49 protein-coding genes, 4 tRNA genes and 1 riboswitch (2 of these 54 only partly in view) are annotated in these 56,716 nt (G+C 58.8%); of the genes, 38 read left to right on the top strand and 15 right to left on the bottom strand.

All coding sequences use genetic code 11. The annotated features are described in order from the left end of the window. From PSJE_RS10995 to argR, 3 genes are all read left to right on the top strand, one after another. Positions 1 to 507, top strand: partial view of an ABC transporter permease gene (locus PSJE_RS10995; protein ID WP_056724135.1) — the 3' portion only. 192 nt of this gene lie to the left of the window's left edge; 507 of the gene's 699 nt are visible here — the last part of the coding sequence; its start codon lies beyond the left edge, outside the window; the stop codon is at positions 505 to 507. 36 nt (positions 508 to 543) lie between these two features. Next, positions 544 to 1,308 (top strand): ABC transporter ATP-binding protein, encoded by a 765-nt coding sequence (locus PSJE_RS10990; protein WP_057713607.1) that lies wholly within the window; start codon positions 544 to 546, stop codon positions 1,306 to 1,308. Positions 1,309 to 1,421: 113 nt separating this feature from the next. Further along, a complete protein-coding gene (gene argR / locus PSJE_RS10985) occupies positions 1,422 to 2,402 on the top strand; it encodes a transcriptional regulator ArgR (protein WP_057713608.1) in 981 nt (326 codons plus the stop codon). A 17-nt stretch (positions 2,403 to 2,419) separates the two neighbouring features. On the opposite strand, the gene PSJE_RS10980 is transcribed toward argR, so the two are convergent. Further along, positions 2,420 to 7,447, bottom strand: a complete 5,028-nt coding sequence (locus PSJE_RS10980; protein ID WP_090457339.1) for a dermonecrotic toxin domain-containing protein — start codon at positions 7,445 to 7,447, stop codon at positions 2,420 to 2,422. Between the two features lie 313 nt (positions 7,448 to 7,760). On the opposite strand from PSJE_RS10980, the gene PSJE_RS10975 reads away from it, so the two are divergent. From PSJE_RS10975 to astE, 7 genes are all read left to right on the top strand, one after another. Beyond that, complete coding sequence (locus PSJE_RS10975; protein ID WP_057713610.1) at positions 7,761 to 8,981, top strand: aspartate aminotransferase family protein; 1,221 nt, start codon at positions 7,761 to 7,763, stop codon at positions 8,979 to 8,981. 206 nt (positions 8,982 to 9,187) lie between these two features. Then, positions 9,188 to 10,207 (top strand): arginine/ornithine succinyltransferase subunit alpha, encoded by a 1,020-nt coding sequence (aruF, locus tag PSJE_RS10970; RefSeq protein WP_046042322.1) that lies wholly within the window; start codon positions 9,188 to 9,190, stop codon positions 10,205 to 10,207. A 79-nt stretch (positions 10,208 to 10,286) separates the two neighbouring features. After that, on the top strand, positions 10,287 to 11,312 hold the full coding sequence (astA, locus tag PSJE_RS10965) for an arginine N-succinyltransferase (protein WP_090457338.1): 1,026 nt from the start codon (positions 10,287 to 10,289) through the stop codon (positions 11,310 to 11,312). Then, positions 11,309 to 12,778: a succinylglutamate-semialdehyde dehydrogenase gene (gene astD, locus PSJE_RS10960; protein ID WP_167362902.1), complete on the top strand. Its 1,470-nt coding sequence runs from the start codon at positions 11,309 to 11,311 to the stop codon at positions 12,776 to 12,778. Before astA ends, astD begins: the two co-directional genes overlap by 4 nt. Positions 12,779 to 12,940: 162 nt before the next feature. Then, positions 12,941 to 14,287 (top strand): N-succinylarginine dihydrolase, encoded by a 1,347-nt coding sequence (astB, locus tag PSJE_RS10955; RefSeq protein WP_090457334.1) that lies wholly within the window; start codon positions 12,941 to 12,943, stop codon positions 14,285 to 14,287. 61 nt (positions 14,288 to 14,348) lie between these two features. Beyond that, entirely contained in the window at positions 14,349 to 14,639 is a 291-nt protein-coding gene (locus tag PSJE_RS10950) for a topoisomerase II (RefSeq protein ID WP_090457332.1), read from the top strand. Positions 14,640 to 14,651: 12 nt separating this feature from the next. Further along, positions 14,652 to 15,662 (top strand): succinylglutamate desuccinylase, encoded by a 1,011-nt coding sequence (gene astE, locus PSJE_RS10945; protein WP_057713614.1) that lies wholly within the window; start codon positions 14,652 to 14,654, stop codon positions 15,660 to 15,662. A gap of 130 nt (positions 15,663 to 15,792) precedes the next feature. Here the strand turns inward: astE and PSJE_RS10940 are convergent, their stop codons facing one another. Next, on the bottom strand, positions 15,793 to 16,302 hold the full coding sequence (locus PSJE_RS10940; RefSeq protein ID WP_057713615.1) for a 6,7-dimethyl-8-ribityllumazine synthase: 510 nt from the start codon (positions 16,300 to 16,302) through the stop codon (positions 15,793 to 15,795). 103 nt (positions 16,303 to 16,405) lie between these two features. Next, positions 16,406 to 16,576: riboswitch (FMN riboswitch) on the bottom strand. A 196-nt stretch (positions 16,577 to 16,772) separates the two neighbouring features. On the opposite strand from PSJE_RS10940, the gene ltaE reads away from it, so the two are divergent. The 7 genes from ltaE (at position 16,773) to PSJE_RS10905 (ending at position 22,741) form a co-directional block, all read left to right on the top strand. Then, positions 16,773 to 17,777, top strand: a complete 1,005-nt coding sequence (gene ltaE, locus PSJE_RS10935) for a low-specificity L-threonine aldolase (RefSeq protein WP_090457330.1) — start codon at positions 16,773 to 16,775, stop codon at positions 17,775 to 17,777. Positions 17,778 to 17,923: 146 nt separating this feature from the next. Continuing rightward, entirely contained in the window at positions 17,924 to 20,545 is a 2,622-nt protein-coding gene (gene alaS / locus PSJE_RS10930) for an alanine--tRNA ligase (RefSeq protein ID WP_090457328.1), read from the top strand. Positions 20,546 to 20,636: 91 nt separating this feature from the next. Next, positions 20,637 to 21,878 carry an aspartate kinase gene (locus PSJE_RS10925; RefSeq protein WP_007971040.1) on the top strand — a complete coding sequence of 414 codons (1,242 nt, stop codon included), beginning with the start codon at positions 20,637 to 20,639 and terminating at the stop codon, positions 21,876 to 21,878. A gap of 188 nt (positions 21,879 to 22,066) precedes the next feature. Further along, positions 22,067 to 22,255 carry a carbon storage regulator CsrA gene (gene csrA / locus PSJE_RS10920; protein WP_002554426.1) on the top strand — a complete coding sequence of 63 codons (189 nt, stop codon included), beginning with the start codon at positions 22,067 to 22,069 and terminating at the stop codon, positions 22,253 to 22,255. 62 nt (positions 22,256 to 22,317) lie between these two features. After that, positions 22,318 to 22,408 (top strand) — tRNA-Ser (locus tag PSJE_RS10915). Positions 22,409 to 22,515: 107 nt separating this feature from the next. Then, positions 22,516 to 22,592, top strand: a tRNA-Arg gene (locus tag PSJE_RS10910). Between the two features lie 72 nt (positions 22,593 to 22,664). Then, positions 22,665 to 22,741: transfer RNA gene (locus PSJE_RS10905), tRNA-Arg, on the top strand. A 19-nt stretch (positions 22,742 to 22,760) separates the two neighbouring features. Here PSJE_RS10905 and PSJE_RS10900 read toward each other — a convergent pair. After that, positions 22,761 to 23,279 carry a cell envelope protein SmpA gene (locus PSJE_RS10900; protein WP_090457327.1) on the bottom strand — a complete coding sequence of 173 codons (519 nt, stop codon included), beginning with the start codon at positions 23,277 to 23,279 and terminating at the stop codon, positions 22,761 to 22,763. A 321-nt stretch (positions 23,280 to 23,600) separates the two neighbouring features. Here PSJE_RS10900 and mgtE point away from each other — a divergent pair, with 321 nt between their 5' ends. Then, positions 23,601 to 25,043 (top strand): magnesium transporter, encoded by a 1,443-nt coding sequence (gene mgtE / locus PSJE_RS10895; RefSeq protein WP_007971042.1) that lies wholly within the window; start codon positions 23,601 to 23,603, stop codon positions 25,041 to 25,043. A 101-nt stretch (positions 25,044 to 25,144) separates the two neighbouring features. Here mgtE and PSJE_RS10890 read toward each other — a convergent pair whose 3' ends face one another. Then, positions 25,145 to 25,471: an Arc family DNA-binding protein gene (locus tag PSJE_RS10890; protein WP_008066583.1), complete on the bottom strand. Its 327-nt coding sequence runs from the start codon at positions 25,469 to 25,471 to the stop codon at positions 25,145 to 25,147. 110 nt (positions 25,472 to 25,581) lie between these two features. Here PSJE_RS10890 and PSJE_RS10885 point away from each other — a divergent pair, with 110 nt between their 5' ends. Beyond that, on the top strand, positions 25,582 to 25,788 hold the full coding sequence (locus PSJE_RS10885; RefSeq protein ID WP_079246716.1) for a hypothetical protein: 207 nt from the start codon (positions 25,582 to 25,584) through the stop codon (positions 25,786 to 25,788). A 97-nt stretch (positions 25,789 to 25,885) separates the two neighbouring features. On the opposite strand, the gene PSJE_RS10880 is transcribed toward PSJE_RS10885, so the two are convergent. Both PSJE_RS10880 and PSJE_RS10875 read right to left on the bottom strand, forming a co-directional pair. Beyond that, a complete protein-coding gene (locus PSJE_RS10880) occupies positions 25,886 to 26,065 on the bottom strand; it encodes a PA3371 family protein (protein ID WP_057713619.1) in 180 nt (59 codons plus the stop codon). A 23-nt stretch (positions 26,066 to 26,088) separates the two neighbouring features. After that, on the bottom strand, positions 26,089 to 26,322 hold the full coding sequence (locus PSJE_RS10875; protein ID WP_057713620.1) for a hypothetical protein: 234 nt from the start codon (positions 26,320 to 26,322) through the stop codon (positions 26,089 to 26,091). Between the two features lie 290 nt (positions 26,323 to 26,612). On the opposite strand from PSJE_RS10875, the gene PSJE_RS10865 reads away from it, so the two are divergent. Beyond that, positions 26,613 to 26,689 (top strand) — tRNA-Arg (locus PSJE_RS10865). A gap of 252 nt (positions 26,690 to 26,941) precedes the next feature. Here the strand turns inward: PSJE_RS10865 and PSJE_RS10860 are convergent. Next, positions 26,942 to 27,943 carry a hypothetical protein gene (locus PSJE_RS10860; protein ID WP_090457323.1) on the bottom strand — a complete coding sequence of 334 codons (1,002 nt, stop codon included), beginning with the start codon at positions 27,941 to 27,943 and terminating at the stop codon, positions 26,942 to 26,944. 254 nt (positions 27,944 to 28,197) lie between these two features. Between PSJE_RS10860 and PSJE_RS10855 the strand changes: the two genes are divergently transcribed. The 3 genes from PSJE_RS10855 to PSJE_RS10845 are packed head-to-tail and all read left to right on the top strand — an operon-like array spanning position 28,198 to position 31,800. After that, positions 28,198 to 28,875 (top strand): vWA domain-containing protein, encoded by a 678-nt coding sequence (locus tag PSJE_RS10855; protein WP_090457321.1) that lies wholly within the window; start codon positions 28,198 to 28,200, stop codon positions 28,873 to 28,875. Further along, positions 28,820 to 29,623, top strand: coding sequence for a PP2C family serine/threonine-protein phosphatase (locus tag PSJE_RS10850; protein WP_268876121.1), 804 nt, complete (start codon positions 28,820 to 28,822; stop codon positions 29,621 to 29,623). Before PSJE_RS10855 ends, PSJE_RS10850 begins: the two co-directional genes overlap by 56 nt. Further along, entirely contained in the window at positions 29,620 to 31,800 is a 2,181-nt protein-coding gene (locus PSJE_RS10845) for a protein kinase domain-containing protein (protein ID WP_159439191.1), read from the top strand. The genes PSJE_RS10850 and PSJE_RS10845 overlap by 4 nt, the downstream gene beginning before the upstream one ends. A gap of 181 nt (positions 31,801 to 31,981) precedes the next feature. On the opposite strand, the gene PSJE_RS10840 is transcribed toward PSJE_RS10845, so the two are convergent. Together PSJE_RS10840 and PSJE_RS10835 are read right to left on the bottom strand one after the other, a co-directional pair. After that, on the bottom strand, positions 31,982 to 32,302 hold the full coding sequence (locus tag PSJE_RS10840; protein WP_090457315.1) for a hypothetical protein: 321 nt from the start codon (positions 32,300 to 32,302) through the stop codon (positions 31,982 to 31,984). 215 nt (positions 32,303 to 32,517) lie between these two features. Then, complete coding sequence (locus PSJE_RS10835; protein ID WP_057713621.1) at positions 32,518 to 33,231, bottom strand: response regulator transcription factor; 714 nt, start codon at positions 33,229 to 33,231, stop codon at positions 32,518 to 32,520. Positions 33,232 to 34,106: 875 nt separating this feature from the next. Here PSJE_RS10835 and PSJE_RS10825 point away from each other — a divergent pair. The 4 genes from PSJE_RS10825 (at position 34,107) to PSJE_RS10810 (ending at position 39,299) form a co-directional block, all read left to right on the top strand. Continuing rightward, positions 34,107 to 35,711: a tetratricopeptide repeat-containing response regulator gene (locus PSJE_RS10825; protein WP_090457311.1), complete on the top strand. Its 1,605-nt coding sequence runs from the start codon at positions 34,107 to 34,109 to the stop codon at positions 35,709 to 35,711. Further along, positions 35,708 to 36,400 carry a sensor histidine kinase gene (locus PSJE_RS10820; RefSeq protein WP_090457309.1) on the top strand — a complete coding sequence of 231 codons (693 nt, stop codon included), beginning with the start codon at positions 35,708 to 35,710 and terminating at the stop codon, positions 36,398 to 36,400. Before PSJE_RS10825 ends, PSJE_RS10820 begins: the two co-directional genes overlap by 4 nt. 201 nt (positions 36,401 to 36,601) lie before the next feature. Continuing rightward, positions 36,602 to 37,846, top strand: coding sequence for a glutamine synthetase family protein (locus PSJE_RS10815; protein WP_167362901.1), 1,245 nt, complete (start codon positions 36,602 to 36,604; stop codon positions 37,844 to 37,846). A 70-nt stretch (positions 37,847 to 37,916) separates the two neighbouring features. Further along, complete coding sequence (locus PSJE_RS10810) at positions 37,917 to 39,299, top strand: MFS transporter (protein WP_057713626.1); 1,383 nt, start codon at positions 37,917 to 37,919, stop codon at positions 39,297 to 39,299. A 63-nt stretch (positions 39,300 to 39,362) separates the two neighbouring features. On the opposite strand, the gene PSJE_RS10805 is transcribed toward PSJE_RS10810, so the two are convergent. The 4 genes from PSJE_RS10805 to flgA form a co-directional block, all read right to left on the bottom strand. Next, positions 39,363 to 40,109 (bottom strand): flagellar brake protein, encoded by a 747-nt coding sequence (locus PSJE_RS10805; protein WP_057713627.1) that lies wholly within the window; start codon positions 40,107 to 40,109, stop codon positions 39,363 to 39,365. 92 nt (positions 40,110 to 40,201) lie between these two features. After that, positions 40,202 to 40,669, bottom strand: coding sequence for a flagella synthesis protein FlgN (locus tag PSJE_RS10800; RefSeq protein WP_057713628.1), 468 nt, complete (start codon positions 40,667 to 40,669; stop codon positions 40,202 to 40,204). 48 nt (positions 40,670 to 40,717) lie between these two features. Next, the gene (gene flgM / locus PSJE_RS10795) at positions 40,718 to 41,044 is read right to left on the bottom strand and encodes a flagellar biosynthesis anti-sigma factor FlgM (protein WP_057713629.1); all 327 of its coding nucleotides are present in this window, start codon (positions 41,042 to 41,044) and stop codon (positions 40,718 to 40,720) included. A 167-nt stretch (positions 41,045 to 41,211) separates the two neighbouring features. Further along, on the bottom strand, positions 41,212 to 41,970 hold the full coding sequence (gene flgA, locus PSJE_RS10790; RefSeq protein WP_090457306.1) for a flagellar basal body P-ring formation chaperone FlgA: 759 nt from the start codon (positions 41,968 to 41,970) through the stop codon (positions 41,212 to 41,214). An 82-nt stretch (positions 41,971 to 42,052) separates the two neighbouring features. Between flgA and PSJE_RS10785 the strand changes: the two genes are divergently transcribed. The 6 genes from PSJE_RS10785 to flgE all read left to right on the top strand — a co-directional run bounded on the left by PSJE_RS10785 (position 42,053) and on the right by flgE (position 47,177). Beyond that, positions 42,053 to 42,985 (top strand): chemotaxis protein CheV, encoded by a 933-nt coding sequence (locus PSJE_RS10785; RefSeq protein WP_090457304.1) that lies wholly within the window; start codon positions 42,053 to 42,055, stop codon positions 42,983 to 42,985. A gap of 45 nt (positions 42,986 to 43,030) precedes the next feature. Further along, on the top strand, positions 43,031 to 43,858 hold the full coding sequence (cheR, locus tag PSJE_RS10780; protein WP_007980127.1) for a protein-glutamate O-methyltransferase CheR: 828 nt from the start codon (positions 43,031 to 43,033) through the stop codon (positions 43,856 to 43,858). A gap of 363 nt (positions 43,859 to 44,221) precedes the next feature. After that, the gene (gene flgB, locus PSJE_RS10775) at positions 44,222 to 44,629 is read left to right on the top strand and encodes a flagellar basal body rod protein FlgB (RefSeq protein ID WP_008051530.1); all 408 of its coding nucleotides are present in this window, start codon (positions 44,222 to 44,224) and stop codon (positions 44,627 to 44,629) included. 3 nt (positions 44,630 to 44,632) lie between these two features. Beyond that, positions 44,633 to 45,076, top strand: a complete 444-nt coding sequence (gene flgC / locus PSJE_RS10770) for a flagellar basal body rod protein FlgC (protein ID WP_057713632.1) — start codon at positions 44,633 to 44,635, stop codon at positions 45,074 to 45,076. 15 nt (positions 45,077 to 45,091) lie between these two features. After that, positions 45,092 to 45,814 carry a flagellar hook assembly protein FlgD gene (gene flgD, locus PSJE_RS10765; RefSeq protein WP_057713633.1) on the top strand — a complete coding sequence of 241 codons (723 nt, stop codon included), beginning with the start codon at positions 45,092 to 45,094 and terminating at the stop codon, positions 45,812 to 45,814. 31 nt (positions 45,815 to 45,845) lie between these two features. After that, complete coding sequence (flgE, locus tag PSJE_RS10760; protein WP_057713634.1) at positions 45,846 to 47,177, top strand: flagellar hook protein FlgE; 1,332 nt, start codon at positions 45,846 to 45,848, stop codon at positions 47,175 to 47,177. A 158-nt stretch (positions 47,178 to 47,335) separates the two neighbouring features. Here flgE and PSJE_RS10755 read toward each other — a convergent pair whose 3' ends face one another. Beyond that, a complete protein-coding gene (locus PSJE_RS10755; RefSeq protein ID WP_057713635.1) occupies positions 47,336 to 50,230 on the bottom strand; it encodes a ribonucleoside-diphosphate reductase subunit alpha in 2,895 nt (964 codons plus the stop codon). A 738-nt stretch (positions 50,231 to 50,968) separates the two neighbouring features. Between PSJE_RS10755 and PSJE_RS10750 the strand changes: the two genes are divergently transcribed. Together PSJE_RS10750 and PSJE_RS10745 are read left to right on the top strand one after the other, a co-directional pair. Continuing rightward, positions 50,969 to 51,691 (top strand): response regulator, encoded by a 723-nt coding sequence (locus PSJE_RS10750; protein ID WP_008051517.1) that lies wholly within the window; start codon positions 50,969 to 50,971, stop codon positions 51,689 to 51,691. Further along, the gene (locus tag PSJE_RS10745) at positions 51,688 to 53,298 is read left to right on the top strand and encodes an ATP-binding protein (protein ID WP_057713636.1); all 1,611 of its coding nucleotides are present in this window, start codon (positions 51,688 to 51,690) and stop codon (positions 53,296 to 53,298) included. The genes PSJE_RS10750 and PSJE_RS10745 overlap by 4 nt, the downstream gene beginning before the upstream one ends. 108 nt (positions 53,299 to 53,406) lie before the next feature. Here the strand turns inward: PSJE_RS10745 and PSJE_RS10740 are convergent, their stop codons facing one another. Further along, positions 53,407 to 54,132 (bottom strand): 4'-phosphopantetheinyl transferase family protein, encoded by a 726-nt coding sequence (locus PSJE_RS10740; RefSeq protein WP_208601467.1) that lies wholly within the window; start codon positions 54,130 to 54,132, stop codon positions 53,407 to 53,409. Between the two features lie 233 nt (positions 54,133 to 54,365). Between PSJE_RS10740 and PSJE_RS10735 the strand changes: the two genes are divergently transcribed. The 3 genes from PSJE_RS10735 to PSJE_RS10725 all read left to right on the top strand — a co-directional run. Continuing rightward, positions 54,366 to 54,968, top strand: a complete 603-nt coding sequence (locus PSJE_RS10735; protein WP_057713637.1) for a hypothetical protein — start codon at positions 54,366 to 54,368, stop codon at positions 54,966 to 54,968. Positions 54,969 to 55,088: 120 nt separating this feature from the next. Then, entirely contained in the window at positions 55,089 to 55,766 is a 678-nt protein-coding gene (locus tag PSJE_RS10730; RefSeq protein ID WP_057713638.1) for a response regulator transcription factor, read from the top strand. Beyond that, positions 55,763 to 56,716, top strand: partial view of an ATP-binding protein gene (locus PSJE_RS10725; RefSeq protein WP_090457300.1) — the 5' portion only. The gene runs 393 nt beyond the window's last position; the window shows 954 of its 1,347 coding nt (coding positions 1-954); it begins with the start codon at positions 55,763 to 55,765; the stop codon falls past the right edge of the window. Before PSJE_RS10730 ends, PSJE_RS10725 begins: the two co-directional genes overlap by 4 nt.

The raw sequence follows: 56,716 nt of genomic DNA, 5'->3' as shown, positions 1-56,716 counted from the left end.
ACGCCGATGCTGGTGCAGCTGTTCTTGATTTACTACGGTCTGGCGCAGTTCGAAGCCGTGCGGGAAAGTTTCCTCTGGCCGTGGCTGTCCAGCGCAACGTTCTGTGCGTGCCTGGCGTTCGCGATCAACACCAGCGCCTACACCGCCGAAATCATCGCCGGCAGCCTGCGCGCCACGCCGAACGGCGAGATCGAAGCGGCCAAGGCCATGGGCATGTCGCGGGTCAAGATGTACAAGCGCATCCTGCTGCCGTCGGCCCTGCGTCGCGCGCTGCCGCAGTACAGCAACGAAGTGATCATGATGCTGCAGACCACCAGTCTGGCGTCCATCGTGACCCTGATCGACATCACCGGTGCCGCGCGCACGGTCAACGCCCAGTTCTACCTGCCGTTCGAGGCGTACATCACCGCTGGCGTATTCTACCTGTGCCTGACCTTCATCCTGGTGAAGCTGTTCAAGATGGCCGAGCGCCGCTGGCTGGGCTACCTGGCCCCGCGCAAGCACTGATATCACTGACTGACTGTTTTTGTGAGAACCGACAGCATGTACAAACTTGAAGTCCAAGACCTGCATAAACGCTATGGCAGTCACGAAGTGCTCAAGGGCGTGTCCCTGAAAGCGGCAGCCGGCGATGTGATCAGCATCATCGGTTCCAGTGGCTCCGGCAAAAGTACTTTCCTGCGTTGCATCAACCTGCTGGAGCAGCCGCACGCGGGCAGGATTCTGCTCAACAACGAAGAGCTGAAGCTGGTGGCGAACAAGGACGGTGCGCTGAAGGCCGCCGACCCGAAACAGCTGCAACGCATGCGTTCGCGCCTGTCGATGGTGTTCCAGCATTTCAACCTGTGGTCGCACATGACCGCGCTGGAAAACATCATGGAAGCGCCGGTGCATGTGCTTGGCGTGTCCAAGGCTGAAGCGCGCGAGAAGGCCGAACACTACCTGAACAAGGTGGGCGTGGCCCATCGCAAGGATGCTTACCCTGGGCACATGTCCGGCGGCGAGCAGCAGCGCGTGGCGATTGCCCGTGCGCTGGCGATGGAACCTGAGGTGATGCTGTTCGACGAACCGACCTCGGCCCTCGACCCGGAGCTGGTCGGCGACGTGTTGAAAGTCATGCAGGCTCTGGCCCAGGAAGGCCGGACCATGGTCGTGGTGACCCACGAAATGGGCTTCGCCCGTGAAGTGTCGAACCAGTTGGTGTTCCTGCACAAAGGCGTGGTTGAAGAAAGCGGTAACCCGCGCGAAGTGCTGGTGAACCCGCAATCCGAGCGTCTGCAGCAATTCCTGTCGGGTAGCCTGAAGTAATCGCTCCCGTTACGCACCAAATTAGGCCATGCTGCGCAGCGCGCGCCAGATGGTCTAATTTGGTTGCAGCCGCTTTTGGCTTCTAACACTGTTTTCGTTTCGGATTGCCCACCATGACTGCCCATCGAATTGGTTTCCTGATTTGGCCCAGCACTAAAGCACTGACGCTTGCGCTGGCTGAGGAGGCCTTGCGTGTTGCCCAGCGTGTGCATCCGGACGTGGTTTACGAGCTGTCGTTCCTGCAGGCCGAAGCGCCGAGCGAAAGCGCCTGGCAATTGCCGGGTGAGGCGTGGACCGGCAAGCTCGAAAACTTCCAGAAACTGTTCCTGCTCGCTGACGAACCACCGACCACACTGGCGCCGGCGCTCAGCAGTGCGCTCAAGCAACTGGTGCGTTCCGGTTGCGTGATCGGCGGTCTGTCGGCCGGTGTTTACCCGCTGGCGCAGTTGGGTTTGCTCGACGGTTATCGCGCGGCTGTGCATTGGCGCTGGCAGGACGATTTCGCCGAGCGCTTTCCGAAGGTCATCGCCACCAGTCACTTGTTCGACTGGGATCGCGATCGCCTGACCGCGTGCGGCGGGATGTCGGTGCTCGACTTGTTGCTGGCCGTGCTGGCCCGCGATCACGGTGCGGAACTGGCCGGTGCGGTGTCCGAAGAACTGGTGGTCGAACGCATCCGCGAGGGCGGCGAGCGCCAGCGCATTCCGTTACAGAACCGCCTGGGTTCCAGCCATCCGAAGCTCACACAAGCAGTGTTGCTCATGGAAGCCAACATCGAAGAACCGCTGACCACCGACGAAATCGCCCAGCACGTGTGCGTATCCCGTCGGCAGCTGGAGCGGATCTTCAAGCAATACCTCAACCGCGTGCCGAGCCAGTATTACCTGGAACTGCGCCTGAACAAGGCCCGGCAGATGTTGATGCAAACCAGCAAGTCGATCATCCAGATCGGCCTGTCCTGTGGCTTCTCCTCGGGGCCGCATTTCTCCAGCGCCTACCGCAATTTCTTCGGTGCCACGCCGCGGGAAGATCGCAACCAGCGGCGCAGCAGCAGCCCGTTCGAATTGTCATCGGTGCCGCCGGAGCGCGGCTGATCGGCACCTGATCCCGATCAGTCTTCCGGTTCGGACGCCTCGGACGTCGACACCTCCAATTCTGCCCGATCGATCACTTCCTGAATGCCGAAGTCGACACTGGTCAGCCTGAAATACTCGATCAGGATCTGCAGGCTGTCTTCGGAGAACGGATTGCCCCGCAGGTTGATGCTTTCGGCGACCTCCAGCGGCAGTTCGAGGAGGTCGGCGGGTATCCGGCTGATTGCGTTGTCGCTCAGGTCTACGGTTTCCAGGCTCTTGAGCTGCAACAGTCCAGCGGGTAATTCGGTGAGCCCGCAGTTGTCCAGTTGCAGGGTCGCCAGGTCCGCCATCTGGCTGATATCCGGAGCCAGCCCCAGCGGATTGTTTCTCAAGTCGATGAATTCCAGGCGGGCCATCTCGGCCAGGTTCAGGGCAGACTGCGGAATCAGGGTGATGTTGCAGTCGGGGAGATTCAGCGATCTCAAATCGCTCATCCGGAAGATCGCCTCCGGGATATCGCCTAGCCTGAAGTCGTTGATAACGAGGGTCTTGAGTTTGGGGAAGCACTCCAGGAATCCGGTGACGCCTGTGGTCAGGCCACTCTCGCTACTCAGGTAAACCAGAGAAACATGGCTGAAATCTGCGCTCAGTGTCGGCAAGTTACCGGTAATCCGTGTCTCCAGACTCAGGTCATAAGTAGTTGCTTGCAGTGAAACGTCGAAGTCCTCCGGGTCGCTTTCCCGGCGCCAACAGCGCAGTACGGACTCTCTGAATGCGTCGCGCGTCGAGTGTTCGATCAGCAGTTGCTGGGCAGTGAACGGTTGATTGCTGTGAGGGTGGACGGCTGGAATATTGCCGGTCCAGGCCGACAGGTCGTTCTCCAGGGTGGTGAGTTCGACTTCCAGGCGGGTCAGTTCGACTCGCCCCTCATCCAGGGTCCCGGGCAGTTTGTAGACGAATTTGCTGGCGTCTTCCTGGTCCATCCAGGGGTACAGTGCCTGCGCGCGGTGGATATCTGTTTCTTCGGCAAAGATACCGAAGTCCTGACGGGTCTGCTGGAAGTGCTGTTTGAGGCGTTCGCGGGCTGCGCTTGAAAGCGGATTGTTGCCCAGGTCGAAACCCTCCTGGGTGCGTTGTTGCAACGTGAAAAGTTCGCCGGGCAACTCTTTGATCTGGTTGTTGTTGAGCAGGGCGGTGCGCAGGCGTGGGCGAGTCAATAATTCGCGCGGGAGTTCAGTAACGCCCGTCTGCGATACGTCGATGTAATTCAAATCGGGCATGCTGCCGACATCGGGTGTCAGGCCCAAGGGGTTCTTGTACAGGTCCATTGTGGTCAACCGATGCAGGCCCGCGAGCCCGACCTGGCTTTCGGGGCTGAGGGTGATCGCGCAATTGCTCAGAATGAGTTCTTCGAGTTGCAACGATGGAAGGGTGTCCGGTAAGTGGCCAAGGTTGAAATCGCGCAGTTTCAGGATGCGTAAACCGGTAAAGCTGCGCAGAAACTCATGCATGCCCCGCGTGGCGCTGCTGCCTTCCAGTGTGAGCATTGTGACGCCGCTGAAGTCGGTGCTCAGGGCTGGCAATTCGCCGATGATCGGTTGGAAGAAGTTGAAGTCGACTCTTTCAAGCGCGGTCTCGGGAAGGGTCCATTGCTGTCGCCAGCAGTCCATCAGGTCGATGGTGAACTGTCGACGGAGCTGCTTTTGTGCAGCGAATTGCTCGGGAGTGACCCTGAGTTGTGTGTCTGGAATAAACAGCGGAATTTCGTCGCGCCAGGAAGAAAGCGTTTCCTGGAGCTGCGTGTGTTGAACCATAAGCCGATTCAGTTCTGCCCGCGGTCCGTTTGGGTGCTGTTGCAGGCGTTCGACGAAGGCGTCGAGCTCTTCGGCGGATAGATGGGGGAACAGTGTCTGAGCCCGAGCTTGCAAGGTAGGTGTGTTGCGTGGCATTTGACGATACCCGTCACCGCCACCGAGCAAGCGCATTACCTTTGGGTCGTAGGTGGGTTTGAGGTTGGGGTGTCGAGCCAGCAGCGAGCTTAATGCGTCACGGCTCAAGGCGTGATTGCGAATTAACTGTTTGAGTCGTTCACCTTCACCGATATGAAGGTTCAGGGCGGTGCGTTCACTGTCCGGCATGGCCTGTAATAGGCATGCGTAAAGCGAGTCCATGCCGCTGAGTTCTTCGCCGTCTTGATCGAACGCCTGATACTCGCCTTCTACTCTGAGCACCAGCACTTTACGCAGGGGCGCGTCGGCACTGCCAACGCTGTCGATCAGGAGGCCTTCATGGGCGTACTGGCGGACTTCCAGTCGTAGCTGTCCCGTCCAGCCCGGCAGTTTTTCCAGGGTGTGCAAGGCCAGCCGGTCGGTGTCGAGGTTGTTCTCGGTCGATGGCAAATCAAGCCCCTCGTAGGCGCGTGTCACCCGTACTTGTAATCTGGCCTCCTGGCTCAGCTCGACCAGGCGAGGGGAAATGGTTGGTTTTTTCAGCTGTTGCAGTTCCTGTTCGTTTGCTGTGTTCACAATCGCTTCTGCAACGCTGCTTGGCAGTCCGGGCTCAGCATCCATGACTGCTTGTATGGGGCCTTGAGCGCCACGTTCGAGTCTGCGATAACGCTGATCGAACAGGCCTTGCCGTTTCTGTTCGACAAGCCGCGCGAGTATCTTGCGCAACCGCTGCGCCCGGTTTTCCAGGCCAGGGGAGGGGTGACCGAATTCTTCGCCCATCAGCGTTCTGGCTTCGCTGTCCGACAGGGTCAGGAGAAAGGTTTTCAGCAGGTCGCCGTCGGTGAGGCGGGTGGCGTCGATTTCCACCACGGGTACATCGGGCGCCGGGCTTTGCCAAAGGGTTTGCGCATTTTCGTCGATCAGTCGCAGGCCTTTGTTTGCCGGCCAGTAACCGTTTTCATTGAGCAGTTCCAGCTGCGTCACGGGATCCGCCTTGAGGAAGTGCTCCGGCTGGTCGCTGCCGATCTGATCAATAAAGGTTTGTATGTCCTGATCGATCCTGAAGCGTTTGAGTGTGTCGGCCAGTAACGGCGGCACCTGCCCGGCATGCACGTGTATCTTGCGCAGGGTATCTTCGTGGCTGCCGCTGATGCTGAGGATGCGCTCGCGGGTGCTGGCCGAAAATCGCTGCATGTCCGGGCCGATACGGTGCAGCACGGTGGCCTGGTCCCAGCTCAACGGCTGGTCGAGTTCGGTTTGCCAGGCACCGGTGCCGTTGTGCCGCAGTTGTGGTTTGTAGGCGTCAGGGCGGGAGGGGTGGTCGATGCGGTACTCGCCGATGACGGAGTCCTCGCTGACGGCGTAGTTTTTGCCTTCCAGGGGTAACAGGGTTTTACCTTGATGCCTGTGCAGTCCGAGTGAATCCGGTTTTGAGTCTGCCGGGAGTGTGGCGGGGTGCTCGTAGGCGGTTAGGTCGGGTTTCCAATAGCGGGTTTCGCCATTGGGCCGCTTCACCGAATTGAAACGGTCGATGAACTGCACAATTTCCTTGGGCAGGATCGCGCGAAATTCTCCCGCCGCGATCACGCCACCCACCGCAAAGGTGCCCAGTTGTACGGCGGATTCAACAACGCCCATGAAATGCTCGAAGGCCTCGGTGGTGTGGCCCTCGGCCCAGTCAACAATGCTTTCGAAGGTTTCGTCGAGCAACTGGTAGGCCATGTAGGCCAGCATCAACTCGCCAAGGAAGGGTACGAACGGCAGGGCAATAAAGGCCGCGATGTTCAGCAGGGTCGAAGCTATTTCCGTAAAGGAGTCCCATAACGCCCAGCGGGCTCTCTGGTCGACTGTTGCGGTGGACACGGCGATCACTCGCGCATCGTTGAGGATCTTGTTGAGCTTGCTCTGATAGAGGTGGGTCAAGAGATCGTCTTTCACCGGTGTGGCCGCAATGTGCAAGTCGGGACGTTGGTTAGGGCGCTCTCGCCAGGTCGGGTGCGGATCGCCCGGTGGAACAGGCTGCCAGGTTAAAGGTGATAGCTCGTTGTTCAACTGCGCGAAAAAGTGCCCACGATCCTCATGATTGATGAATCGACTGAAAAACTGTTGGTATTCGGGGGCACGCAAGCGCTGACCAAGTTCCTCGGCGAATGCGGCGGTTGAACTGTATTCCTTGATCGGGTGTTCGGGGTCGTCAGGAATGTAGGCCACCACTCTGACCACTTCTGTTGCGCGCTCCAGATCCGGTGCAAACAAAACGATGCCGGTCAGGCGAGCGTTCATGATTGTCAGTTCATGGTAGCCCCAGGGCAGACCATGCAAACGTAAAGAAGGCAGGTTGTCGAGCAAGCCAAGAGTCAGTCGGTGGACGTCACTGCCCAGCAATTTTTGCATCTGCGCCATGTGCAGGGCAGCGGTGAGTGCGGTTTTCTGGCTGTCGTGAATTTTCGATTTCAGTATTGCCGCGGCCACGGGATTGCTGATGCCAAGGTTGTCGTCCAGATACTCTTTATAGCGCTGGCCAATGTCCAGTTCCCGGCAGAGGCTGGTAAAAGCCGTGATGGGCATCTTTTCCAGTATCTGCGGCAATGTATTGAATTGCCCGGTAGCAGAGGGGGGCGTGATGTAAGTCGAGGCGGGCTCGAAGGCGTCTGCTTTGGTTTCGGTGCTTTCAAAATTGTGCAGTGCGGCATCCAGCAGGGACACCGTCCAGGTGCGCGCAGCGCCGGATTTCAGCCGAAGCCATGGGATGTGAGCCGGGATGTAAAGGCGAAGGAACGTTTTACGAGCGTCCAGTTCCAGGCCGAATCGGGTCTTGAGCGCCGTTTCGAGAAGTGGTTCGGCGAAGTCGGCGGGGCTCTGCAGCTTTGCCATCATTTGATCAACCTGGTTCTGGCTGGTCACATGACGGGCAATGAGTTTGCCCAGTTCTGCATGCTGATGGGGTGGAGCGTCCTTGAGCCCGGCCGGAATGCCTGGCGCGCTGTTGCGCAGTGCCTCACGCCGTTGAGGCGTTGCTTGGCGGAGCCAGGAGGGGATCACGTTGCTCAAGTGCTGATAGTGAGCGTCCGGCCTGAAGGCGTCGCTAGCAATGTCGGTATGTTGGGTATTCATGCGGTTAAGGTGACCATCGAAGTGGGATGAGGCCCTTAGGAAACCGCGCGAACCCGGACGCTGTGCGGTACATATTTACCGCACTCGTGCCATTGCCATGAGTTACAACGCAGCAAGCCTGCCGCAAACGTCCGCCGCCAGTTAAACTGCGCCTTTGCGACCCTATATGTCGCATTGCCGTAAACCCGGGAAAATCCGGGGTTTGCGCTATAAGAAGTTGTCGCTTGGCGGCAAGGCCGGGCTGAAAACTGTCCTTACAATCCTCACCAAGCTCGCCAGTTTCAGGCGAGTGTTTTCTCTTCAGGAGACTCCGATGTCCGTTGAGCACGCTGCGGTACAACGCGCCGATTTCGATCAGGTAATGGTTCCCAACTATGCGCCTGCCGCATTCATTCCTGTGCGTGGCGCCGGTTCCCGCGTTTGGGACCAGTCCGGTCGCGAGCTGATCGACTTCGCCGGCGGGATTGCCGTCAACGTATTGGGTCACGCGCATCCGGCGCTGGTCGGTGCCTTGACCGAGCAGGCGAACAAGCTGTGGCACGTGTCCAATGTGTTCACCAATGAGCCGGCCCTGCGCCTGGCGCACAAGCTGGTTGACGCCACCTTTGCCGAGCGCGCCTTCTTCTGCAACTCCGGCGCCGAAGCCAACGAGGCCGCCTTCAAGCTGGCCCGTCGTGTCGCGTTCGACCGTTATGGCAGCGAGAAGTACGAGATCATCGCCGCGCTCAACAGCTTCCACGGCCGTACCCTGTTCACCGTGAACGTCGGTGGCCAGTCGAAGTATTCCGATGGCTTCGGTCCGAAGATCACCGGCATCACCCATGTGCCATACAACGATCTGGCTGCGTTGAAAGCTGCCGTTTCCGACAAGACCTGCGCCGTGGTCCTGGAGCCTATTCAAGGTGAGGGCGGCGTACTGCCGGCCGAACTGGCCTACCTGCAAGGCGCCCGCGAACTGTGCAACGAGCACAACGCGCTGCTGGTGTTCGACGAAGTGCAAACCGGCATGGGCCGTACCGGCCACCTGTTCGCTTACCAGCATTACGGCGTGATCCCGGACATCCTGACCAGCGCCAAGAGCCTGGGCGGTGGTTTCCCGATCGCCGCCATGCTGACCACCGAAGACCTGGCCAAGCACCTGGTCGTCGGCACCCACGGCACCACTTACGGCGGCAACCCGCTGGCGTGCGCTGTCGCAGGTGCGGTGATCGACGTGATCAACACCCCAGAGGTGCTGGCTGGCGTCAATGCCAAGCACGACAAGTTCAAGGCACGCCTTGAGCAGATCGGCGAGAAATACGGCCTGTTCACCCAGGTCCGTGGCCTGGGTCTGTTGATCGGCTGTGTGCTGAGCGATGCCTGGAAAGGCAAGGCCAAGGACATCTTCAACGCCGCTGAACAAGAAGGCCTGATGATTCTGCAAGCCGGCCCGGACGTGGTGCGTTTCGCCCCGAGCCTGGTGGTGGAAGACGCCGATATCGATGCCGGTCTGGACCGCTTCGAACGTGCGGCGGCAAAACTGACGCAAGCCTGATAGACCCTTCGACGCCTGATCTTTCAGGCGTCGAACCCAATTTTTATGCCGGGCCCGCTTTACTGTAGGAGCGAGCTTGCTCGCGATGGTGGATCAGCCACATTGGTGTCGACTGACACTCCATCGCGAGCAAGCTCGCTCCCACAGGAGTTCCAAGGCGGCCCCGGCTTATTTCCCTCAAAAGAGTTTTAGAAAGGAGTGACACCATGCTGGTGATGCGCCCCGCGCAAATGGCTGATCTGGGCGAGGTACAGCGTCTGGCTGCGGACAGTCCGATTGGTGTCACTTCCTTGCCGGATGACGTTGAGCGCCTGAGCGACAAGATCGCGGCAAGCGAAGCCTCGTTCGCCGCCGAAGTGAGTTTCAACGGTGAGGAAAGCTATTTCTTCGTCCTCGAAGACTCCGCTACCGGCAAGCTGGTCGGTTGCTCGGCCATCGTGGCGTCGGCCGGTTACTCCGAGCCGTTCTACAGCTTTCGCAACGAAACCTTCGTGCACGCTTCCCGCGAGCTGAAGATTCACAACAAGATCCACGTGCTCTCCCAGTGCCATGACCTGACCGGCAACAGCTTGCTGACCAGCTTCTATGTGCAGCGCGAGTTGGTGGGGTCGCCTTGGTCGGAGCTCAACTCCCGTGGCCGTTTGCTGTTCGTGGCCAGCCATCCGGAGCGTTTTGCCGATTCCGTGGTGACCGAAATCGTCGGTTACAGCGATGAAAACGGCGACTCGCCGTTCTGGGATGCCATCGGCCGCAACTTCTTCGACCTCAACTACGCCGAAGCAGAGCGTCTGTGCGGGCTGAAAAGCCGTACGTTCCTTGCCGAACTGATGCCGCATTACCCGATCTACGTGCCACTGCTGCCGGACTCCGCTCAAGAGGCCATGGGCCAGGTGCACCCGCGCGCGCAGATCACCTTCGACATTCTGATGCGCGAAGGTTTCGAGACCGATCACTACATCGACATCTTCGACGGTGGCCCGACCCTGCATGCCCGTGTCTCGGGGATCCGTTCGATCGCCCAGAGCCGTGTGGTGCCGGTGAAGATCGGTGAGCCGGTCAAAGGCGTCGGTCGCCAGTACCTGGTTGCCAATGCCCAGTTGCAGGATTACCGCGCGGTCATGCTCGAGCTCGATTACGCGCCGGGCAAACCGGTGACCCTGGACCTGGAGGCGGCCGAAGCCCTGGGTGTCGGCGAGGGTGCCAGCGTGCGCCTGGTCGCGGTTTAACAGCGACCTGGCCTGATTGCTCGTTTAGAAAGCAGCGAAGTTTCACGGGTGGCGCAAGCGGCCCGTTTGAGGAGATAGCATGATCGTTCGTCCCGTACGCAGCAGCGATTTACCCGCTCTGATCGCCCTGGCCCGCAGCACCGGCACCGGCCTGACCACCTTGCCGGCCAACGAAGAGCGGCTGGCCCATCGGGTTGGCTGGGCCGAGAAGACCTTTCGCGGCGAAGCCGGGCGGGGCGACGCGGACTACCTGTTCGTGCTCGAAGATGACGACGGGCGCGTGGTGGGTATTTCCGCCATTGCCGGCGCCGTTGGCCTGCGTGAGCCCTGGTACAACTTCCGGGTCGGTCTGACGGTCAGCGCTTCGCAAGAGCTGAACATCTATCGTGAAGTCCCGACGCTGTTCCTGGCCAACGACCTGACCGGCAACTCCGAGCTGTGCTCGCTGTTCCTGCACGCCGATTACCGCAGTGGCCTCAACGGTCGCATGCTGTCCAAGGCGCGGATGCTGTTCATCGCCGAATTCCCGCAACTGTTCGGCAACAAGATCATTGCCGAAATGCGCGGTGTTTCCGACGAGGCCGGGCGTTCGCCGTTCTGGGAAAGCCTGGGCCGGCACTTCTTCAAGATGGAATTCAGCCAGGCTGACTACCTGACCGGCGTGGGCAACAAGGCGTTCATCGCCGAACTGATGCCGAAATTCCCGCTGTACACCTGCTTCCTGTCGCCGGATGCGCGCAACGTGATCGGTCAGGTTCATCCGGACACCGAGCCGGCGCTGGCCATGCTCAAGAGCGAAGGTTTCAGCTACCAGGGCTACGTCGATATCTTCGACGCAGGCCCGGCAATCGAGTGCGAAACCGGCAAGATCCGCGCCGTGCGCGACAGCCAGGCGCTGGTGCTGGCCGTTGGCACACCGGGTGACGATGCCACGCCATTCATCATTCACAACCGCAAGCGCGAGGACTGCCGGATCACTGCCGCGCCTGCACGTCTGGCCGCCGGCACCCTGGTGGTCGACCCGCTGACCGCCAAACGTCTTCAACTCAACGCGGGCGATCAAGTGCGCGCCGTGGCGTTGTCCGCAGCTCGGGAGTCGAAATAATGAAGTCGCTTTACATCGCAGGTGAATGGCTGGCAGGTGGGGGCGAAGCCTTCGAGTCGCTGAACCCGGTGACCCAGCAGGTGCTGTGGTCCGGCGTCGGAGCCACCGCCGGTCAGGTCGAGTCGGCTGTGCAAGCGGCGCGTCAGGCGTTCCCGGACTGGGCGCGGCGCACCCTGGAAGAGCGTATCTCGGTGCTGGAGGCCTTTGCCGCCGCGCTGAAGAATCACGCTGACGAATTGGCTCATACCATCGGTGAAGAAACCGGCAAACCCCTGTGGGAAGCGGCGACCGAAGTCACCAGCATGGTCAACAAGATTGCCATCTCGGTGCAGAGCTACCGCGAACGTACCGGCGAGAAGAGCGGGCCGCTGGGCGATGCCACCGCTGTGCTGCGCCACAAACCCCACGGCGTGGTGGCGGTGTTCGGTCCTTACAACTTCCCGGGTCACCTGCCGAACGGCCATATCGTGCCGGCACTGTTGGCCGGTAACAGCGTGCTGTTCAAGCCAAGCGAACTGACACCGAAAGTCGCTGAGCTGACGGTCAAGTGCTGGATCGAGGCTGGCCTGCCGGCCGGTGTATTGAACCTGCTGCAAGGCGCTCGCGAAACCGGTATCGCCCTGGCGGCGAACCCTGGCATCGACGGGCTGTTCTTCACCGGTTCCAGCCGCACCGGCAATCACCTGCACCAGCAATTCGCCGGTCGTCCGGACAAGATCCTGGCGCTGGAAATGGGCGGTAACAACCCGCTGGTGGTCGATCAGGTCGCCGACCTCGATGCCGCGGTGTACACCATCATTCAGTCGGCGTTCATTTCCGCCGGCCAGCGTTGCACCTGTGCTCGTCGCTTGCTGGTGCCGCAAGGTGCCTGGGGCGACTCGTTGCTGGCGCGCCTGGTGGCGGTCAGCTCGACCCTCTCAGTCGGAGCCTTCGATCAGCAACCGGCGCCGTTCATGGGCTCGGTGGTTTCCCTTGGCGCTGCGAAAGCGTTGATGGATGCGCAAGAACATCTGCTGGCCAACGGCGCCGTGGCGCTGCTGGAAATGACTCAGCCTCAGGCTCAATCGGCCCTGCTGACCCCGGGTATCCTGGACGTGAGCGCCGTTGCCGATCGTCCTGACGAAGAGCTGTTCGGTCCGTTGCTGCAGGTGATCCGCTACGCTGATTTTGAAGCAGCGATCGCTGAAGCCAACGACACCGCCTACGGTCTGGCCGCTGGCCTGCTGTCGGACTCCGAGGCGCGTTACCAGCAATTCTGGCTGGAAAGCCGTGCCGGTATCGTCAACTGGAACAAGCAACTGACCGGTGCCGCGAGCAGCGCGCCATTCGGCGGCGTAGGGGCATCGGGCAACCACCGCGCCAGCGCTTACTACGCGGCGGATTACTGCGCGTACCCGGTGGCCTCGCTGGAAACGCCGAGCCTGACCATGCCTGCTGCCCTGACACCTGGCGTGAAGATGGCGTGATGCCCATCGCGGGCAAGCCCGCTCCCACAGGTTCGGTGGCGTTCACATATCTTGTGTACGACGCAATCACTGTAGGAGCGAGCTCGCTCGCGATGGCCGCGACGCGGTCTAAAAGAACAGTTACTGAAGCCTATAACAACAGATTCTCGTGGAGCCTCGCTGATGAAATCCTATGAAGTCAATTTTGACGGTCTAGTGGGGCCGACCCATAACTACGGCGGCCTGTCCTACGGCAACGTCGCGTCCCAGAGCAACAGCCAGCAGTCTTCCAACCCCAAGGAAGCGGCGCTGCAAGGCCTGGCAAAGATGAAGGCGCTGATGGAAATGGGTTTCCAGCAAGGCGTACTGGCACCGCAAGAGCGCCCGGATGTGGCTGCACTGCGTCGCCTGGGCTTTGGCGGCACCGACGCTCAAGTGATCGAACGCGCTGCCCAAGAGGCGATGCCGCTGCTGGTGGCCAGTTGCTCGGCGTCGAGCATGTGGGTGGCCAACGCCGCGACCGTCAGCCCGAGCGCCGACACCGCTGATGGCCGCGTGCATTTCACCGCCGCCAACCTCAACTGCAAATACCACCGCAGCATCGAACACCCGACCACCAGCCGCGTGCTGGGGGCGATGTTCGCTGACCAGAAACACTTCGCCCACCACGCCGCCTTGCCGGCCGTGGCGCAATTCGGTGACGAAGGCGCGGCCAACCACACGCGTTTCTGCCGTGAATACGGCGAAGCCGGTGTCGAATTCTTCGTGTTCGGCCGCAGTGCGTTCGACACCCGCTACCCGGCACCGCAGAAGTACCCGGCGCGCCAGACCCTCGAAGCGTCCCAGGCCGTTGCCCGTTTGCACGGCTTGAGCGATGACGGCGTGGTCTACGCCCAGCAGAACCCGTCGGTGATCGATCAGGGCGTGTTCCACAACGACGTGATCGCCGTGGGTAATGGTGAAGTGCTGTTCTATCACGAGGACGCGTTCCTCGAGACCGAGAAGATGCTCGCTGAATTGCAGAGCAAACTCGCCAAAGTCGGTGGGAAATTTCAGTCTGTGTGTGTGCCACGTTCCGCCGTCAGCGTGGAAGACGCGGTTCGTTCCTACCTGTTCAACAGCCAACTGCTGTCGCGTCCTGACGGCTCCATGCTGTTGATCGTGCCGGAAGAATGCCGTGGCAACGAGCGTGTCTGGCAGTACTTGCAGGGTTTGACCAGCTCCGGCGGCCTGATCCGCGAAGTGAAAGTCTTCGATCTCAAGCAGAGCATGCAGAACGGTGGTGGCCCTGCTTGCCTTCGACTGCGTGTCGCGCTCAACGAAACCGAACTGGCGGCCGTCAACCCAGGGGTTATCATGACGGCACCGTTGTACGGCACACTGACCGAATGGGTCGAGAAGCACTATCGCGACCGCATGACCGAAAACGATCTGGCGGACCCGCAATTGCTGCTTGAGTGCCGGACGGCACTGGATGAACTGACGCAAATCCTTAAACTGGGCGCGGTTTATCCATTCCAGATCAATTGATCGACGGCGCGCCGCTTTCTACGGCAGCGCGCTGATTCATCTCAAACGAGAGCGTAAAGACATGAGCGATACCCTGCAGCTGATCCTTGAAGACACCGACGGCACGCAACTGGAAACGTCCTGCACCCGCGTCGCGGTCCTGTGGCAAGGTAAAGAGCTGTGGATCCAGCAGGACGGCCGTGGCCAGTTGCTGATCGGCGTGGACGTCGAAGAAGGCGACGCCGAGTACGCCAACCTGCTGTTGCGCCCATTGGCGACTAATCTGGTAAGTCTGCAACTGGAAATGGAACCGGCTGACCTCGGTGACGACGAGGAACACGTCCACGGTCCGGACTGCAACCACGATCACTAAGGAAACCGCTCTATGCTCGCCCTCGGCAAACTGCTTGAACTGACCCTCGCCGGCCGCGAACCGGCGGAGAAGACTCAACTGACTGTCGAAGGCGTGCGCATGCGCTGGTTGAGCGAAGGTGCGCTGGAAGTCCGGCCACCTGAAGCCCGTGACAACGGCCTGGATCTGCTGCTTTCGGCGGGGATCCATGGCAACGAAACAGCGCCGATCGAATTGCTCGATCGCCTGTTGCACGACATTGCCCGTGGCGATCTGAAGCCGCGCGCACGTATTCTGTTCCTGTTCGGCAACCCGGAAGCGATTCGCAAGGGCGAGCGTTTCGTCGAGCAGGACGTCAATCGGCTGTTCAATGGCCGTCACGAACAAAGCAGCGGTTGCGAAGCCCTGCGCGCCTGTGAGCTGGAGCGTTTGGCTGCCAGCTTCTTCAGCCTGCCGGATCGCCAGCGCCTGCACTACGACCTGCACACGGCGATTCGTGGCTCGAAAATCGAGCAGTTCGCCTTGTACCCGTGGAAGGAAGACCGCCAGCATTCGCGTCAGGAACTGGCGCGCCTGCGTGCTGCCGGCATGGAAGCGGTGTTGCTGCAGAACAAGCCGTCCATCGTGTTCAGCTCCTATACCTACGACAAGCTGGGTGCCGAGGCCTTTACCCTGGAGTTGGGCAAGGCGCGGCCGTTCGGTCAGAACGACGGTGTCAACGTGTCGCTGCTGGAGAAGCGCCTCAAGCAGATCATCGAGGGCACCGAACCAGAACTGACTGAGGACGCGCTGGACGGTTTGCAGCTGTACAGCGTGGCGCGAGAAATCATCAAGCACAGCGACAGCTTCCGCCTGAACCTGCCGGCGGACATCGAGAACTTTTCGGAACTGGAAGTGGGTTACCTGCTGGCGGAAGATATCGCCAACACCCGCTGGATCATCGAGGAAGAGGGCGCCCGGATCATCTTCCCGAACCCCAGGGTGAAGAATGGTTTGCGTGCCGGCATCCTGGTCGTACCGACCACCGACGAAAACCTCGCCTGATTACGGCATTTAACCTCTGTAGGAGCGAGCTTGCTCGCGATGAATCTGAAAACGCCGCGGGGTGCCAGGCTTCCCGCGTTATCGTTGACGACTATCGCGAGCAAGCTCGCTCCTACAAGGTTTTCGGCTTTTAGACAGCTACCGCGCGCGGTTCAGTGCGGCGCAGCGAACGGATTTTCAACAACGTATCCGCACAGGTCTTCGCCGCTTCCTGGCCTTTATGCAGGAAATGCTCGAAGAAGAACTTCTGGTGTTCTTCGCCGGCATGGAAGTGGTGCGGGGTCAGGGACACCGAGAACACCGGCACTTCGGTTTCCAGTTGAACCTGCATCAGGCCGCTGACCACCGACTGGGCAACGAACTCGTGACGGTAGATCCCGCCGTCCACCACCAGGGCTGCGGCGACGATGCCAGCATAACGACCGGTCTTGGCCAGCAACTTGGCGTGCAGGGGCATTTCAAAGGCGCCGCCGACTTCGAAGAAATCGATGTCGGATTCCTGATAACCCTGGGTAATCATTTCGGCGACGAAGCCTTTACGGCTCTGATCGACAATGTCCTTGTGCCAGCAGGCCTGGATGAACGCTACGCGCTCGCCCTGATGGTGTTTGCTTTTGCTGTCGATTGCGGTGGGTTGCATGTTCTGACTCCTGTTTGTGTGAAAAACAGGGCGTTATGAATCGAAGGGGATTTGAGGGTACGCACGCTCGCACGAATGCCGGCGGACGGCCCTTTGTTGTCAATCCCGTTCTCTCTTCATCCGGACTATGACCGTCGGCCCCGGGATCACACCGGGTCTGCTGACCTTGCTGTCAGGCACCGCCGAAGCCGTGCTGTCACCAAGCGCTCGCGGGCTATGCGCATTGCGCGCAATTACCGCCGGTGGGGAGTTGCACCCCGCCCTGAGAACGTTTTTGCCGCCCAAATGTTTGGCGGCGCAGCGTTTTTATCACATATTTGCGGTATGCGCATGACCCCTTTTGGATGATTGTCATCGACTTTTCTGTTGGTTTAATCGGCCTTTTCCTACGCAAGGGTTGATTAATCGTCGCCATGCCCGCAGTAATTCTTTCCTGAAAGGGATTTCCCCTGCTTACCGAGGCCAGATTCATGAGTGTTATCGATCTTCGCAGCGACACCGTCACCCAACCTTGCGCCGGCATGCTTGAGGCAATGACCAAGGCCGCCACCGGCGATGACGTGTATGGCGAAGATCCGACGGTCAATCACCTGGAAGCCGAATTGGCCAGGCGCCTTGGTTTCGCCGCAGCACTGTTCGTGCCGACCGGCACCATGAGCAACCTGCTGGGGTTGATGGCCCATTGCGAGCGCGGTGACGAGTACATCGTCGGCCAGCAGGCCCACACTTATAAGTACGAAGGGGGTGGCGCGGCGGTGCTTGGCTCGATCCAGCCGCAACCGCTGGAAGTGCAGGCCGATGGTTCGCTGGACCTGGCGCAGGTCGCTGCTGCGATCAAGCCGGACGACTTCCATTTCGCCCGCACCCGTTTGCTGGCGCTGGAAAACACCATGCAAGGCAAGGTCCTGCCACTGGAATACCTGGCACGGGCACGCAGTTTTACCCGCGAGCATGGCTTGCAACTACACCTGGACGGCGCACGTCTGTACAACGCGGCAGTGAAGCAGGGTGTGGATGCCCGGGAAATCACCCAGTATTTCGATTCCGTCTCGGTGTGCCTGTCCAAAGGCCTGGGCGCACCGGTCGGTTCGGTGCTCTGCGGCTCGGCCGAGCTGATCGGCAAGGCCCGGCGCCTGCGCAAGATGGTCGGTGGCGGCATGCGTCAGGCCGGTGTTCTCGCAGCGGCAGGCCTGTATGCGCTGGATAACAACGTAGAGCGCCTGGCCGATGACCATGCCAACGCGCAGTTGCTGGCCGAAGGCCTGCGCGGGGCGGGGTTCGAGGTCGAACCGGTGCAGACCAACATGGTTTACGTGCAGATGGGCGACCAGGCCGAGGCCATCAAGGCCTTTGCCGCCAAGCGCGGGATCAAGCTCAGTGCCGCCGCGCGTCTGCGCATGGTCACGCACATGGACGTCAGCCGTGCGCAAATCGAGCAGGTCGTCGCGACATTCGTCGACTTTTCGCGCAAGTGATAGCGTTAGCACTCCAATTGACCGTTTCTATCGTATAAACACGCTGTACCCCGCGCGCAGGGCCGATATAATGCGGCCCTTTGCCGTCGCTTCGTCTGTTGACGTTTCGAACAGGCCTTTGGCCGCAGCCTCCGTGGAAGAACCTAATGAAAAGCGCAGAAATCCGTGAAGCCTTCCTTCGCTTCTTCGAAGAGCAAGGCCACACCCGTGTAGCCTCCAGCTCTTTGATTCCGGGCAACGACCCAACCCTGCTGTTCACCAACGCGGGGATGAACCAGTTCAAGGACTGCTTCCTGGGCCAGGAAAAGCGCGCGTACACCCGCGCTGTCAGCAGCCAGAAATGCGTGCGCGCCGGCGGCAAGCACAACGACCTGGAAAACGTCGGTTATACCGCTCGTCACCACACCTTCTTCGAAATGCTGGGTAACTTCAGCTTCGGTGATTATTTCAAGCGTGATGCCATCAGCTACGCCTGGAACTTCCTGACTTCCGACAAGTGGTTGAACCTGCCGAAGGAAAAGCTCTGGGTCACCGTCTACGCCAGCGATGACGAGGCGTACGACATCTGGACCAAGGAAATCGGGGTTCCGGCCGAGCGCATGGTGCGCATCGGCGACAACAAGGGCGCACCGTACGCCTCCGACAACTTCTGGACCATGGGCGATACCGGCCCGTGCGGTCCTTGCACCGAGATTTTCTACGATCACGGCGCCGACATCTGGGGTGGCCCGCCGGGCTCGCCGGAAGAAGACGGCGACCGTTACATCGAAATCTGGAACAACGTGTTCATGCAGTTCAACCGCACCGCCGATGGCGTGTTGCACCCGCTGCCAGCGCCGTCGGTCGACACCGGCATGGGCCTGGAGCGGATCAGTGCCGTGCTGCAGCACGTTCACTCGAACTATGAAATCGACCTGTTCCAGAGCCTGCTGAGCGCTTCGGCCAAGGCCATCGGTTGCACCAACGACGCTCAGGCTTCGCTGAAAGTCGTGGCTGACCACATCCGTTCCTGCGGTTTCCTGATCGCCGACGGCGTGCTGCCGTCCAACGAAGGTCGTGGCTACGTGCTGCGCCGGATCATCCGTCGCGCCTGCCGTCACGGCAACAAGCTGGGCGCCAAGGGCAGCTTCTTCTATCAGATCGTCGCGGCCCTGGTCGCCGAGATGGGCGAAGCGTTCCCTGAGCTGAAATCCCAGCAGGCGCACATTGAACGCGTGCTGAAGGCCGAAGAGGAACAATTCGCCAAGACCCTGGAGCAGGGCCTGAAGATCCTCGAGCAGGATCTGGCTGAGCTCAAGGGCGACGTGGTGCCGGGCGACGTGGTGTTCAAACTCTACGACACCTATGGCTTCCCGATGGACCTGACCGGCGACATCGCTCGCGAGCGCAGCCTGACCATCGACGAAGAAGGTTTCGAGCGCGAGATGGAAGCCCAGCGCGTTCGTGCCCGTTCCGCCAGTTCCTTCGGCATGGACTACAACAGCCTGGTCAAGGTTGATGTGGACACCGAATTCACCGGTTACACCGCTCACAGCGGTTCCGCCAAAATCGTTGCTCTCTATAAGGACGGGCAATCGGTCGACGTGTTGAGCGAAGGCGAAGAGGGCGTGGTCGTTCTCGATCAGACGCCGTTCTATGCGGAGTCCGGTGGTCAGATCGGTGATTGCGGCTTCCTCCAGGCTGGCGCTGCGCGTTTCGACGTGCGCGACACCACCAAGACCGGCGGTGCGTTCCTGCACCACGGTGTGCTGGATTCGGGCAGCCTGATCGTTGGCTCGCCAGTTCAGGCGCAGGTGGATGCCGACGTGCGTCACGCCACTTCGCTGAACCATTCCGCGACTCACTTGCTGCACGCAGCATTGCGTCAGGTGCTGGGCGATCATGTTCAGCAGAAAGGCTCGCTGGTCGACAGTCAGCGCCTGCGCTTCGACTTCAGCCACTTCGAAGCCATCAAGCCTGAACAACTGAAAGCGCTGGAAGACATCGTCAACGCCGAGATTCGCAAGAACTCCGAAGTTGAAACCGAAGAAACCGATATCGAAACCGCCAAGCAGAAAGGCGCCATGGCGCTGTTCGGCGAAAAATACGGCGACAACGTACGCGTACTGAGCATGGGCGATTTCTCCGTCGAGCTGTGCGGCGGTATCCATGCGAACCGTACCGGCGACATCGGCCTGCTGAAAATCATCAGCGAAGGCGGTGTGGCATCGGGCGTGCGTCGTATCGAGGCAGTCACCGGTGCGCAAGCGCTGGCTTACTTGAACGCGGCGGAAGAACAACTCAAGGAAGCGGCCAGCCTGGTCAAGGGCAGCCGCGATAACCTGATCGACAAGCTGTCGGCTGTGCTGGAGCGCAACCGTCTGCTGGAGAAGCAGCTCGAGCAGTTGCAAGCCAAGGCTGCCAGTGCCGCGGGCGACAATCTGTCGGCCCAGGCGCTGGACGTCAAGGATGTGAAAGTGCTGGCCGTGCGTCTGGACGGTCAGGATGGCAAGGCGCTGCTGGCGCTGGTCGATCAACTGAAAAACAAACTCGGCCGCGCAGTGATCCTGCTCGGCAGTGTCCATGAGGAAAAGGTCGTTCTGGTTGCAGGCGTAACCAAAGACCTGACTGGCCAACTCAAAGCCGGTGATTTGATGAAGCAAGCCGCTGCGGCAGTGGGCGGGAAGGGTGGTGGTCGTCCAGACATGGCGCAAGGCGGCGGTACCGACGCTGGCGCACTGGATGCGGCACTGGCCCTGACCGTTCCGTTTGTAGAGCAGGGTCTATAAGGCAGTACTTGCGGCCCGCAGTCTAGTGGTGGGCCGCAACGCTGTTTGAGTGATTATTTGGGCGCCCTTCATGGGCAGAGGCGGCTTTGAAATGGCTTTGATCGTACAGAAATTTGGAGGCACCTCGGTCGGCACTGTCGAGAGAATCGAGCAGGTCGCCGACAAGGTTAAGAAATTCCGCGATGCCGGCGATGACCTGGTGGTTGTGCTGTCTGCAATGAGCGGCGAAACCAACCGTCTGATCGATCTGGCCAAGCAAATCAGTGGCGACGGCCAACCGGTTCCGCGCGAGCTGGACGTGATCGTTTCCACCGGTGAGCAGGTGACGATTGCCCTGTTGGCCATGGCGCTGATCAAGCGCGGCGTGCCGGCGGTGTCGTACACCGGCAACCAGGTGCGGATTCTGACGGATAGCGCGCACAATAAAGCGCGTATCTTGCAGATTGATGACCAGAAGATTCGCGGTGACCTGAAGGCAGGTCGTGTGGTGGTTGTCGCCGGTTTCCAGGGCGTCGACGAGCACGGCAACATCACCACCCTCGGTCGTGGCGGTTCCGACACCACCGGCGTGGCGCTGGCGGCAGCCCTGAAGGCTGACGAATGCCAGATCTACACCGACGTCGACGGCGTCTACACCACCGACCCGCGTGTGGTGTCCGTGGCTCAGCGCCTGGACAAGATCACCTTCGAAGAGATGCTGGAAATGGCCAGCCTCGGTTCCAAGGTGTTGCAGATCCGCGCGGTCGAGTTCGCCGGCAAGTACAACGTTCCGCTGCGCGTACTGCACAGCTTCAAGGAGGGTCCGGGCACCCTCATTACTATTGATGAAGAGGAAACCATGGAACAGCCGATCATTTCCGGTATCGCTTTCAACCGCGATGAAGCCAAGCTGACCATCCGTGGCGTGCCAGACATCCCGGGCGTTGCCTTCAAGATTCTCGGCCCGATCAGTGCCGCGAACATCGAGGTCGACATGATCGTGCAGAACGTCGCGCACGATAACACCACCGACTTCACCTTCACCGTGCACCGCAACGACTACCAGGCGGCGCAAGCCGTGCTGGAAAAAACCGCTGGCGAGCTGGGTGCCCGTGAAGTCGTGGGCGACACCAAGATCGCCAAGGTGTCGATCGTCGGCGTTGGCATGCGCTCTCACGCAGGCGTGGCCAGCCGCATGTTCGAATCCCTGGCCAAGGAAAGCATCAACATCCAGATGATCTCGACTTCGGAAATCAAAGTCTCCGTAGTGATCGAAGAGAAGTATCTGGAACTGGCTGTGCGCGCTCTGCACACGGCTTTCGAACTGGACGCACCGGCCCGCCAGGGCGAGTGATGCGTTTGCCAAAAGGCGCGGTCTGACCGCGCCTTTTGTTTTTTTGAATGGCGTGACCCCCGAGACTGTTCTTTTGCTCGCGCTAGTCAATACTCAGGCATGTAGGGCTGCGACCGCTCCGGTTGTGGGTCGAGTGCCTTTTTTTTGCAGACTGTTGTCCCTGAAATGTAATGCGTGAGGAGAAAGGTATGCTGATTCTGACTCGTCGGTGTGCAGAAAGCCTGATTATCGGTGATGGCGAAATCACCGTGACCGTGCTCGGCGTCAAAGGAAATCAAGTGCGCATCGGTGTTAATGCCCCCAAAGAGGTAGCTGTTCACCGGGAAGAAATTTACCTGCGTATCAAGAAAGAGAAGGACGAAGAACCAAGCCATTAATTTTTATCGTTTTTTATGTTTGCAAACGGGGAAGAAGCTGGTTAATATACGCCCCGTGTTGCGGAGAGCTGGCCGAGTGGCCGAAGGCGCTCCCCTGCTAAGGGAGTACACCTCAAAAGGGTGTCGGGGGTTCGAATCCCCCGTTCTCCGCCATTATTTGCGTAGTACGTTGTAATCTGGCTTTTTCGGTAAGTTGTTGAAATTACTAGAAAAAGTGCTTGACATAGAGATTAGACGGCCTATAATGCGCGGCAACAAATGCACTCGTAGCTCAGCTGGATAGAGTACTCGGCTACGAACCGAGCGGTCACAGGTTCGAATCCTGTCGAGTGCACCATTTAAGAGTTAGTTACAGCAATGTAAGTAACTTGGTTTCAACCAGTTGTGATCTGGTATAAAAACACAAATTGCACTCGTAGCTCAGCTGGATAGAGTACTCGGCTACGAACCGAGCGGTCACAGGTTCGAATCCTGTCGAGTGCACCATACAACAGAAAGCCCGCATTTAATGCGGGCTTTTTGCCGTCCGGGATTTGGCTTTTCCTTTCGTGCATCCCCTCTCGTCGAACTCCACCTGTGCACTACGACCTCGCAGGGTGTCGTAGCGGTAGCTCGTGGCTGAATTTCGAATACTGATCCTGTCTGGCTTGCCGAGGGCGCTTTCGACGTCTTGCTGGCTCATGCCGGCGATCACTCGCTGATTGATGATCGCCTCCCGGCGCTCCCTGGCATTGATCAGGTTTCCACACTTGTCCTGCGCCTGACCGACCACGGTCGGCTCTCTGCTTGGAATTTTCATACCTGATGTTTCGCGGGGCTCGGCTGGCGGCATTAGCGCCATCGTGCTGCCAGGTGTAAAGGCGCGGGCGTCCTGAAGTGAAACATTCTCTCCCGCGGCACAACCCAGTGTGGTGAAGGTAATGCGCCCATTGGCAGCCTCACAGCGCTGAACGGTGGTGGCGACCGCCAAGGGCAGGGGGCTGAGCAGGGTGAAAACCAAAAAGAATTGAGCAACTGATGGCATCAGGCGTCCTCCGTGACGTTCCTTTTCAAGGGTAGCGGCTACAATTTTCGAAGGGGTGTGTGTTTTCTTTTCGGAATACGTCGTCGCATTTTCATGGATCAGGCCGATGCTCAGGTTTGTTGTGCAAGCGCTTGTTTCAGCCGAGATTTTTTAACGTTTAAAACCGTCAGGCGGTGTATCATTGCGCCCGTCAGCCCCGCCGGGGCTTGTGGAATACCTCCATGGACTTACCCAGTAGTTACTCAGTACCCCGTTTCACCAATCATGAATTGACTGATTGATCCTTCCGGCGTGCCCCGCTGCTGGGAGTGGAGTTCGCCTATGTCCGAAGTTGAAGTAAAGAAAACGCAGGAAAGCTTGCAGGATCGCCTGGCTCAGGTGGTTGAGTTGCTGCAGCGCCAGCGAGTTGTAGAAGACCTGACTCACCGCCAGGAAGGCCCGCATCATGACCGGGTCGAGAACCTGGTCCACCGGCAGAACCTCGTCGAGTTGCAACGCAAACTCGATGACCTGCACTCCGCCGACGTCGCCTACATCCTTGAAGCCTTGCCGCTGGACGATCGTCTGACGCTCTGGCAACTGGTCAAGGCCGATCGCGACGGCGACATCCTTCTTGAAGTATCCGATTCGGTCCGTGAATCACTGATCGCCGACATGGACGATCACGAGCTCCTGGCAGCCGCCAAGGACATGGATGCCGACGAACTCGCTGACCTGGCCTCCGAGCTGCCGCGAGACGTCGTCCATGAGCTCATGGAGACCCTCGACCAGCAACAACGCGAGCGCGTGCGTTCGGCTCTGTCCTATGACGAGGAGCAGGTCGGTGCGCTGATGGACTTCGAGATGGTGACCATCCGCGAGGATGTCAGCCTTGAAGTGGTCTTGCGTTACCTGCGCCGTCTCAAGGAGTTGCCGGGCCACACCGACAAACTGTTCGTGGTCGATTACGACGGCGTGCTCAAGGGCGTGTTGCCGATCAAGCGTTTGCTGGTCAACGATCCGGACAAACAGGTTTCCGAGGTGATGGCCAGCGATCCGGTGAGTTTCCACCCGGACGAAGACGCCTACGATGCCGCCCAGGCATTCGAGCGTTATGACTTGATCTCCGCACCCGTGGTCGACAAGAACGGCAAGCTGATCGGCCGTCTGACCATCGATGAAATGGTCGACCTGATCCGTGAAGAGAGCGAAAGCGAAGTTCTCAACATGGCGGGTCTGCGTGAAGAAGAAGACATTTTTGCGTCGGTCTGGAAATCCCTGCGTAACCGTTGGGCCTGGCTGGCGATCAACCTGATTACCGCGTTCGTGGCTTCTCGGGTCATCGGTTTGTTTGAGGGTTCGATCGAGAAGCTCGTGGCGCTTGCGGCGTTGATGCCGATCGTGGCGGGGATCGGTGGTAACTCGGGTAACCAGACCATCACCATGATTGTTCGGGCCATGGCGCTGGACCAGGTGAGCACCGGCAATACCTCGCGCCTGATGCGCAAGGAATTGGCGGTAGCGCTGATCAACGGCGTGATCTGGGGCGGGGTGATCGGTGTGGTTGCCTACCTGCTCTATGGCAGTTGGTCTTTGGGCGTGGTGATGACCGCCGCGATGACGCTTAACTTGCTACTGGCGGCGTTGATGGGGGTTTTGATCCCGATGACCCTGGCGAAGATGGGGCGCGACCCGGCGATGGGGGCCAGCGTGATGATCACGGCCATGACCGACAGCGGCGGCTTCTTCATCTTCCTGGGGTTGGCGACAATCTTCCTGCTCTGAAGCCTCGTTCATCGAAAACCCGTCTTTGGCGGGTTTTTTTGTGCCCGGATTTCAGGCAAAAAAAAGCCAGCGATCAGGCTGGCTTGGGCTTACTGGCAGAATCAGGAAGCGTCGGCGGTCATTTCAGCGTCATGGGCGATCAGCGAAACAAGGGCGTTCTGCTGTCGATGGGAGAGCTGGCGGAAGCGCTGCAGCAACTCCCGTTCGTGCAAGGAAAGCTCCGGGCTGTCCAGGCGCATGCTCAACTCTTCTCCCAGTGCGCCTTCCTGAATAAGACTCTGCTCAAGGCGCGCAATGATTTCGGAGTTCATGCTGCGATGATGATTGCGAGCCACCTCGGCAATGCGTTCACGCATTCCGTCTGGCAGACGTACGACGAACTTGTCAGCCGTACGGCTGGAATAAATTGCCTGTTTCAATGGGCGCATATATTTAACCGGTTAGTTCAGGGGAGCGGTTTTCGGGATTGGCCGCAGGATGTCTGGTAGGACAAGCGCTCTGACCAAATGTTCAACCTGAATTGATAGAGGCGCGCATCATGCCTCAAAGCAGCCAGATCCTTGGCGCCAATTATGTGACAAATATTGAACCGAATAAAGGCGTTCTGCCAGCACCAATTATCAGAAACGCGGACTGGTTTGAAAAGTTCGACCAGGCCGCATCGCTTATCGCTTTCTCCACCCGACGAAAGGTTGCCGGCGGGCAGGAAAAAGTGAACTCGGACCCTGTTCCTTGTCTTTTATAGGATAGTGGCAAATTGCCGATTTACTAGGGGAAGTCGTATAGCGGGGGTGAATTCAGGATGGATGGCAGGCCCTTGCAGCGGGTCTGCCATGTCAGGATCAACGCAGTACCGGATCAAACTTGATCTTGCGCCCGGCGATCAATGCGAGCACGAACAGCGTGCTGAATACGCCACAGGCGATCAGGGGGAGAGTGACGACCATGTCCTGGGTCAATGACAGATGGAAAATGCCGCTCAACAAGGCGAGGGTGAAGAAACTCGCGGCTGATCTGGACATGCTGTGCTCCTGGTAAAGGTCATTCAAAATACCAAACGTTCGGCAGACGGAGCCGGCATCAGGATGTTTTCCTGGTCGATCTCCTGACTGACAAGGCTGTGCCGGTCGCTCGTCACTGCCAGCTGCGGTGCCTTCTGCAACTGAAGGTAATGCGGCATACGTTGGGCAACCTGCGTAGCGCTGCTCTGGGGAACAAAATGAACGCCTGCTAAAACCACCAGTGCGATTGCAGACAAGAGTGAAAGGGCGCTCTTCATGGGGCGTACCTCGGTTGTTCTGTGAGAACAGCAGAAGCAGCTCGCATGCCAGAGTCTATCGACAATTAAATTCTTTAAAAACAATGAATTAAGTTATTTTTGGTAAAGCGCCATATTGCATTTTGCAATGATGGCTTTTTGCAGTGATGCAATTTGCATGGTAAACAAGTCCGCGCCCGGCCGAGGCGTCTGCCTACACTTAAAAAGCCTACGGACGACATGACAAAAGCCAGCCCGGCCGTTAACATGCACGCCGTCCATCGCACCGCGTATCGTCGCGGTCAACCTGTGTCTCAGTAGCTCAATTGGATAGAGCATCCCCCTCCTAAGGGGAAGGTTGGCAGTTCGAACCTGCCCTGGGACACCATATAAATCAAGGGCCTGCCGAGTTACAAACTTTCTTTGAAAGTCGTTGGGCTATCACTGGGCTAGCAGTTGAGAGCTACCGCGAGGCTTACAGCCATGCTATTTAAACCTCATGGCGGAGTGGTTGGTTGTCTCAGCGCGTAGCCTGTTCTGCACATCCGTAGCAGAAGTTCTGTTTTTGAGGCTGCCGCCGGCTTAAGAAACCTAAGCTAATGAAACCATTGATGGTTTCATAGCGCCTCGCACACCTCCTCTATTGTTCTGCACGCCTTTGCGACTTATGCCGTGAGCAAAGCGGGTGTAGCCTTTTAGGTGTGATACGCGAGTGGTTGCCCCTTTTTTTAACGCACAAGACAAACCGCTCCCACCCTGTCCTGCTTCTGTGTGGTTTGAATGCGATCTTGAGGGTAAGGCCGTAATCGGGTAATCCAACTGCCATTTCGCCATCCAAAATCACATACTTTGCGTGTAGGTCATCTACGACGGTATGGCCAAGGATTTTCAGCTGGGCAACAATTTGCTCGACCGACTCCTCAACGGAGCGCTGAAAACGCTCGATCTGATCGTGACAAACGTCCGTACGCATCACGGCATCAATAGCAACACCCGCCGAGCTCATAGCTCCACCGAGCGGCCCATAGACAGTCCCATCCATTACCGTGACAAAGCAGTTAGCGCGTTTTTTACGCAATGTCGTACGCTGTGCTTCGGTCACGGGGTCGGATGGAGTTCCGTGAATTACAAACTGGCGTATTACGTCGGGCCAATTTTGATGCAGCGTTTCTACGACTTCAGTGCTCGCCCATCCCTCATGCAAGTAGGTGTTGATTGCGTAAAAGACATCATCGGTAACAAGGGCAAAAACGACGTGCGGGGTTCGCTCAACGAAGCCGGGATATTTGGGATGTGGACCAACACCCAAGTGGAAATGATGTACACCCCAGTCATCAAGTAGACCATCTTGGTTGCTAAAACTTTTATGATCTTTGCTCTGGTGGGGTTTCAGCGATTCGCCAGCTTCAATCTTTTTTTGTAGGTTTCTCCAGCCAACGTCATATTCAGCGGGGCACGCAAAGCCATTGGCAATTTCAATTCGTCTCGGTTTGGGGTTGGCGTCTCGACGCAGGGAGTCAAAAAACCTAAATGGCACTTCCTCCCTCTCGATCTTATCAACCTGATCCCCCCAGGCAGACCTCATCTGCTCTAACAGCTGGTCATGCCAGTCATGTTTGAAATTCGCGATTATCCTGGTCATCCTCTCTCCACAACATTCGCAACCTGATCTGCATACAACGATAACATGGCCTCCTGGGGGCGGTTTCTGGTGGGTAAGGCGCGACCCGAAACCCGCAGCCTGTGTCGCTATTTAAAATCGCACTAAAAACACCAAAAAATCATGGCATCACTTAGCGGGAGGCGCCGTTCGGATCAATTTTGTGCGTTTTTCGGTACGTGCTGGTATCGTGCTATCACGACAGTCTCGTCACGGAAAAGGATAGAGGGGGCAAGATGAGCGATTTCGAGCAACAGCCGTTTGCAGACGCGGAGTTTGCTGAAAATCCGGAGCAACGGTGCCCTTGCATACTTCTGTTGGACACATCGGGCTCTATGAACGGTGCGCCCATCCAGATGCTGAACGATGCTTTGCAGTCATTCAAAGATGATCTCTACGCCGATGCAATGGCGGCGAAGCGTGTGGAGTTAGCAGTAGTGACTTTTGGTCCTGTCAATGTTCGTACCGAATTCACGACTGTCGACGGTTTTTTCCCCGAGGTGATGGAAGCAAGTGGTGTGACGCCTATGGGGGAGGCCGTTGTGCGGGCATTGGATCTCCTGCGCGAGCGCAAGGACCGTTACCGCTCCAATGGCGTTAAGTACTACCGTCCTTGGGTATTTCTGATTACCGATGGAGCCCCGACTGACGATTGGCAGGAGGCACGTCGACGTGTCCACGAAGGGGAAGAGCGTAAAGAGTTCATGTTCTACTCCGTTGGTGTCGATGGTGCGGATATGTCGGCTCTCTCGCAGTTGGGTACACGTCAACCATTAAAGCTCAAGGGTTTGGCGTTTCGGGAACTCTTTGCTTGGCTATCCAGCTCTTTAAGCGCTGTATCGCAATCGAATCCAGGCGATGCAGTTCCACTTGCCAATCCGACTGGCCCAGAGGGTTGGGCAATTGCTGGATAGTCCTCGTTGGCGTTGGGCGGCTGCCTCGTGTGTTGGCACGTCTCATCAGCGTATGGGGACGCGAAAGCAGGATGCCTACAGTGTGGCTCGGATCAACCCACATGCGTTCTGCGCTGTAGTCTCCGACGGAGCGGGCAGCGCGAGTTACGGTGGGCAAGGTGCGTCCTTGATTTGCCGCAGCCTAATAGCCAACTTCCGTTCATGGTTCGAACACCATAACTGCTTGCCAGATAATGAGGTGATCCTGTGTTGGATTGATCTGGTGAGAGACCTTCTCTCCGAGGTCGCAGCGCGGCGTGGACTAACTCGACGACAGTTCGCAGCGACGCTGGTGATGCTGGTGGTTTTCAAAGGACGTGTCTTGGCTTTGCAGATTGGCGACAGCGCGCTTGTCGCTCGTAAGGCTGGAGTATGGGAGGCCTTGTGCTGGCCAGAAAATGGAGAGTTTGCTTCGACAACCTATTTCGTTACGGATGATCCTGAGGTTCGGCTGCATACTTTTAATATGGATCTTGAGTATGACGCCTTCGCTTTGTTTTCGGATGGGTTGGAGGCAGTCGCTTTGGAGCAAGCAACACAGCAGCCTTTTGCTAGGTTCTTTGATCCAATGCTTAAGCCGGTCGACCAGATGGGAGGAGAGGGGCGCTTGGTTGAATTGTCAGGCGCACTTGCGCGGTATCTGGACAGTCCTGCGCTCTGCGAGCGAACGGATGACGACAAGACACTCATCCTCGTTTCATGTCGATGAAATCGCCGCCGGTACGGATCGCCGGTAAGAATGAGCAGCTCGATAAACGCCTCGGCAAAGGAGGCGAGGGGGATGTGTACGCGCTGGTGGGGCATGCCGATCGTGCAGTGAAAATCTACAAAGCTGAGATTCGGCGCTCCCGCGAAAGTAAGGTTAGAGCGATGGTAGAGGGGCGGTTGGCTGAAGCGACCACTCTGGTAGCTTTCCCATCCGAGGTGGTTACTGACTCCTCTGGCAACTTCGCTGGTTTTTCTATGCGGCTGGTTGCGGGGTACAGGCCGCTCCATGAACTGTACAGCCCGAAGTCACGCAAAATCCATTTTCCAAAAGCGGACTATCGGTTTCTGGTACGGGTGGCGCAAAACGTTGCGCGTGCCGTCGCGACGGTGCATAAAGCTGGCTGTATTATTGGGGATCTCAACCATTCCGGAGTTCTTGTTGCGCAGGACGCCACCGTTGCACTGATTGATGCCGATAGCTTTCAGTTTAGTTTGAAAGGGCAGTCCTATCCCTGTGTTGTTGGTATGGAGGACTTCACGCCCCCAGAACTCCATGGTGTCAGTTTTAGTAGTGTCAAGCGCACTCAGGCACATGACAACTTCGGACTCGCAGTTGCCATCTTTCAATTGCTGGTCATGGGGAAACACCCCTATTCTGGCCGTTTTAGTGGTGCAGATCTTAGTCTGGGTCAGTCGATTGCGCAGAACCGTTTTGCCTTTTCAATTGCGCGACGCGACGATACGCGGACCTCACCGCCACCCGGTTCGGTGCTGTTAGCAGATTTCCCACCATCGCTTGCCGTAGCATTTGAGTCAGCGTTCGGTCTTGTTGCTACCTCTCGCCCGGACCCGGTTGCGTGGGTGAGTTTGCTTCAAGGACTCGAAACTAGCCTACGTCAATGTGCAAATGTACCGACTCACTATTTTCCTGGTGCGGCAGGTAGCTGTCTTTGGTGTCGGCTCGCAAGTCAATCTGGTTTCGAAATGTTCCCATTGGGCCTTGTCGCGGGGAATATACCTACGGCAGGGTCCTTCGATCTTGAGGCGGTATGGGCTGCTATCAAAGCGGTGCGGATTCCTCGGCCGGAAGAAGCCCTGCCTACCTGGGGCGGAAATGTGGGCCCGCCGAGTGCCGCAGTTACGCAGGCAAAGAGCAATAGCCCAGAGAAAACCATCTACGGCGTTCTGGCGTTGTTGGCGGCAATCATCGGATTTGTCAACGTGCCTCGGTTAGGGCTCTTTTGGGGAGCCCTGGGTGTTTACGGCTTGGTAGCATTCTTCACAAAGGCTAAGGTGGATCCAGCGCCATTTCGCAAGGCTTACGTGGATGCTGATAGTCGGGTGCATTTGCTATCCATGGCACATTTGCAGCGCATTGGCCTGAAAGAGATTATTGTTCTGCGTGCCGACTTGGAAGACTGTGTAGCCCGATATCGGCAGGTTGAAGGGGATCTCGCGGATGTTCTGACAAAGCTGAAGTCGACGCGAGAGGCGCGTCAGAGAATAGATTTCTTGGATCGGTTTCTGATCAGACGCGCAACAATACCGGGTATCGGACCTGCGAAGACTGCTACGTTGGCCTCCTTTGGTATTGAGACTGCTGCTGACGTAACGGCTTCTGCTGTTCGTGCGGTGCCGGGGTTTGGCGAGGCATTTACTGGAAAAATGCTCGCATGGCGCCAAAGTCACGAGGCTAAGTTCCGCTACAATACCTCGCCAGATCCATCTGATATCCAAGCCGAAAACGCAGCACGTTCCGCATCCGCAGCTAGACAGATTGATTTGCAGAAAAAGCTTCGTTCGGGTCTGGCTGCTTTGCAATCTGCGGCGCCACGGTGCCTATCCGCTAAGTCTGCGCCAGATCAATCTCTCTTGCAGGCACTTGAAGAGCGTGCACAGGCCCAAGTGGATTGCGCGGCTTTGGGGATCAATCTGCCTGCACCTACACTCGTCACCATCGAGGTTCCCAAAAGAGCTCCTGTACAACCTGCTCGAAACCCGGGGGGGCTAACCCCGACACACCCGACTGCAACTGGCTCTTCGCGTTCGCCAGTATCGAATTCCTGCCCCGTATGTGGTGCATCTATGGTGCGTCGGACGGCTCGCAAGGGGAGACGCGCTGGAAGCCAATTCTGGGGATGTTCCAAATATCCCTCATGTAAAGGAACAAGGAGTTAAGGATTAATGATGGGGTAGGAAATAAAAACTGAGAAAGTCAGAGGCGCGCGGGAAATACTCGAACACCGTTTCCCGGCCTATTGGGCGCGATACTGCTGATGCTCTCTGCCTCGCCCCACAATGAATCGCTCCTAGTTTCACAAGCAAGGCACGGCCGGCCGCTGGTATCGCAGGCGCTCGCTCATGTCACCCTCCCATCAATTGATCGTAGGCTCTGGATAGGCGGCGCTGGTCGCTCCAATGGCATGCCGTCGCTGACAACGTTCTGAAGCTCAGTAATCACCCGGATTATCTCATGGATAACCGGCACGTTAGGATTGCCCTTGTATTCCACCGGTTTCAAGTCAGGCATTACCTTGTCGGGTGCGGCCAAGGCTGCCGTCACCTGAGAGTTGGTCATATGGGTTTTTCCGAATATGAACGCCATCAGCTTTTTGAGTATTGGCTGGGCTTTTCGGCGGTCTTTTTCCCATTGCTTCATTGGGTGTTTGCGCGCTGCCATTTGCACTCCTAGAGCACCTTTACCGATGCCTTTTGTTTCAGGTTGTCCAGTCGACCATTTGGCGCGGGGGAGTAGGTTCAGGTTGGTGCGGCAGGATTTACCGGGAACGACATCAGTATTGCGAGAGCCCTGTCCCTGGACACCGAAAAGGACGGCGAAACGGTGACGGCCTAACCCTTAAAGTGGGGGGAGGCCGTCTTGCATCGACTTGAAATTCAATCCAGTTCTACCCAGGCGGACTCGGTTGGTGCTTCGTTGGTGAGCCCGTGTTTGAGCGCATACATCAACAAGTCGATGCGGTTGATGAGATCCAGCTTTTGATAGATGTTGCTGAGGTGGTTGTGCACGGTGTGCTCGCTGATCCCCAGGCGCCCGGCGATGCTCACATATTTGGCGGACGGTTCGCCCACGATGGCGCGAATCAGTTCTCTCTCGCGCAGCGTCAACCGCGCCTGTTTCGCCCGCTCCAGATTGCATTTCATGGGTGTATGTCTGGACGCGGCATAGCCGGAAAGGCCGCCAGCCCAGGCTCTATCCATTGCGATGTCGCTATGGTGGACCTTGAGGATGGCCTGGATGATCGATTCCGTCGGGTCTTCCGCCAGCACGATGCCGCGAGCGCCAGCCTCTATCGCCTGGGCAGCGGGGACGACTTCGTACAGGCCCTTGAGCAGCAGCACTTTCATTTCGGCGCTACGGGTGAGTCCCGCGACGACATCCAGAGGGTTCAGCGCATCCGGAAAGAAACTGAAAAAAATGACATCGGGCCGCAGCTGATCGGCAAGATCCAGCGCCTGGGTATAGGTGGTGGCCTGTCCTGTCACTTCCATGCAGGGCATTCTGGCATTGATCAAGTCGTGAAGGCCCTTGAGTACGAGGGGGCGACAATCGATCAACATCACGCCAATTGGCTCTTTTTGGTCAGTCATGATCTTCCTGACCTCCTTGAAAAACCAATGATGGCCTCCACCCGCTGGCCTTCCCGGGTCAGCAACTTGCTCACCGGGGCGCAGCGATTGAAGGATGGATTCGAACGCCGGGAGGCCATGATGATGCCCGCCCAGGCATTGGCAACTAGCGACCCGGGGGCCATTTCCATCAACAGCACTGGCACGTGGGGCGAACTTTTCCATAAGGCAGGCAAAGCCCGGGAGAGAAGTTCAATACAAATAATTATCAGTGGTTTACGCATGATGATGTGCTCCCTCCCGCCTCTCAACTGATTCTAGGTCAGCCCGGAGCGCTGCCAACCTGTCCATCCGTCAGTCCTCGATACAAGCCCGGTGCGGACAGACCTGAGCGATGTACTCAAGGAGGGGAGTAAACCTCGAAAATCAAGGTATTAGGCTCGCCATGGGTGGCCAATGGCCAAGGTCTGATCCGGATTGCGTTCGTCAATTAATCGACGAGTGGTGTTCACTTAGGAACGCTAATATCAGCTTAGTCAATTTATCGGCGATCCCTGTCTGGTCAGCCACCGGCATTTGCGGGTGTTCATGTATCGCTGGTGTTCATGTATCAGCACTTTTTCGTGCGCGAGGTCTCGTTTTCAGTAAGGCCTACACCTATTCAGAACGGGCGTAGGGGAAGGTTCTCAAGGGAATGCCATGGCTGGCCGATAACACGGGCAGTCAGGGACTTGTTCGTCTCTTCCGGTCGGCATGGGGCGCACTGTCTATGAGAAGGTGTTTGATAGCCTAGTGCCACCCGTTATCATCTGCGCGCCAAAACAGGGGCTGCGAAGCTGAGTCCGTCCGTGTATTTGCCTTTGGGTTCTTCTTCTTAAATTGCCTGGAAATCTTCGATGCTGTCGTATCACCAAAAGCGTTTTCTGATCGTCGATGATTTCTCGGACTTCCGCAGTTCGGTCAGGTCGATGTTGCGCGAACTGGGCGTCAAGGAAGTGGACACTGCCGATACCGGTGAGCAGGCGCTGAAAATGTGCTCGCAGAAGGCCTACGACTTCATCCTGCAGGACTTTCACCTGGGTGACGGCAAGAAGAACGGCCAGCAGGTGCTCGAAGACCTGATGGAAGAAAAGCTGATCAGCCATGAGGCGGTATTCGTCATGGTCACCGCCGAAACCAGCCAGGCCATGGTGCTCAGTGCATTGGAGCATGAGCCCGATGCCTACCTGACCAAGCCGTTCAATCGTTCCAGCCTGGCCCAGCGCCTGGAGCGCCTGGAGCAGCGCAAGACTCTGCTCAAGCCGATCCTGCAGGCCCTCGACCGGGGCAAGCCGATGGAGGTGCTCAACGCCTGTATCGCCCTGTGCAAACAAGATATTCGTTACTCGCCGTTGTGCCTGCGCTATCGCGCCGATGCCCTGCGCGATCTGAATCAGAACGAAGCGCTGGAGCGCCTCTATGACAGCATCATCGCCGACCGCCCGTTGCCATGGGCGTTTGCCGGGTTGGGCAAGTTGCTGTTCAAGCGCGGTCAGGTCGGGCAGGCCAAGGGCATTTATGAGAAAGCCCTGAAAGTCTTCCCGATGATGCCGTCGCTGTATGACGGCATGGCGGATGTATTGGTCGCCGAAGGGGACACTAAGGGGGCGCAGCGCGTCCTGGAAGAGGCGATTCGCCTGTCGCCGCTGGCGGTGCGCCGCCAGGCGTTGCTGGGCAAGCTGGCGATGACCAACGAGGACTTCGACACGGCGGCCAAGGCCTATCGCCAGGCTGTAAGCCAGGGTGCGCAGTCGCGGTTCAAGGATGCCGAGAGCAACCTCGGCCTGGCCCATGCATTGATCAGCAAGGGCAGCGAACGGGGCCTGGACACGCGGACCCGTCTGGAAATCAACACCACATTGAGTGCCGTGGCCAAGGAAAACCCTTCCGATCCGGGCCTGCAAATCCGCGCGCGCCTGATGAAGGCCACCAGCCTGTTGCTCAACGACGCCGAGACGGCCGACAAGCTTACCGAGCAAGCCTTGCTGCGTCTGGACGGCATGGAGCAATTCATGAGCGCCGAAGCGGCGTTGCTGGTGGCCAAGCAACTGAAACTGCTCGGGCAGACAGAGGCCGGTACCGCGATGCTGAAAAACTGCGTGGAAATCTACGGTGACGATCCGGTGGTCATGAAGGACATCGCCAAGCAGACCGACGACCCGAGCATCCTCAATTCCGGCAACGCCGCCGCGGAACTCAACCGTCAGGGCGTGCGCGTGTACAAGACCGGCAACCTGGTGGAGGCCCGGCAGGTATTTCGCAGGGCCCTGGCGATGCAACCGAAGAACATCAGTATCGCCCTGAACATGGCGCAGTCATTGTTGCATGGCACCGATACCAGCGTTCCCTCGGCAGAGCTGGAGGAGTGCCGGGTTTGCCTGAAAATGGTCGGCCTGATGCCCGACACCGACGCGCGCTATCCGCGTTACCAGAAGCTGAAAAGCAAGGCGTTTGGCCAATGAACGACAACGAACCGGCACTGGATTTCTCCACGGTGATCGCCTCGACCGTGCACGATATGAAGAACTCGCTGGCCATGCTGATGCAGGCCCACAGCCAGTGGCTGGGGCGATTGCCGGAGTCGGCGCGGCAGGCGCCGGAGCAGGGTGTGATCGACTTCGAATTCGCCCACCTCAACGGCATGCTGGTGCAGTTGCTGGGGCTATACAAGCTCGGCGTCAACCAGATGCCGCTGCAACCGGCCTATCATGAACTGGACGACTTCATCGAAGCGCAGCTGGCCTGTCATCAGGAGGTGTTCGCCAGCCGCGGGATCATGGTCACCTATGAAGTGGACCCGCTGAGCCCGCTGGGTTTCTTCGATCGTGAGTTGATCGCGTCGGTATTGGCCAACTGCATCAACAACGCCATTCGCTTTGCACGGCATGCCGTTTTGATCAGCGTCAGCGACGAAGCCGGACAACTGGTGTTGACCATCAATGACGATGGCGAGGGGTATCCGGCGCAGATGATCGAACGTCAGGTCGATTACGTGCAGGGTATCAATCAAAGCACCGGTAGCACCGGGCTGGGCCTGTACTTTGCCGGGCGAATTGCCGCGCTGCATCAGCGCAACGGCGTGGGTGGACGTACCGAAATCAGCAATGGCGGGCCGTTGGGCGGAGGGGTGTTCCGCCTTTACCTGCCCTGACAGACAGCATTTTTTTCGACGCTGCTTGAAATTCCGAACACGTGGAGCCTATTTTGTACGGTCGCCGTTCGCGGCCCGCACAATAACAAGGATAGCGTCATGACGACCGTTGGCCTGAGTTCACTCGCGCAGCGATTGACGGGCATTGATGAAGTTGAATGTGTCACGCCGGATTTGAATGGCGTACCACGGGGCAAAGTGATGACCTCCGAGGGGTTTCTCGACGGTCGACGTTTGCAGATGGCGCGGGGCGTGCTGCTGCAATGCATCATGGGCGGATATCCGCCGGCACGGTTTTACGGCAGCGATGACGGCGACCTGGCGCTGATCCCGGACCCTGCACAAATCCATCGCTTGCCCTGGAGCCATCCACCGCGGGCCTTGGCCATTTGCGATGCGGATGAACTGGGCACCACCACCAGTTCCAACCTGTCGACCCGTGGTCAGCTCAAGGCAGTGATTGCCCGTTACGCGGCCCGCGGCCTGGCGCCTGTGGTGGCGACCGAGCTCGAGTTTTTTGTCTTCGCACCCAACACCGATCCGACCCTGGCTTTTCAACCGCCACTGGGGCTGGACGGTCGCCGCGAAGATGGTCAGTCGGCGTTCAGCGTCAGTTCCAACAACGGCTTGCGGCCGTTCTTCAATGAAGTCTACGAGTGCATGGCTGCGTTGGGGTTGCCTCGCGATACCTTCATGCACGAAATGGGTGTCAGCCAGTTCGAGATCAATCTGCTGCACGGTGATCCGCTGCTGCTGGCCGACCAGACATTCCTGTTCAAGCACCTGCTCAAGGAAGTGGCCCTCAAGCACGGCCTGAGCGTGGTGTGCATGGCCAAGCCGTTGGCGCATACGCCGGGCAGTTCGATGCATATCCATCAGAGTGTGGTCGAGATCGATTCCGGGCGTAACGTGTTCAGCGACGAGGCGGGGCAGGAGACGGCCACCTTCCGCCACTTCATTGCCGGTCAGCAAACGTGCATGGCCGATTTCACTGCGTTGTTTGCGCCGAACGTGAACTCCTATCAGCGCTTGTGCCACCCTTACGCCTCACCGAATAATGCCTGTTGGTCCTACGACAACCGGGCGGCCGGCCTGCGCATTCCGGCCAGTTTGCCGGTGGCCCGTCGGGTTGAGAACCGCTTGCCGGGGGCCGATGCCAACCCGTATCTGGCGATTGCCGCAAGCCTGGCGGCGGGGTTGCATGGCATCGAGAAGACATTGGAGCCGAGCGCGCCGATCCAGGGTGAGTTCGAGGTGCCGGACAATCTTTCGTTGCCGTGTACCTTGCATGCGGCACTCGAGCGTCTGAAACGTAGCCAGTTGGCCAAGGAACTGTTCGGCGCGGAATTCATCGAAGGCTACATCGCTTCGAAGACCCTGGAACTGACCAGTTTCCATGATGAAATTACTCCCTGGGAAAGGCGTGTTTTAGCAGCCCAGGCCTGACGTTCCGTCGACATCCGGCTATCGTTTAGCGATAGCCGATTCTCACTGCAAGGAGCCGCTCGGAACGCCGATGCGCCAAATCTGGAAATCCTTTCGAGCATTGTATTTCGCCTCGCTGATGATGTTGATCGGCTCGGGCCTGTTGAGTACTTACCTGGCGTTGCGCCTGGCTGCCGACCATGTCGACAGTCTGTGGGTCGGTGCGCTGATGGCTGCCAACTATTTCGGCCTGGTGCTGGGGGGCAAGATCGGCCACCGGTTGATTGCCCGGGTCGGGCATATCCGGGCCTATTCGGCGTGTGCCGGGATCGTTGGCGCGGCGGTGCTCGGCCATGGCCTGGTGGACTGGTTGCCGGCCTGGCTGTTTTTGCGGGTGATCGTCGGCCTCGGCATGATGTGCCAGTACATGGTGATCGAGAGCTGGCTCAATGAACAGGCCGATGCCAATCAGCGCGGTATGGTCTTCAGCGGCTACATGATCGCTTCGTACCTGGGATTGGTGCTGGGGCAGTTAATTCTGGTCATGCACCCAGGGCTGGGGCTTGAATTGCTGATGTTGGTCGCCCTGTGCTTCGCGCTGTGCCTGGTACCCGTGGCCCTGACCCGGCGCATTCACCCGGCACCCTTGCACCCGGCACCGATGGAGCCACGGTTCTTTATCAAGCGCGTGCCGCAGTCACTGAGCACGGTGCTCGGAGCGGGCCTGATCGTCGGTTCGTTCTACGGTCTGGCGCCGCTGTATGCCTCGCAGCAAGGGTTGTCCACCGAGCAGGTCGGTCTGTTCATGGGTAGCTGCATTTTTGCCGGGCTGCTGGTGCAGTGGCCGTTGGGCTGGTTGTCCGACCGCTACGATCGCGCCGTGCTGATCCGCAGTTTCGCGTTCAGCCTGGCACTGGCTGCACTGCCGCTGGCGATCATGCCGCAGGTGCCGCTGGAGGTATTGTTCATCGCCGGGTTCCTCTGTTCGCTGGTGCAGTTCTGCCTGTATCCGTTGGCGGTGGCGTTCTCCAATGACCACGTCGAAGGTGATCGCCGGGTGTCCCTGACGGCGATGTTGCTGGTTACCTATGGCGTGGGTGCGAGTATCGGGCCGCTGGTGGCAGGTGTGCTGATGAAACTGTTCGGCAGCCAGATGCTCTATGCGTTCTTCAGTTTCTTTGCGTTGGTGCTGGTATGGCGGATTCGCCCGAAAGCAGTGACCAACCTGCATCAGGTCGACGACGCACCGCTGCATCACGTGGCCATGCCGGACAATATGACGAGTTCGCCACTGGTGGCCTGCCTCGACCCGCGTGTTGACGAGCAGGTGGTGCAGGACCAGATGCACAGTCCGGTGAGTACAGCGCCAGAGCCTGAATCAGAACCTGAAGCTGTCACCGAAACTGAAACCGATCAGCCGCCGCAAGACCCTGATACAGGGCGGGATCCTAACTTCAGCGAGGCCAGGCCTTAAAACCGGGGCACAAAAAAACGGGCAGTCACCGCAAGGGAGTGCCCGTTTTTTGTTGATGCGCTATCAGATGTCGTCTTTGTCGAAGCGACGCGCTTCGCGTTGCAACTGGTAGACGAAGCGTTCGACCTGACGTTGCACCAGCCCGCTCATGTTGTGGAAGCGAACGCCGGCGAAGGTGGTGGAAATCCTTTCTTCGAAGTGCAGATAACGCAACTCGACCGGCGCGGTCATCTTGCCGAAGGGCAGGTCGGCGTTGAAACGGTCGTAAACCTGACCCAGTTGCAGGCTGCCGGTGATGTCGCCGTCGAAGCGCAGTTTGCACCCGGTGGCGGAAATATCCAGCAGCTTGCCGCTGATGGGCGCCTTGAGTTTTTCGCCGTCGAGGTTGACGTTGACCAATTGTGCCAGCTTCAGCGCGGCGCGGAAGGCATTGCGGCGCTGGTGGTACACCACTTCATCAGGCAGGGGGCCGCGATAGCAGCGGCTGCCACCGGATTCGTCGATGTTCAACTGGCCGTTGCTTTCCCAGGCAATGCGTACGCCTTCGTGGAAGCCTTCGACCCTGAACGACTCGCCCGCCAGCAGGTAACGCTCGCCGTCACGGGGAATCATTTCGTCCAGGGCAATCATGTTGCTGTCACGGTCCAGATCCACCAGGTAGCTCTGGAAGCGCTGGCTGCGCTCGTGGAACGTGATGATCAGCGGGTCATGGCTTTCGAGCAACTGGCGCAGGTTGCTGGAGATTTCCAAGGGCGTGGAGAGCACCTTGGGTGGCTGCGGAGCATCATCCACGGATAAGGCATTGGACACGTTTAATCAATCTCCAGACAAAATTTGACTACGACTGGCTATCAGTTTGCCAGTATGTTGCGCGTCTTGATAGAGCGGGGGCATTGACCGGCTCATGCCTGACTGAGCGGACGCGGCTTGGCAAGCTTGGAGAATGTTCCGCTGGCATCGTAAAGCGCCGGGGTTTCACCGCCGTTGAGGATTTTCAGCTGGGTGGCTGTAGCGGCCTGTTGAGTGAGGATCGACTGGCCGTTGTTGGCGTTGATGGCCTGGCACTGGGCCAGGAGATCGGTCAGCACGTCACTTTGCGCCAGCAACTGCTCGCCAATGCTCGACTGGCTGGCCAATTGCTCCAGACCGCCACGGTTGGTCGGCAGGTTGAGATTGGCAAGGATTTCACTGCGCTTGCGGCCATGCTGTTCGAGCAAAACGACCAATGCCTGTTTCTGCGCCAGGATGTTCTCGAGCAATGGCATGTCGCGGCCATGCAATGCGAGGGATTCGGTCTGCAGTAACTCCAGCAGGTGTTGCGCTGGGGCAAAGTCGTCGGTGATCAGTTGCAGTAAATGAGTGTCGTGCATGGCTGGCCTTGGGTTTTAAGCGTCCAAAAGCCTGGCGCCGGCGGTGGCCTAGCGCTGGGCTTCGAAGTTGAGCAGTTTGCTGGCTACACGGTTGCTGTCGACTTTATAGCTGCCATCGGCAATCGCTGCTTTCAATTCGGCCACGCGGGCTTTGTCGACGGCAGGCTGATCGCGCAGCTGTTCAGTGACCTTCTGCAACTGTTGAGCCTCATCGCTGAGATGTACCGATTCCCCGCTTTTGACGGTACCGGCCTGTTCGGCCGCGGACTCCAGCGGCGCGGATTTGCCGGCCTCGGCACTTTCCTTGCTGGCGCTGGTACGTGTACTGCCCGTCAGGGACGAGGAGCTGTTCAAACGGCTGAAATCGATGACCATGATAAAAAACCTCTGGGAATTTGGACGCTTGCCATGGTTTCGGCCATTCCCTGGAAAACTTTAGGCTCATTTATCAATGAACCTTGCGCGCGTCAGCGCATGCCCTGCATGGAGCACAGTCTAGGGAACAGCCGCGGCAAGCGCCACATTCTGATGAACAGAGCGAATTACATGGACACTTCCACCTGCCCCGGCGCCATGACCTGCGCCTTGATGACTCGTTGGGAGTTGAGGTTTTTCACCCGGATCTGCTCGCTCAGGCTGCCGTTTGACAGGGCTTCGCCCGGCATGCGCACGCTGAGGGTACCGCTGCGGGCGGTTATCACCACCTGATCACCCTTGCGGATGACTTCGGCCTGTTCGATATGCACCAGGGTGATCACCTGGTCGGCGACCATTGGTCGGGTCAGTCGCTGCCCGATCGCCTGATCGAGGGCGGTCAGGTAGCCCTGGCCGATGAGGCTGATATCGCGCTCGCGCAGGACCACATCCCCAGGCTCGACAATGGCGGCACGGCGCAGTGGCCGGGCGCTGGTCACGACATCGCGAAACAGGCGGACTTGAGCGGGTATGAACACCGTCCAGGGGGAAGCGCCCTCGCAGCGAACCTTGACCGTAACCCGTCCCAGCGGCTTGGGACTCTCGAGTGTTGCTGTCAATTCCCTGTCGCACATGGGCATGTGCATGCGCGGATCGAGCTGGTTGACCTGGATCTCGTAGCGACCCTCCGTTTGACTGGTCGCCAGATAGTCTTCTACGGTGAATTCAAGAAAGCCCTGAGTGACGCCGATAAGCATGTCAGGCAAGGTAACCGCGTCAGCAAGGGCAGGGCTGCCAGCGTTGAACAGGCAAACAGCCGCCAGCACGCCGAGCAATTTGCGGTACGGTGTGGTCAGGCGTCGAAAAAATGTCGGTTTTGTGTTCATAACGATTAAAAAAGCAAGCGCCGTGCCGTTTAGTGATGAAGGCGCGTCGCAACAACACTTGGCGTTGGCGTAGGAGTCTGGCATGGCTGGTGTAATGGATTCGGTAAACCAGCGCACGCAACTGGTGGGGCAGAATCGCCTTGAGTTGTTGTTGTTCCGTCTCGACGGCCAGCAACTGTACGGGATCAACGTGTTCAAGGTTCGGGAGGTGCTGCAATGCCCCAAACTGACGCTGATGCCCAAATCCAGTCCTGTCGTGTGCGGCGTGGCGAACATCCGGGGGGCGACCATTCCGATCCTTGATCTGGCGATGGCGACTGGTTCCGGCGCGTTGAAAGACAAGAACAGCCCCTTCGTGATCATCACGGAGTACAACACCAAGACCCAGGGTTTCCTGGTCCGCTCGGTGGAACGCATCGTCAACATGAACTGGGAGGAGATCCATCCGCCGCCCAAGGGCACCGGGCGCGATCACTACCTGACGGCGGTGACGCGGGTCGACAATCAGTTGGTCGAAATCATCGACGTCGAGAAGGTGCTGGCGGAAGTGGCGCCGACGCCGGAAGCGATTTCCGTGGGTGTGGTGGATGTCGAAACCCAGCACAAGGCGCTTTCGTTGCGCGTGCTGACGGTCGACGACTCGTCGGTGGCGCGCAAGCAGGTCACGCGCTGCCTGCAAACGGTCGGCGTGGAAGTGGTGGCGTTGAACGACGGTCGGCAAGCGCTGGACTACCTGCGCAAACTGGTGGACGAGGGCAAGAAGCCGGAAGAAGAGTTCCTGATGATGATCTCCGACATCGAGATGCCGGAGATGGACGGGTACACACTGACGGCGGAGATCCGCAACGACCCGCGCATGCAAAAGCTTCATATCATCCTGCATACTTCGTTGTCGGGGGTTTTCAATCAGGCGATGGTCAAGAAGGTCGGTGCCGATGACTTCCTGGCCAAGTTCCGTCCTGATGACCTGGCATCCCGGGTAGTCGACCGGATCAAAGCAGCAGATATCAGCTAGGGGTTCGCACCCCTGGCAGTCAACACGATTTAAGAGGCGGCATCATTGTCTACGGGTAATTTGGATTTCGAACAGTTCCGGGTATTTCTGGAAAAAGCCTGTGGCATTTTGCTCGGTGAAAACAAGCAGTACCTGGTCTCCAGCCGTCTCAACAAACTGATGGAACAGCAAGGCATCAAGTCTTTGGGGGAACTGGTTCAGCGCATGCAGACCCAGCCGCGCAGCGGTTTGCGCGAGCAGGTGGTGGATGCCATGACCACTAACGAAACCCTGTGGTTTCGTGACACCTACCCGTTTGAAGTCTTGAAGAACAAGGTACTGCCCGAAGCGATCAAGGCCAGTCCCGGTCAGCGCCTGCGCATCTGGTCGGCAGCATGCTCGTCGGGCCAGGAACCGTATTCGCTGTCGATGTCCATCGACGAGTTCGAGCGGGTCAACATGGGCCAGTTGAGGATGGGCGTACAGATTGTTGCCACCGACCTGTCCGGTACCATGCTGAACAACTGCAAGACCGGCGAGTACGACAGCCTGGCCATCGGCCGCGGCCTGTCGCCTGAGCGCCTGCAGCGTTATTTCGACCCGAAAGGGCCGGGGCGCTGGGCGATCAAGGCGCCGATCAAGAGCCGGGTGGAATTCCGTTCCTTCAACCTGCTGGACAGCTACGCGAGCCTCGGCAAGTTCGACATCGTGTTTTGCCGCAATGTGTTGATCTACTTCTCCGCCGAGGTGAAGAAGGACATCCTGCTGCGCATTCACAGCACATTGAAGCCAGGCGGTTACCTGTTTCTCGGTGCTTCCGAAGCGTTGAACGGTTTGCCGGATCATTACCAGATGGTCCAGTGCAGCCCGGGGATCATTTACCAGGCGAAGTGAATTTGCCGGCGTCATCGAAAACGGGAGTCCTTATAGGCTCCCGTTTTTTGTGTGCTGATTTCTTGCAAACGCTGCTGGCCCCTGTGGGAGCGAGCTTGCTCGCGATAGCGTCCTGACAGTCGAGTTCAACTTTCCCTGACACACCGCAATCGCGAGCAAGCTCGCTCCCACAGGGGCGGCGGTGTTCTGAAAAGGGTGAGGAGGCGGCAGAAAAGCGGCATCCGGCGGAAAACCGTTGCCGCTTTTCTGGCATTGCCATGTTGCCATGGCCTGCAAGGCCCCGGTTTCCGGGGGTTTTTGAATTGGCATGGGGCTTGCTAAGTTGATTCTACGAAAAATCAGGTCACCCGAAGGTTTCCCGACATGAGCATCAGCTTCGATAAAGCGCTCGGTATCCACGAACAAGCCCTGGGCTTCCGAGCCCAGCGTGCCGAAGTCCTGGCCAACAACATCGCCAACGCCGATACCCCGAACTACAAGGCTCGGGACCTGGACTTCTCGAAAGTGCTCGCCGAGCAGAACGAGAAAACCAAAAGCGGCACTTTCGCCTTGAACATGACCAACAGCCGTCATATCGAGGCTGAAGGCCTGGGCAATGGCGACGAGTCGTTGCTGTATCGCACGCCGATGCAACCGTCGATTGACCAGAACACCGTGGACGCCCAGTTGGAGCAGTCGAACTACGCGGAAAACGCGATCGGCTTCCAGGCCAGCTTCACCCTGCTCAACAGCAAATTCAAAGGGCTGGTGTCAGCCCTGCGCGGAGAGTAAGCCATGTCTCTATCCAGTGTTTTCAACATTGCCGGTAGCGGCATGAGTGCGCAGACCACGCGTTTGAACACCGTCGCTTCGAACATCGCCAACGCCGAAACGGTCTCGTCGAGCATCGACCAGACCTACCGTGCGCGTCACCCGGTATTCGCCACCATGTTCCAGGGCGGGCAGAGCGGCGGCAGCGATTCGCTGTTCCAGAGCCAGGACGCCGCCGGTCAGGGTGTTCAGGTGCTGGGTGTGGTCGAAGACCAGAGCAATCTTGACGCGCGCTACGAGCCGAACCATCCGGCGGCCGATGCCAAGGGTTACGTCTACTACCCGAACGTCAACGTGGTGGAGGAAATGGCCGACATGATTTCCGCGAGTCGTTCGTTCCAGACCAACGCCGAAATGATGAACACCGCCAAAACCATGATGCAGAAGGTCCTGACCCTCGGTCAGTGATAAGGGGCGACTCAGATGAGTGTTACCGATTCCACCAGTGGTTTGAGCCTCAACGATATCCTGGCCAACTCCTCGATCAAGACCAGCACCACGACTGACGGCCTCGCATCGGCAACCGGCAGCGCCACGGGCAACAAGGCCCTGGGCAAGGATGCATTCCTGAAATTGCTGGTTACTCAGTTGAAAAACCAGAACCCGCTGGAACCCCAGGACAACGGCGAATTCGTGGCCCAGCTGGCGCAATTCAGTAGCCTGGAAGGCATCACCACGCTCAACGATACGGTGACCGGCCTGGCCAGCAACTACAACTCGTCCCAGGCCTTGCAAGCGTCGTCGCTGGTGGGGCGTTCGGTCATCGCTCCAGGCGACAAGGCCGTGGTCGATACCACCAAGAGCCTCAGCGGCACGGTGGTCGTTCCGTCTTCGGTGGCGTCTGCCACCCTGAAGATCACCGACGCAGCCGGCAAGACAGTGCGCACCATCGACCTCGGTTCACAGAAGGCCGGCAACGCCAGCTTCATCTGGGACGGCAAGAACGATGCGGGTGAGACCGTACCTGCAGGCACCTATACCTTCGGCGCCACGACCACGATCGATGGTCAGTCCGTTGCGTTGATCACCAACCTGCCCGCGACCGTCAACAGCGTGACCATCAGCCAGACCGGCGGTGAGTTGATGCTCAATCTGGCCGGGCTGGGCAGCGTTGCTCTGTCCAAAGTACAAACCATTGGTATGTAGAGCCGACTAACACGGCATAAAGGAGTGGATGATGTCTTTTAATATCGGCCTTAGCGGTCTCTATGCAGCCAACAAACAACTGGACGTGACCGGCAACAACATCGCCAACGTCGCGACCACCGGTTTCAAATCGTCCCGTGCAGAATTCGAAGACGTGTACTCGGCGACCCGCCTGGGCACCGGCAGCAAGACCGTCGGCAACGGCGTGCGCCTGGCCAACGTTTCCCAGCAGTTCGGTCAGGGTGACGTGAGCAACACCGGCAACGTGCTCGATATGGGTATCCAGGGCAACGGCTTCTTTGTCCTGAGCAACAACGGCTCGCTGACCTATACCCGTGCCGGTACGTTCAAGACCGACAAGGAAGGCTACGTCACCAACAGCGACGGTACTGCCCGCCTGCAAGGTTACGGTGTGGACTCCAACGGCAAGATCGTCAATGGCGTGCTGACGGACCTGCGGATCGACACGTCCAACCTGGCACCGAAGTCCACCAGCACCGTGTCGTCGACGATCAACCTGAACTCGACGTCGGCAGTGATCGACCAGACGGTTGCGGCGAACAAGTTCAACCCGTCCAAGACCGAGACCTTTACCAAGTCGTTCAGTACCCCGATCTACGATACACAGGGTAACCAGCACACCATGGATCAATACATGGTCAAGACTGGAGCGAACACGTGGGACACCTACACACTGATCGATGGCCGCAATCCGGATGGCAGTGATCCTACTGTTACCGCGCCGGTTGCTTCGACCATGTCGTTCGATTCCACCGGCAAACTGACTTCGGTCAGCACGCCAGTGACGCCACCAACCACGCCACCGACTTCGGTGATCAGCAGTGACCTGAAAATCACCAACTGGACCCCGGGCAGTGTCACCAATGGCGTCTGGACAGCCAACGGTGCCGCAGCCGATCCAGCAGGGTTGACCATCGCCATGGCCAACACTACCCAGTTCAATGCCGACACCGCGCGTTCGATTCCGGCGCAGAACGGTTACGCCACCGGCCAGATCACCAACCTGACCATCGATGGCAGCGGTGTGCTGCTGGCCAACTTCAGCAACAACCAGACCAAGCCGATCGGTCAGATTTCCCTGGCCAGCTTCACCAACGAGCAAGGCCTGCAGCCGGTAGGCGGCACCAGCTGGAAAGAAACCTACGCGTCGGGTATCCCGGGCTACGATGCGCCGGAGACCGGCACCCTGGGTTCGATCGTTTCCAACTCCCTGGAAGAGTCCAACGTCAATCTGACCAACGAACTGGTCGACCTGATCAAGGCGCAGAGCAACTACCAGGCGAACGCCAAGACCATTTCCACCCAGAGCACCATCATGCAGACCATCATTCAGATGACTTGATGCCGGTTGGCTGAACATGCTGCACAAGGAGCCCTTCGCAAGAAGGGCTTTTTTGTGCTCGCCGAAAGCCTGTAGGAACAGGCAAAAGAAAACCCCCGACCCGCCAGAGGCTGATCGGGGGTTTCGAGCAAGCACCTTTGGGTGCTTGCTGGCTCAGCTTATTGGCAAGCTTCGCAATCCGGCTCGTCGATGGCGCAAGCCTTTGGCACTGGAGCGGGACCTGCAGGCGCCGCCAGGACCGAGTCGTCACCGTGGTTGCCGCCGCTGGAAACCGCGTTCAGCTTGCCGGTGTTGATGGTCGACTTCTCGGTGCTGGTCGCAGCCAGGGCACGGAGGTAGTAAGTGGTTTTCAGGCCACGGTACCAGGCCATGCGGTAGGTCACGTCCAGTTTCTTGCCCGAAGCGCCAGCGATGTACAGGTTCAGCGACTGAGCCTGGTCGATCCACTTCTGACGACGGCTGGCGGCGTCAACGATCCACTTGGTGTCCACTTCGAAGGCAGTCGCGTAGAGCTCTTTGAGTTCTTGCGGGATGCGCTCGATCTGCTGCACCGAACCGTCGTAGTACTTCAGGTCGTTGATCATGACCGAGTCCCACAGACCGCGAGCCTTCAGGTCGCGAACCAGGTACGGGTTGATCACGGTGAATTCGCCCGACAGGTTCGATTTCACATACAGGTTCTGGTAGGTCGGCTCGATCGACTGCGATACGCCAGTAATGTTGGCGATGGTTGCGGTCGGTGCGATGGCCATGATGTTGGAGTTACGGATACCTTTCTGCACACGGGCGCGAACCGGTGCCCAGTCCAGGGATTCCTTCAGGTCGACATCGATGTACTTCTGGCCACGGGCTTCGATCAGGATTTGTTGCGAATCCAGCGGCAGGATGCCTTTGGACCACAGCGACCCCTGGAAGGTCTCGTAGGCGCCACGCTCATCAGCCAGGTCGCAGGAAGCCTGGATCGCGTAGTAGCTGACCGCTTCCATCGACTTGTCGGCGAACTCGACGGCAGCGTCGGAACCGTAAGGAATGTGCTGCAGGTACAGCGCATCCTGGAAGCCCATGATGCCCAGGCCGACCGGACGGTGCTTGAAGTTGGAGTTCTTCGCTTGCGGCACCGAGTAGTAGTTGATGTCGATAACGTTATCTAGCATGCGCACGGCAGTGTTCACGGTGCGTTCCAGCTTGGCGGTGTCCAGCTTGCCGTCGACGATGTGGTTCGGCAGGTTGATCGAGCCCAGGTTGCAAACGGCGATCTCGTCCTTGTTGGTGTTCAAGGTGATCTCGGTGCACAGGTTCGAGCTGTGGACCACGCCCACGTGCTGCTGCGGGCTGCGCAGGTTGCACGGGTCTTTGAAGGTCAGCCATGGGTGGCCGGTTTCGAACAGCATGGACAGCATCTTGCGCCACAGGTCTTTGGCCTGGATGGTCTTGAACAGCTTGACCTTGCCCGGGTACTCGGTCAGGGCTTCGTAGTACTCGTAACGCTCTTCGAAGGCCTTGCCGGTCAGGTCGTGCAGATCCGGCACTTCGGATGGCGAGAACAGGGTCCACTTGCCGTCATCGAAGACACGCTTCATGAACAGGTCAGGGATCCAGTTGGCGGTGTTCATGTCGTGGGTACGACGACGATCATCACCGGTGTTCTTGCGCAGTTCGATGAACTCTTCGATGTCCATGTGCCAGGTTTCCAGGTAGGCACAGACAGCGCCTTTGCGCTTGCCACCCTGGTTAACGGCGACGGCGGTGTCGTTCACTACTTTGAGGAACGGTACAACGCCCTGGGACTTGCCGTTGGTGCCCTTGATGTACGAACCCAGTGCACGGACTGGCGTCCAGTCGTTGCCCAGGCCGCCGGCGAACTTGGACAGCATGGCGTTGTCGTGGATCGCGTGGTAGATGCCCGACAGGTCATCCGGCACGGTGGTCAGGTAGCAGCTCGACAGCTGTGGACGCAGGGTGCCGGCGTTGAACAGGGTCGGGGTCGACGACATGTAGTCGAAGGACGACAACAGGTTGTAGAACTCGATGGCACGGGCTTCGCGGTCTTTCTCTTCGATCGCCAGGCCCATGGCCACGCGCATGAAGAACACCTGCGGCAGTTCGAAACGGATACCGTCCTTGTGGATGAAGTAACGGTCGTACAGGGTTTGCAGGCCCAGGTAGGTGAACTGCTGGTCGCGCTCGTGGTTGATCGCCTTGCCGAGTTTTTCCAGGTCGAAATTGGCCAGCTCAGGGTTCAGCAGCTCGTATTCGATACCTTTGGCGATGTAGGCCGGCAGCGCCTTGGCGTACAGGTCGACCATCTCGTGGTGAGTGGCGCTCTCGGCTACACCGAGGAAGCCCAGGCCTTCGGCACGCAGGGTGTCCATCAGCAGGCGCGCGGTCACGAACGAGTAGTTCGGCTCGCGTTCAACCAGGGTGCGGGCAGTCATTACCAGGGCGGTGTTGACGTCGGTCAGGGCCACGCCGTCGTACAGGTTCTTCAGGGTTTCGCGCTGGATCAGGTCGCCGTCGACTTCTTCCAGGCCTTCGCACGCTTCGGTGACGATGGTGTTCAGGCGACCCATGTCCAGTGGCGCCAGGCTGCCGTCGGCGCGGGTGATGCGGATCGACGGGTGAGCGTTGACCGCTTCCTCGGCCGGGGCGTGGGCAGCGCGTTCTTTCGAACGACCGTCACGGTAGATTACGTAGTCGCGGGCGACTTTCTGCTCGCCGGCACGCATCAGGGCCAGTTCGACCTGGTCCTGGATTTCTTCGATGTGGATGGTGCCGCCCGATGGCATGCGACGCTTGAAGGTCGCGGTGACCTGTTCGGTCAGGCGGGCAACGGTGTCGTGGATTCGCGACGAGGCAGCGGCGGTGCCGCCTTCAACTGCGAGAAACGCTTTGGTGATGGCGACGGTGATTTTGTCATCGGTGTAGGGAACGACAGTGCCGTTACGCTTGATCACACGCAGTTGGCCTGGCGCGGTGGCGGACAGATCCGAATTCGAATCAGCGGCCTGCGGCAAGGTGCCCTGCGGGTTCTCGCGAGTTGTGTCGGTTTGCATGGGGGGGTGTCTCCACATTCTCTATGTTTGTTTGGGCACCATCACGGTGCCCACCGTTCCGTCCTGAAGCACTACAACCGGCGAGCGCCGGGCATAACAACTTCGGGACAGTAGGAAGGGGGCTATAGGGCGCCGCTTCCATGCCGAAGTCTTTGGTCTCACGCCTTGGGCCTGAGACCGGAGTCCTTTGAGGGTGACAGTTGGGACTGCAACACCCGTACCGTTTTGACCACTCGGGGCCGAAATACAGTAGCCATCCGCACGCGCGGTTTGGTCTTTCAAAAATACGTATGGTTCAACCGGACAGAGGCAATAAAAGCGCTTGAAATTGGTGTCTGGTTTGTGTTTGGTTTTTCGCGCAAAACCCTACATCTAGGGGTTTTTTAGCGCCGGGGTACAAGATAATGCGTTTTGGGGGGCGATTGCAACGTACTGCCTGTGGATAAACCTGTGCGTAAATTGTGTGTGAAAGAGGTAACCGGCGTGTAGGCCGCGACGCTGCTGGACCGGACCTTTTTTCAGCGATTTTCAACCATCGAAAACGCTCGGGCGGATTTTTAAGGGCGCGAACCCTATCACAAAAAACCCTGTTGTCCGAACGCATTTACCCGCTTGTGTTCTCGACGGGCGGCGTTTATACAATCGGCCCAGTGTGTATACATATTTATCCCCCCGAATCATTACAAAAAGAGGGGCGGATCCTTCCTTATTAGTGTTTTTGGCAAGCAGAGGTCACCCGTGGAGCAAGAAGCCTGGCAGGTATTGATTGTGGAGGACGACCAGCGACTGGCCGAACTGACCCGCGATTACCTGGAAGCCAATGGCCTGCGTGTATCGATCGAAGGCAATGGTGCGCTCGCTGCGAATCGCATCATCAAGGAACAACCGGACCTGGTGATCCTCGACCTGATGCTCCCCGGTGAAGATGGCCTGAGCATTTGCCGCAAGGTCCGCGCCCGATATGACGGCCCGATCCTGATGCTCACTGCCCGCACCGATGACACCGACCAGATTCTCGGCCTGGACCTGGGGGCTGACGACTACGTCTGCAAACCGGTACGCCCGCGCCTGCTGCTGGCGCGCATCCAGGCACTGCTGCGCCGTAGCGAAACGCCCGAAGTCGCCCCGGAAAAACAGCGGCGTCTACAGTTCGGCCCGCTGATCGTCGATAACGCCTTGCGCGAAGCCTGGCTGCAGGGCAACGGCATCGAGCTGACCAGCGCCGAATTCGACCTGCTCTGGCTACTGGTGGCCAATGCCGGGCGTATCCTCTCCCGGGAAGAGATCTTCACCGCGCTGCGGGGCATTGGCTATGACGGTCAGGACCGCTCCATCGATGTGCGCATCTCGCGCATCCGCCCGAAGATCGGCGATGACCCGGAGCATCCACGGCTGATCAAGACCGTGCGCAGCAAAGGCTATCTGTTCGTTCCCGAGGCTTGCGTAGATCCGTCCCTGTGAACTCGATCTTCCTGCGTATCTATGGCGGCATGTGCGCCGCGCTGATTCTGGTGGCGGTACTCGGTGTGCTGGCGTTGCACCTGCTGAATGAGGTGCGCAGCGAGCAATACCGCGAGCGCCTGGCCCACGGCACGTTCTCGCTGATGGCCGACAACCTGCAACCGATGAACCAGACCGAACGACATCGGGCCTTGCTGGTGTGGGAGCGGCTGCTGGGGATTCCGCTGGCGCTGAAAACCTTTGCCGAGACCGACCTCGACCTGACCCAGCGCACCCGTGTGTTGCGCGGTCAGGCACTGGTGGAACAGACCGGGCCGCACGCAGCGAAGGTCTACAAGCTGGTCAGCGACAAGGAACAGTTGATGCTCACCGGGGAAGTGCAGCAGATCAGCGAGCAATTGGCTCGGGCGACCATCTACCTGTTGACCGATGAACTGGTGCGCACTCCGGTCGCCGACCAGCCCTTGCGCCTGGCGCAATTGAAGGAAAGCAAGGGCTTCGGCTTCGATCTGCGCCTGGTCACGGTTGACGAGGCGGACATGGACGAAGACCAGAGCCGTCGGGTATCCGAGGGCGACACGGTGATGGCGCTGGGCAAGGGGGGGGATTCGATCCGGGTATTTGCCGGCATGGTGGGCACGCCGTGGGTCCTGGAAATCGGCCCTTTGTATCAGATGAATCCTTATCCGCCGGAGTGGTTGGTGTTGATCGCCGCGCTGGGCCTGACGCTGATCGGTTTGATCGTCTATCTGTTGGTGCGTCAGCTGGAGCGACGCTTGCGTGGACTGGAAGCCGCCGCCACGCGCATTGCCAAAGGCAGCTTGGAAACCCGTGTGCCGGCGCGCGGCGCGGACTCGGTGGGACGGCTGGCCTCGGCGTTCAACGGCATGGCCGAACACTTGCAGCAGTTGCTGGCGATCCAGCGCGAACTGGTGCGTGCGGTGTCCCACGAATTGCGCACGCCGGTGGCACGCCTGCGCTTTGGCCTGGAGATGATCGGCTCGGCCACCACACCGCAAGCCCTGGAAAAATACTGCCAGGGCATGGACCACGACATCGAGGACCTCGACCGGCTGGTGGACGAGATGCTGACTTACGCGCGGTTGGAGCAGGGCTCGCCGGCACTGAACTTTCAGCGGATCGATCTGGATGCCTTGGTCGATCAGGTGATCGAAGAACTGGCGCCGTTGCGCGCCGACGTCACGGTGCAACGGGGCTTGTGTCTATCGGCTGCCGATAACGACGACGCCTGGGTCGAGGCTGAACCGCGCTATCTGCATCGGGCGATCCAGAATCTGGTGACGAATGCCATGCGCCACGCGCAATCACGGGTAACCATCAGCTATCAAGTGGGGCAGCAGCGATGCCGAGTGGATATCGAGGATGACGGGCCGGGTGTGCCGGAGTCGGCGTGGGAGAAGATCTTTACGCCGTTCCTGCGTCTCGACGACAGCCGTACCCGCGCGTCTGGAGGCCATGGGTTAGGCCTGTCCATTGTGCGGCGCATCATCCATTGGCATGGCGGGCGCGCGTTGATCGGCAAGAGCAAGAGCCTGGGCGGGGCGTGCTTCAGTCTGAGCTGGCCGCGCAATCAGGAGAAGCGTTGAGCCTTGTGTTGTCTGTTGCGGCCCCATCGCGAACAAGCTCGCTCCCACACTGGATCCCCTATGGGAGCGAGCTTGCTCGCGATGGCGGCCTGACAGGCACCAAAGACTTCAGGCCTTGATGCTGACCAGACTCAGCAACTGCCCGTCCTTGACCCCGAACTGCGCATCCAGCTCGGTGCCATTGCGCCATTCGCTGGACAGATCAGTGAGCAATCGCAACCGCACCTCACCCGACTCACGCCACTCCAGCACTTCGGCGTGTTCGAAATAAAAGCGTTGCTGAACGATCGGATAGAGCGCCTTGAACAGGCTTTCCTTGACCGAGAACGTCAGGGTGACCAGCAACGCCCGTTGATCGTGATCACCGGCCGCCATGCGCTGTAGCTCCGGCGGATTGAGGATTTCCCCGGCCAGGCGTTCGGCCCGTTCGGCATTGAGCAGGTTTTCCAGGTCCATGCCCAGGCCGCGCCAATGGCTTTTGTTCGCCACGATCGCTGCGGCCCGGCCAGTGCTGTGGGTGATCGAACCAGTGATATGAGCAGGCCAGACCGGTGCCCGGTCTTCACCGATGGCCGGAATGAAACTCAAGCCTTCCAGTCGCTGTAACGCGGCCCGGGCACACACTCGCCCGGCGAGAAATTCCGCCTGCCGTTTGGCCACCGAGCGCTGGATGCTCGCCGGCGCTTCGACAGCGCTGCGCTGGAAGTCATCGCTGTCCAGTCGGGCGCTATCGAAATGAGTACTCAGCAGGACCGTATCGGGCAGCGCAAACGGCAGCGGCCAATGGTCATTGAGGGGCGTGCAGCAGACGGGCAGGGCGGGGGTTGAGTTCATATCTGGCATTTTGCCGGGTTGGCCTGAGGCTGGGTAGTGCAAAGCTTCTGACGAGTTGGTAGTCGGTGCCCGCCTTTTCCATTGCATGGTCGGATCTGCTGCTGAAACGTGTCGAAATATTCGGGGCGGGTCGGTTCAGCCCAGGTTCAGGGTGCGTTCAGGGGGAGTTCAGGGCGCGGTGCGTAACCTTGCCTCGTACCCAAAAAACAATCGGCACATGAGGAAACTCCCCAATGACTGGATTCAAAAAACTGCTTCTGGCATTCACGGTTCTGAGCGCAAGCACCGCAGCTTTCGCGTCCGACGACAACTTCGCCAGCCTTACTCTTGGACAGACCAGCGACAAGGTTAAAAAATCCCACGCCCTGAACGACAACCTCAATCACCCGAACGCCGATGGCGTAATCGGCAAGGACACCACCTGGGGTGTTCGTCTGGGCCAGCAAAACACCAAGGGCCGCTACTACGCCACTTACGACAATGTGTCGGGCTCGCACAACGGCATTAAACTGCGTCAGGAAAATCTCCTGGGTAGCTACGATCTGTTCTACCCGGTGGGCGCTAGCACCAGGCTGTTCGGTGGCGCCACGGCCGGCCTGACCAAAATGACTCAGGAGTCGCCAGGCTTCAGCCGCGACAGTGATATCGGCTACGCCATCGGTGGCCAGGTGGGTGTGCTGCAACAGGTTTCGCAAAACACCTCGGTTGAACTGGGTTACCGTTACCTGCGCAGCAACGCCAGCACCGAGATGAGTGAGCGCGGCGGCAGCAAGCAGGGTTCGCTGGACCTGACCAGCAGCGCCCAGACTTACCTGTCCGCCAACTACGCTTTCTGACAAGCGTTTCGTGAACGGCCTGCGCCGGATCAGCCCGAGTGACTGATCCGGCGTTGCCATGTTAGCTCTTGAGGTGCGACGTTGCGCCTATGGAGATGTTGATTTGCCCGGGAGAGCAATATGAAATTGCTGGTCGTCGAAGATGAAGCGCTGCTGCGTCATCACCTGCAAACCCGCCTGACGGAGAGCGGCCACGTGGTCGAGTCCGTGGCCAACGCCGAGGAGGCGCTGTACCAGACAGCCCAGTTCAACTTTGATCTGGCGGTGATCGACCTCGGTCTGCCGGGCATTAGCGGGCTCGACCTGATCCGGCAGTTGCGCTCAAGTGGCAAAACCTTCCCGATCCTGATCCTCACCGCGCGCGGTAACTGGCAGGACAAGGTCGAAGGCCTGGCCGCCGGCGCCGATGATTATCTGGTCAAGCCGTTTCAGTTCGAAGAACTGGAGGCCCGCCTGAATGCCTTGCTGCGACGCTCCAGCGGTTTCACCCAGTCGACCATCGTCGCTGGCCCGTTACTGCTGGATCTGAACCGCAAGCAGGCGTCCCTCGACGATCAGCCGTTGGCACTGACTGCGTATGAGTACCGCATTCTCGAATACCTGATGCGTCACCATCAGCAAGTGGTGCCCAAGGATCGCTTGATGGAACAGCTCTACCCGGATGACGACGAGCGTGATCCGAATGTGATCGAGGTGCTGGTCGGCCGTCTGCGCCGCAAACTGGAGGGGCCGGGCGGGTTCAAACCGATCGACACCGTGCGCGGCCTGGGCTACCTGTTCAACGAGCGTTGCACTTGATCCGTTCGCTGCGCATACGCTTGATGCTCGCCGCCACGCTGTTGGCGGTGTTGTTCATGCTGGCGTTGCTGCCTGCGATGCAGGGTGCCTTCAGCCTGGCGCTGCAGGACTCCATCGAGCAGCGTCTGGCATCCGACGTGACCACGCTGATCTCGGCTGCCCGGGTGGAGAACAACAGCCTGCAGATGCCAGCGCAATTGCCCGACGAGCGCTTCAACCTCACCGACAGCCGATTGCTCGGCTATATCTATGACCGTGAAGGGCAACTGGTCTGGCGTTCGAAGGCGACCCAGGAAGAACGCATCAACTACAAGCCGCGCTACGACGGACGTGGCAGCGAGTTTGCGCGGATCCGCGAAGCCAATGGCCAGGAGTTCTTCGTCTACGACGTCGAGGTCAAGTTGCTCGGCGGCAAAAGTGCAGCCTTCAGCATCGTGGCGTTGCAGCCGGTTCGCGAGTACGAACTGACCCTCGAAGGCCTGCGGGAAAATCTCTATCTGGGTTTTGGCGCGGCACTGCTGGTGCTGCTGGCGTTGCTGTGGATCGGCCTGACCTGGGGCTTGCAGGCATTGCGGCGCTTGAGCCAGGAACTGGACCAGATCGAAGGTGGCACCCGCGAAAGCCTCAGTGAGGAACATCCCCGGGAGTTGCTGCGCCTGACCGGTTCCCTCAACCGTTTGCTGCATAGTGAGCGTGAGCAGCGCAGTCGCTATCGTGATTCCCTCGACGACCTGGCTCATAGCCTGAAAACGCCCTTGGCGGTGCTGCAAGGCGTCAGTGAAGACATGGCCCAGCGTCCCGAGGATCGCGATCAGGCCTGGGTGCTGCAAACCCAGATCGAACGCATGAGCCAGCAGATCAGCTACCAGTTGCAGCGCGCCAGCCTGCGCAAAAGCGGCCTGGTACGTCATCAGGTGCATTTGCGGCCGGTACTGAAAAGCTTGTGTGAC

This window comes from Pseudomonas jessenii, assembly GCF_002236115.1.
Lineage (GTDB): Bacteria > Pseudomonadota > Gammaproteobacteria > Pseudomonadales > Pseudomonadaceae > Aquipseudomonas > Aquipseudomonas jessenii.
Note: the sequence above shows the minus strand (reverse complement) of the source record. Positions and strands in the feature narration are given on the sequence as shown.

Bases quoted from the DNA above. Each gene is read 5' to 3' on its own strand.
- PSJE_RS10990 (WP_057713607.1), top strand. From the start codon at position 544: ATGTACAAACTTGAAGTCCAAGACCTGCATAAACGCTATGGCAGTCAC.
- argR (WP_057713608.1), top strand. From the start codon at position 1,422: ATGACTGCCCATCGAATTGGTTTCCTGATTTGGCCCAGCACTAAAGCA.
- PSJE_RS10980 (WP_090457339.1), bottom strand. From the start codon at position 7,447: ATGAATACCCAACATACCGACATTGCTAGCGACGCCTTCAGGCCGGAC.
- PSJE_RS10975 (WP_057713610.1), top strand. From the start codon at position 7,761: ATGTCCGTTGAGCACGCTGCGGTACAACGCGCCGATTTCGATCAGGTA.
- aruF (WP_046042322.1), top strand. From the start codon at position 9,188: ATGCTGGTGATGCGCCCCGCGCAAATGGCTGATCTGGGCGAGGTACAG.
- astA (WP_090457338.1), top strand. From the start codon at position 10,287: ATGATCGTTCGTCCCGTACGCAGCAGCGATTTACCCGCTCTGATCGCC.
- astB (WP_090457334.1), top strand. From the start codon at position 12,941: ATGAAATCCTATGAAGTCAATTTTGACGGTCTAGTGGGGCCGACCCAT.
- PSJE_RS10950 (WP_090457332.1), top strand. From the start codon at position 14,349: ATGAGCGATACCCTGCAGCTGATCCTTGAAGACACCGACGGCACGCAA.
- astE (WP_057713614.1), top strand. From the start codon at position 14,652: ATGCTCGCCCTCGGCAAACTGCTTGAACTGACCCTCGCCGGCCGCGAA.
- PSJE_RS10940 (WP_057713615.1), bottom strand. From the start codon at position 16,302: ATGCAACCCACCGCAATCGACAGCAAAAGCAAACACCATCAGGGCGAG.
- ltaE (WP_090457330.1), top strand. From the start codon at position 16,773: ATGAGTGTTATCGATCTTCGCAGCGACACCGTCACCCAACCTTGCGCC.
- alaS (WP_090457328.1), top strand. From the start codon at position 17,924: ATGAAAAGCGCAGAAATCCGTGAAGCCTTCCTTCGCTTCTTCGAAGAG.
- PSJE_RS10925 (WP_007971040.1), top strand. From the start codon at position 20,637: ATGGCTTTGATCGTACAGAAATTTGGAGGCACCTCGGTCGGCACTGTC.
- csrA (WP_002554426.1), top strand. From the start codon at position 22,067: ATGCTGATTCTGACTCGTCGGTGTGCAGAAAGCCTGATTATCGGTGAT.
- PSJE_RS10900 (WP_090457327.1), bottom strand. From the start codon at position 23,279: ATGCCATCAGTTGCTCAATTCTTTTTGGTTTTCACCCTGCTCAGCCCC.
- mgtE (WP_007971042.1), top strand. From the start codon at position 23,601: ATGTCCGAAGTTGAAGTAAAGAAAACGCAGGAAAGCTTGCAGGATCGC.
- PSJE_RS10890 (WP_008066583.1), bottom strand. From the start codon at position 25,471: ATGCGCCCATTGAAACAGGCAATTTATTCCAGCCGTACGGCTGACAAG.
- PSJE_RS10885 (WP_079246716.1), top strand. From the start codon at position 25,582: ATGCCTCAAAGCAGCCAGATCCTTGGCGCCAATTATGTGACAAATATT.
- PSJE_RS10880 (WP_057713619.1), bottom strand. From the start codon at position 26,065: ATGTCCAGATCAGCCGCGAGTTTCTTCACCCTCGCCTTGTTGAGCGGC.
- PSJE_RS10875 (WP_057713620.1), bottom strand. From the start codon at position 26,322: ATGAAGAGCGCCCTTTCACTCTTGTCTGCAATCGCACTGGTGGTTTTA.
- PSJE_RS10860 (WP_090457323.1), bottom strand. From the start codon at position 27,943: ATGACCAGGATAATCGCGAATTTCAAACATGACTGGCATGACCAGCTG.
- PSJE_RS10855 (WP_090457321.1), top strand. From the start codon at position 28,198: ATGAGCGATTTCGAGCAACAGCCGTTTGCAGACGCGGAGTTTGCTGAA.
- PSJE_RS10850 (WP_268876121.1), top strand. From the start codon at position 28,820: ATGCAGTTCCACTTGCCAATCCGACTGGCCCAGAGGGTTGGGCAATTG.
- PSJE_RS10845 (WP_159439191.1), top strand. From the start codon at position 29,620: ATGAAATCGCCGCCGGTACGGATCGCCGGTAAGAATGAGCAGCTCGAT.
- PSJE_RS10840 (WP_090457315.1), bottom strand. From the start codon at position 32,302: ATGGCAGCGCGCAAACACCCAATGAAGCAATGGGAAAAAGACCGCCGA.
- PSJE_RS10835 (WP_057713621.1), bottom strand. From the start codon at position 33,231: ATGACTGACCAAAAAGAGCCAATTGGCGTGATGTTGATCGATTGTCGC.
- PSJE_RS10825 (WP_090457311.1), top strand. From the start codon at position 34,107: ATGCTGTCGTATCACCAAAAGCGTTTTCTGATCGTCGATGATTTCTCG.
- PSJE_RS10820 (WP_090457309.1), top strand. From the start codon at position 35,708: ATGAACGACAACGAACCGGCACTGGATTTCTCCACGGTGATCGCCTCG.
- PSJE_RS10815 (WP_167362901.1), top strand. From the start codon at position 36,602: ATGACCTCCGAGGGGTTTCTCGACGGTCGACGTTTGCAGATGGCGCGG.
- PSJE_RS10810 (WP_057713626.1), top strand. From the start codon at position 37,917: ATGCGCCAAATCTGGAAATCCTTTCGAGCATTGTATTTCGCCTCGCTG.
- PSJE_RS10800 (WP_057713628.1), bottom strand. From the start codon at position 40,669: ATGCACGACACTCATTTACTGCAACTGATCACCGACGACTTTGCCCCA.
- flgM (WP_057713629.1), bottom strand. From the start codon at position 41,044: ATGGTCATCGATTTCAGCCGTTTGAACAGCTCCTCGTCCCTGACGGGC.
- flgA (WP_090457306.1), bottom strand. From the start codon at position 41,970: ATGAACACAAAACCGACATTTTTTCGACGCCTGACCACACCGTACCGC.
- PSJE_RS10785 (WP_090457304.1), top strand. From the start codon at position 42,053: ATGGCTGGTGTAATGGATTCGGTAAACCAGCGCACGCAACTGGTGGGG.
- flgB (WP_008051530.1), top strand. From the start codon at position 44,222: ATGAGCATCAGCTTCGATAAAGCGCTCGGTATCCACGAACAAGCCCTG.
- flgC (WP_057713632.1), top strand. From the start codon at position 44,633: ATGTCTCTATCCAGTGTTTTCAACATTGCCGGTAGCGGCATGAGTGCG.
- flgD (WP_057713633.1), top strand. From the start codon at position 45,092: ATGAGTGTTACCGATTCCACCAGTGGTTTGAGCCTCAACGATATCCTG.
- flgE (WP_057713634.1), top strand. From the start codon at position 45,846: ATGTCTTTTAATATCGGCCTTAGCGGTCTCTATGCAGCCAACAAACAA.
- PSJE_RS10755 (WP_057713635.1), bottom strand. From the start codon at position 50,230: ATGCAAACCGACACAACTCGCGAGAACCCGCAGGGCACCTTGCCGCAG.
- PSJE_RS10740 (WP_208601467.1), bottom strand. From the start codon at position 54,132: ATGAACTCAACCCCCGCCCTGCCCGTCTGCTGCACGCCCCTCAATGAC.
- PSJE_RS10735 (WP_057713637.1), top strand. From the start codon at position 54,366: ATGACTGGATTCAAAAAACTGCTTCTGGCATTCACGGTTCTGAGCGCA.
- PSJE_RS10730 (WP_057713638.1), top strand. From the start codon at position 55,089: ATGAAATTGCTGGTCGTCGAAGATGAAGCGCTGCTGCGTCATCACCTG.